Genomic DNA, 55,659 nt, shown 5'->3' on the forward strand with positions numbered 1-55,659 from the left:
GCCGCCGCCCTGCGGCACGAGCTCGCCGGCGAGCTGCGTGACGCCGGCCTGGTCCCGCCCGACGAGGGCGAGGGTGACGAGGGTGGCGACGGTGGCCCGGCCGTCGTGCCGGCTCCCGGGCTCGCCGGGCCGCCCGCGCTCGGCGAGGTGGCCGAGCGGGTGTACGGCACCCTCACCGAGCGGCAGCGCGCCGAGCTTCCCGGCCTGCTGCTGACGCTGCTGGAAGGGGGCCCGGCCCAGGACGAGCACGGCACCCTGGCCCGCCTGGAGGACGCCGGGCTGCTCGTGCGACCGAGCCTGCGGGTCCCCCCGGTGGAGACCCCGGTGGGCACGCTGGTGGCGATCGGCGGCGACGGCATCGTCCCCGCCAGCGCCGCCCTCTACAGGGCCTGGCCCCGCCTGCGCACCTGGGTCACGCGGAGACACCACCCCCGGACGCCCGTTCCGGCGCCCCACCCGGCCACGCCCGGCCACCTCCCGGCAGCCGGACGCCGCCCCGCCGGCCGACGCGGGCGCCCGCTTGAGGAGCGGTTGCGGAAGGGGGCGGTGGTCGCGCTGGCGGCCGCCGTGGTGTTGCTGGGCGTGGCGATGGTGACCGTCAAGGCGGGGCCGGAGCTCACCCGTCAGGAGAACGCCCGGCTGGTGGCCGCCAGGGCGGAGGCGTTGCGCGGCGAGGACCCGCAGGCGGCGATGCGGCTGAGCGTGGCGGCGTGGCGGCTGGCACCGGTGCGCGAGGCGCGAGACGCGCTGCGGGCGTCGCTGTCCCAGGAGGAACTGGGCGTGTTCAGCGACCCCGTGCCGACCCGGGGGGCCCGCTACCGGCTGAGCGGCGACAGCCTGGTGCGGTGGGAGGGCGACGCGGTCACCGCGTGGGACGTCCCGACCGGCCGCCGGCTGGCCACGCACCCGCTGCCTCCGGCCACGACGGGCCTGAGCGACGACGGCCGCTACGCCGAGACCGCGGGCGGCACCCCGGTGGCGGTGGCCACGGGAACGGCGACGAACGCCACGTTCCTGGTCAGCGTGGGCGAGCGGACCGAGCTCTACTCGGGCGGCGGCCGGCTGCTGGAGGTGACCGGCGGCCGGGTGGCGCTCTCACCGGACGGCCGGCGGGCCGCCGTCTCCAGGCCGGACGGCCGGGTCGAGCTGTGGGACGTGCCCAAGCGCGCCCTGAAGCGGGCGATCCGCGTCGCCCCGGAGGACGGCGCGGCGCCGCTGGCCTTCAGCCCGGACGGCCGCCTGCTGGCGGTCGCGGGCCCCAAGACGTACCTGATCGGCGCGTCCACCACCACGGCGATGGACCCGGCGGACGACGGCGCGCCCGGCGGGCTCGGCACGCCGGGCGGGGACGCGCCCGTGTTCAGCCCCGACGGCCGGGTGCTGGCGGTGCCCGCCGGTGACGCCGTGCGCCTGTGGCGGGTGGGTGACGGGCGGCTGCTCAAGTCCGTCGCCCTGCAGGCCCCGGGCAACTCCTACGCCTTCTCGGCCGACGGCCGCGCCCTGCACTACCTGAGCGGCCACGGCACCGTGATCTCGCTCGACGTCGCCGCGACCGACCCCGTACGGGCCGACGCCGTGCGCGAGGTGTGTGCCAAGGCGGGCGGGCTGAGCGAGGACGAGTGGCGCCGGCTCATCCCCGAGACCGGCTACCGGAAGGTGTGCTGAGCGCGTGCCCGCAGCGGCGCGCCTGCTTGGTGCCGCCCTCGGTGAAGTCCGGGTCGAGCTCCACGTCCGTGAGGATGGTCGCCTCGATCGGCCGGCGCACGGTGGTCATCCGGCCGCAGTCGTAGAACACGTACGACCCGCCGTCCTGCCCGAGCACCAGCCACCGCTCACGCGACACCGCCTTGCCGTCGCCGTCGCGCACGGCCGCCCACTGGTTGGGGAACCCGGCGAGCTGGAGCACGAGGTTGCCGTTGCCGTTGGCATGGATGTCCTCGGCGCCCTCGGTCATCCAGCTGACCAGCACGAACCCCATCCCGATCCCGACGAACGCGCTGGTGAGCACCCGCGTCCCGGCCCGCCCGACCGGCCGGGCGCGCAGCAGCCGGTACGGGACGAGGAAGCCGAGGAGCGCGACCGCCACGACGGTGACCGGCACGGGGGTGCCGGTGACCTCCAGACCGTTCAGCAGCCCCCAGTAGGCGCTGCCGGACAGCAGCGCGGCCACGGCGGCGGCCGGCCACGGCTTCTCCCGCGCCCACGCGATCGCCCGCCCGGCCGTCCCGCGCGTCATCCGGTCGAACAGCCAGGCGGCGCCCACCAGCATGCCGCCCAGCGGCAGCAGCGCCAGGAACAGCACGACCAGCGTGGTGACCAGGCGGCCGAGGATGCCCGCCTGGTCGAGCCCGGCCTGTTCGGGGGTGATGCCGAAGGTGTCGTAGACGCTCTCGAAGCCCATGTACAGCAGCGCGTACAGCCCGACCGCCACCGGCACGACGACGGTGCCGAGTTTGTCGAACAGCTCCAGCACGCTGCCCCGGTCCACCGGCTCCGCTCCGGTGCGCTCCTCGGTGGGCAGCGACGTTTGATGACTCATGTGACAGCAGTGTGGTTGGTGAATGTCGATAACGGATCGACGGGAGATAACCGATCGGGGCGACAATCGGGCGACCAAGGGCGTAAGAGGCGGCGCCCATGCTGTCGGCATGAGCACCTCGTAAGGATCCCCGCGGTCGCGCCCCGCCGGAACGGCGAGCGCGCTGACCGCCGCCCGCCACCGCCGCCCGCCGCCGGCGGCCTGCCCAGCACCGAACGCTGCCTGGGCCGGTCCGAGCTGGAAGGCGCGGGGGTTCGAGCGCATACTCCCGTTGGGGACGGCAGACCACAGCCCGGCGTTCCCGCCGGTGACGCTGGGGCTATCGCGGCCCGGGACCGGCCGCGATAGCCCCTACCTTGGACCGCATGAACCCTCTCCTCACCGGCAGGGCGCTCAACCGGGCGACCCTCGACCGCCAGTTCCTCCTGTCGCGCACCGACCGTTCGATCGCGGACGTCGTGACGCACCTGGGCGGCCTGCAGGCGCAGACTCCGCACACCTGGTACACCGGCCTGTGGAACCGGATCGAAGGTTTCCGGGCGGCGGACGCCTCGGCGTTGCTGGAGTCGCGGGCGCTGGTCCGGCTGGCGTTGCAGCGTTCGACCATCCACCTGGTGACGGCCGGCGACTGCCTGGCGATGCGGCCGCTGCTGCAGGTGGTGACCGAGCGGATGACCAGGACCACGTTCGTCAGGCGGCTCGACGGCGTGGACCTGGGCGAGCTGGCCGCGTACGGGAGGGAGGTGGTGGAGGCGGAGCCGGTGACGTTCGCCGCGCTGGGCAGGGCGCTGGCCGAGCGGTGGCCGGGCAACGACCCGCACGTGCTGAGCCAGGTGGTGCGCTGGCTGGTGCCGCTGGTGCAGGTGCCGCCGCGCGGCCTGTGGGGCAGGAGCGGCCCGATCGCGCACACCAGCGCCGAGTCGTGGCTCGGGTTCGAGGCGCCGCCCATGACGCCCGCCGAGCTGGTCACCCGCTACCTGCGCGCGTTCGGCCCGGCCACGGTGATGGACGCGCAGACGTGGTCGGGGCTGACGCGGCTGGGCGAGGTGGTGGAGTCGATGGATCTCGTACGGTTCCGCGACGAGGCGGGCCGCACCCTGTACGACCTGCCGGATCTTGCCGACCTTGGACACCCATCGCCCGAGATATCAGCACCTGTGCGGCTGATGTACGACTTCGACAACCTGTTCCTGTCGTACGCCGACCGGTCCCGGGTCATCACCGAGGCCGGGTTCGCCGCGCTCAACGGGTTCATGGGCACCAACGTGATGCCGCGCATCATCCTGGTCGACGGCGTCACCGCCGGGGACTGGACCGTGACCAGGGCCAGGAAGGTCTCCACGCTGGGCATCCACCAGTGGGAGCCGATCAAGGACCTGGACGCGGTGGCCGAGGAGGGGATGCGGCTGCTGGAGTTCCTGGCCCCCGGCGACAAGCATGAGATTTCAGTCTTTGACGGCCCCTCCAAGTCCTGACACCAGCTTGCGCTGCACCGCCACGAAGAAGATCAGCACCGGGATCGTCATCAGCGTGGAGGCCGCCATGATCCCGCCCCAGTCGTTCTCGTCGGGCTTGAAGAAGACGAGCAGCGCGGCGGGCAGGGTCTGGCTGTCCTTGGCGGAGATGATGAAGGTTCTGGCGAAGACGAAGTCGTTCCAGGCGGTGATGAACGAGAACACGCTGGTCGCCACCAGCCCCGGCGCGACCAGCGGGAACAGCACCCGCCACAGGATCGTCGCGCGCCCGGCCCCGTCGATCATCGCCGCCTCCTCCAGCGCCTCGGGCACGGCGGCGACGAACCCGCGCATCATCCAGATCGCGAACGGCAGCGAGAACGCCAGGTGCACCAGCACCAGCGAGCCCAGCGTGTTGAGCAGCCCCAGATCCCGCACCACGAAGAACAACGGGATCGTCAGCGCCTCGACGGGCACCATCTGGGCGATCAGGAACATGATCAGCACCGTGGTCCGGAACCGGAACGTGAACCGGGTCACCGCCACCGCCGCCAGGAACGCCACCAGAGCCGACAGCACGACGACCGACAGCGCCACGATCGCGCTGTTGAGGAAGTAGCGGGCGAACCCCTCCCCGGTGAGCACCCGGGCGAAGTGCTCGGCGGTCGGGTGGAGGGTCCACGGCTTGACGTCGAGCGACTGGATCTCCCCGGCGGGTTTGACCGCGGAGACGACCATCCAGTAGAGCGGGAACGCCGTCAGGAACGCCACGACCAGCGCCACCGTGTTGGCCAGGTGTCGCATTAGAGCCTCTCCCCGGTGCGATGGAGCGCCCGGATGTAGAACAGGGTGATCACCAGCAGGATCAGCGTCATGATCACGCCGATCGCCGAGCCGAGCCCGTACTCCGACGACCCGAAGGCGGTCTGGTAGGCGTAGACGTTGAGCACCGAGTTCTGCCCGGCGATGCCGCCGCCGCTGGTCATCACGTAGATCTGGGTGAAGATCTTGAAGTCCCAGATGATCGACTGGATGACCACGATGGTGACCAGCGGCCGCAGCATGGGCACCATCACCCGCCAGAACGCGTGCCAGGCCGACGCCCCGTCGAGCGCGGCCGCCTCCAGCACCGAGCCGGGGATGGCCTGGATCCCCGCGTAGAGGGTCAGCATGACCAGCGGGAACGAGTGCCACACCACCGTGGCCCCGACGACGCCGAACGTCACCCACCGGTCGTAGAACCAGTTGAACCCCTCGATGCCGAGCGCCTGGTTGACCAGCCCGAGATCGGCGTCGAACAGGAACATCCACACGGTGGCCCCGGTCATCGCCGGGGCCGCCCACGCCCCGAGCGCCGCCAGCGACAGCGCCGCCCGGGGGAACGCCGACACGCGGGTGAGCAGCACCGCCAGCGCCGCGCCCACGGCCAGCGTGGCGACGACGAGCGCGGCGGCGAACCCCACGGTCTGCAGCAGCACCTGCCAGAACCGGGGGTCGCCGAGCACCGTCGCGTAGTTCCCGAGCCCGACGAACGTGGTCGGCTGCCCGCCGCTGACCTGCGCCTGGCGGTAGTCGAACACCGACAGCAGCCCCAGCATGTAGACCGGGTAGCCGAACAGCGGGACGAGCACCGCCGCGGTGGGCAGCAGGTAGAGCCAGGGGCGTGCGCGGCTCACGAGCGGCCGAAGGCTGCCTTGACGGCGGTGGCGGCCTCGGTGGTCGCCTCGTCCACGCTGGACCGTCCCGTTGCGACCTTCTGCAGCATCGTCGGGATGACCTTGCCGTTGTCGATCTTCACCCAGGCCGGGTCGACGGGCACGAACTTCGTCCCCGCCTCGACCGTGTCCAGGAACGGCTTGAGGAACGGCTCCTTGCCCGCCACCTCGGTACGGGCCGAGGTCAGCGTCGGCAGGTTGCCCATGGCCTCGTACATCTTGACCTGGTACGTCTTGCCGCCCAGCAGTTTGACGAACTCGACGGCCAGCGAGCGGTGCTTGGCGTTCTTCATAACGCCCAGGTTGTTGCCGCCGGCGAACGCGGGCGCGAGCGAGCCCTTGTCGAAGCCGGGCAGCGGCACCACCGCGTACTTGCCGGCCGCCGCGCCCGCGTCGACGGCCGAGCGGTTGAAGTTGCCCAGGATGCCCATCGCGGCCTTGCCGCCGGCGAACAACTCGACGGTCTTGCCGCCGGTGAGCGAGGCGCACGCCTGCGGCGGGCAGACGTCCTCGGACAGCAGGCCGGTGTACGCCTGGACGCCCCTGCGAGCCTCGGGCCCGTCCAGGCTGGTGATGTCGCCGCCCGCGGCCCACACGAACGGCAGTGCGCCGAAGGTGTACTCGCCGCCGACCGCGATGCCGTACAGGTCGGGCTTCTTCTCGCGGATGGCGCGGGCGGTGGCGGTGAGCTCCTCGATCGAGGCAGGCGGCTCCAGGCCGAGCTCGGTGAAGACGTCGGTGCGGTAGTAGAGGGCGCGGATGCCGACGAACCACGGCAGCCCGTACTGCTTGCCGTCGACGGAGGCCGACCGGACCAGCTCGGCGGTCAGGTCCTGGCCGCCGAGGTCGGCGGTCAGGTCGCCGCCGGCGCCGGCGGCGGCGTACTCGGCCAGGTCGGTGTTGCCGTACTCGGCCACGTCCGGCGAGCTGGCGGGGTCGTTGAAGGCGCCCTTGAACCTCTCGTGCCGGGCGGTGGTGGTCGGGACATAGGCGACCTCGACCTCGACGCCGTCATGGGCGGCGGTGAACTCCTTGATCGCCTCCTGGACGACCTTGTCCTTGGGAGCGCGGTTCGGCTCGTCGAACAGCCAGACGCGCAGCGTTCCGGTCTTCTCGTCGCCGCCGCCGGTCGAGGGCGCCGTGGAGGGCGCGCAGGCCGTCAGCACCACGAGGGCGGCAGCACAGTAAAGAAACCTCACTATTACCTCCTCGCCGTGACAGTAGGAAGGCGGCGGGAAGCTGGGAAGTGACACCCCGAGATGTTCTGCATTGCACAACGTCGTATTGCAATTCCGGAAGTTGTCGTAGGCTGGCGTGCGTGCCCGAACGCAACCAGTCCGCCTCGCTCAGACGCGCCCTGGTCGTGCTGGAGCACGTACGTGACCACAACGGGCTCACGCTGACCCAGCTCGCCGAGGCGGTGGGCCTGCCCAAGAGCACCGTGCTGCGGCTGGCCGCGCCGCTCGTCGACGCCTGCCTGCTGGAGCGCGACAGGAAGACCGGCGCCTTCCGGCTGGGGCACGGCTCGCTCCGGCTCGGCCAGGCCTACCTGTCCACGCTCGACCTGCGCTCGGTCGCCGCCGAGGAGTCGCACCGGCTGATGAGCGAGGTGCGCGAGACCGTCCACCTGGTGGTCTACGACCCGCCGCACGTCGTCTACATCGACAAGGTGGAGAACCAGGCGAACGTCCGCATGGCCTCGCGCATCGGCAGCCGAGGCCCGCTGCACTCCACCGCCGTCGGCAAGGCGATCCTGGCCTGGCAGCCGGACGAGACCGTCGAGGAACTGATCGCGGCCGGCCTGCCGGGGGCGACCCCGCACACGATCACCGACCCGGCCCGGCTCCGCGCCGAGCTGGCCAGCGTGCGCAGGCGCGGCTACTCGGTCGACGACCGGGAGAACGAACCCGAGGTGCGCTGCGTCGGCGCGCCGATCTTCAACCATCACGACGCCGTCACCGCCGCCATCTCCGTCTCCGGCCTCACCTCGCGCATCACCGCCGCGCGGGTGCGCGAACTGGGGCCGCTGGTGGCGGGGGCGGCGGCACGCATCTCGAGAAAGCTGGGCTCCACGCGATGACCGGACTGGTGACCTTCGGCGAGACCATGGCGCTGTTCGCGGCCCGCCGCACGGGGCCGCTGCGCTTCGCCCGCGACTTCGACCTGGGGCTGGGCGGCGCGGAGTCCAACGTGGCGATCGGCGTGGCGCGGCTGGGCCACCCGGCGTGCTGGATCGGCCGGGTCGGAGCGGACGAGTTCGGCGACCTGATCCGCTCCACGCTGGCCGGCGAGGGCGTGGACGTACGCGCCGTCCCCGACCTCGACGCGCCCACCGGGCTGATGATCAAGGGCAGGCGGACGGCCGACCACATCGACGTGCGCTACTACCGCGCGGGCAGCGCCGGCTCCCGCCTGTCGCCCGACGACCTCGACCCCGCGCTCATCAGGTCCGCGCGGGTGCTGCACGTCTCGGCCATCACCCCCGCTCTCTCGGCCTCCGCCCGCGCCGCCGTGCACCACGCCGTCGCCGAGGCGAAGTCCGCCGGGGTGCCGGTGTCCCTGGACGTCAACTACCGCAAGGCGCTCTGGACCCCCCAGGAGGCCGGCGCCTGGCTGCGCGACATCATCGCCGACGTCGACATCCTCTTCGCCACGGAAACCGAGGGCAGCCTCATCACCGGTCCCGACACCCCGGGCGGCCCCGAGGAACTGGCCCGGGCGCTGGCGGCGCTCGGTCCGGCGCACGTGCTGGTCAAGCTCGGCGCCGCCGGGGCGCTGGAGCTGTCCGCCGGCGCGTCGCGGCGGGCCGAGCCGTACCGGGTGACGGAGGTCGACCCGGTCGGCGCCGGCGACGGCTTCGCCGCCGGCTGGCTGGCGGGCTGGCTCGACGGCGCCGCCCCGGAGCGGCGCCTGGACATGGCCTGCGCGGCAGGCGCCTTCGCCGTCACCTCCCAGGGCGACTGGGAGAGCCTCCCCCGCCGCGACGACCTCCACCTCCTCACCGGCAGAGGCGACGGCGTCAACCGCTGACCCCCGCGCAGGCACGCCCCAGCAGGCGACACATCCTGATTCACCCGGATCGACGAGTACGCATCCGAGAACTCCAGCAACTGCACGTAGGCGATCCATTACTCTTTGACATGTGACCCCCGCACAAGCCAAGACCTACACTCGCGACATGAGCGAGGAAGCGTTCGAGGTGCCACTGGACGAGGCCGACGGCCATCTGCCCGACGTCATCACCGCTGCGGCACAGCGACACACGATCGCCTATCTGACCGACCAAGGTCGCCGTGTCGCTGCCCTTGTCCCTGCGGACGAGGCTTGGTACTGGACTCCTGGATGGCAGTCGGCAGAAGCCGAGGCCGACGCTGACATCCGGGAGGGCCGCACTCGCGCCTTCGACACCATGGACGACCTCTTCGCCGAGATAGACGTGGTCCGCGGAGAAGACGTCCCGTGAGATTCGATCGCACGGCCGCCTTCCTTCGAGACGCGGCCCGGCTTCCTCCTGAGCACTACGTGATGTTCAGAGAGGCTGTGTACAAGCACTTCCTGCCGGCGATCGAGCAGGGAGCACACACAGGCCGCGCCCCCTGGCCACCACGGCTGCGCATCCATAAACTCACCGACACCCACGTCTACTCCTTGACGTGGAACTTCGCCTCCCCGGACGGCAGAGCGACCTTCGAGTTCGGGAGCACCGACAACGGCGAGCCGTTCCTGATCTGGCGCCGCATCGGCGATCACTCCATCTATGACCGGCCCTGAGTCGCGCTCATCTCGCCCGGTACAGGCCGGACTCGCGTAGCGTCGGTAATGACGTTCGAGCAGTCGGGTCCACGAACTCGCGCTGGGTGAGGGGCGACCGTGCAGCGGGACTTGATTCGACTGCTCGCCTTTCCGGGGTGTTCACCTATCTGACACCGAACAGAGGCCCCCACCGTGCCACGACCTGGCGGCGGGGTGGCTCATCGGGCCTGGCCGGCGAGGAGGCGGCGCCACCACTCGTACGCTTCCACGCGGCACCAGCAGTGAGCCGTCCAGGTCAGGGAGGGTATGCCGGGCCGAGGGAGAGTCTGGCGGCGGACCTGGCAGGAACCGGCGATGCAGACCAGTTCGCAGGTGGTCATCCGGCAGAAGCAGGTGTACGCGACGACCCGGCCGCGCCCACGGCTCTGCTCGATCCACCACAACGCCGTACGCCCGGGCCCCGGCGGGGCCGGGTGTGGCGAAATCCCCGGGCAGTCCTCGTCGTCCTCCTCCACGACGACCTCGGGCGGAGCGAGAACATCGATGGACGCGGTCATCGGGCCGTCCATGCGGCCGGGCTCTCCTTTTCGGCGATGCTCTCCTGCTCCGCGATGACCTGGCACAGCCTCCCCAGGTCGTCGGCATCGACCGTCCGGTACGCGCCCGCCTCCTCGGCGGCCACGGGGAACCGCCGCTCGCGGGTCGCCCAGAACCGCCCAGCGTCGCTGCGCATGATCCGCCACCCGGCGAACACCGGACGAGCGGCGGCTACAGCCCTATCGTGTGTCATGGGTCAGGACCACCATCCTGATCAAGGGGTCCGTACAACGTTTCAGCGCCTACGGACCCGCTCCGGTCGGGTCACCTCCGATTACAACAGTGCGTAATTCTTCGATCACAGATGCGATCAGGGGATACTAAGGGTGGTCAGAACGTCCCCCAGGTCTGACAGCGAGGTGCACACGATGGCCACCGAACCCCCCGCATGGGCCGTACGGCTACGTGCCGAGCGCCGCAACCGGTTCTGGAGCCAGAAGGACATGGCCCGACATCTGGTCGAGGCCGCCGACGGTGATGTACGCGCCCGGCTGCCCTCCCGGGAGAGCATCGTCCGCCGCATCAAAGCATACGAGGCCGGACACAACCAGCCCGACGACCCCTACCGCCTCCTGTACGCCCGAGCCTTCGGACTCACCGAGGACGAACTGTTTGAGCACCACCATCGCCTCCTCGGAATCGATGGCGACGACGAGCGAAGGGCCCTGGAGCTGACTCGTCGTGCCGCCGCCACCGAGGTTGGGGAAAGCACCCTTGAACGGCTGGAGGCGACGGTGGACGACCTCGCCATCGCTTACCACGGAACGCCACCCCATGAGCTGCTGGTCCGCGTTCGCCAGCACCTTGATTACGTTTTCCAACTCCTGGATGCCAAGAAGACGCTCACGGAGCATCGGCGACTGCTCGTGGCCGGCGGCTGGCTCTCACTTCTCGCTGCGACCTGCCTCATCGATCTACGCCGGTTCCCGGCCGCAACGGCTCGGTTGCATACAGCCGCCCAACTCGCCAAGGAGACGGAGCATCGCGAGATTTCGGCCTGGTGCCTGGAGACGAAGGCATGGCAGGTTCTGATCGATGGCGGATACCGGCGGGCCCTGACGCTCTCCCAGGCAGCACAGCGGGCGGCCCCCAGGGGCGGTTCGGCGTACATCCAGGCGACAGCACAGGAGGGCCGGGTCTGGGCGCGCCTCGGCGCTGCCCGGGAGACCCGCGACACACTGAACCGGGTCGCGCGGCTCGTCGCACACCTGCCGGACCCCGACCGGCCCGAGCACCACTACCGCTACGACCCCGCCAAGTCCGACGCCTACATCGCGACGACGCTGTCCTGGCTTGGCGATTCGGCGGCGGAACCGTACGCACGTGGTGTGCTCGCCCGGCAAGAGTCGGACCCCCCGAGACGGCCCCGCAGAACCCTTGCCGCGCGGCTCGATCTAGCGCTCGCACTCCTGGCAGCCGACCATCCCGACGAGGCCGCGAACATGACGCTTGCCGCCCTCACCGACCCGCATCTCGTGCCGTCGCACTATTGGCGCGCGGCCGAGGTGGTCAAAGCCGTGGAGTCCCGCCGTGTGCCCGAGGCCGTGGAACTGAGCGAGGCATACCGCGAGCTATGCCGGCGTGACGACCGGCCTCTTTGACGTCCGCTGCAGCGATCCCGATAGCGGTGCGCGCTTGGCCGCAATCGAGGTGGCTGCGGCGTGACATTATCGTACGTCACATTCTCATCTGCATGCCTTATCGCAAGTGGGGAATGCCGCAAAAATCAGATGATTCAATTCGAAGGAGTTGCCAGTCGTGGCTTTCCAGACGCCCGTGACGGTGGAGGAAATCCTGACGTCTATCCACCGGAAGGAATACCTGCTACCGGCGATCCAGCGGGAGTTCGTCTGGAGTGCCGACCAGATCCGGTGGCTCGTCGACAGTCTCATGAGGGGGTACCCAATCGGCTCATTCCTCCTTTGGAAAGTTGAGCCCAGGACGGTGACTAACTACACCTTTTACGATTTCCTCACTCACTACCATGAAAGAGACAATCCCTACGCAACCAGGGCAGCGATTCCAAACGGCAGTGGCGTGACCGCGGTGCTGGACGGCCAGCAGCGACTGACTGCCCTTAACATCGCCATCTACGGCAGCCACGCGGAAAAGCGGAAATACGCCTGGTGGAGCAGCCCCGACGCATTTCCCAAGAAGCGACTCCACCTCAATCTGGTGGAGGATCCCGACCCGGACGAAATGGGTCTACGATACGATCTGAGGTTTCTCACCGACGTCGAGGCCGCCTCTGCGGATGGGAATCCGGACCGCTGGTATCCGGTCGGCGCGATCCTAGACCTGGCAAACGCAGGGCCAGCGCTCTACGGCGAATTGGCGAAACGCGGCATCGACCTCAATGATGTCAAACCTTACCAGCGCCTCTATGACCTATACGAGGCGGTACGCACACGCAAGCCGATCAACTACTTTCTGGAGAAGGCGCAGGACGCGGACAAGGTCCTCGACATCTTCGTCCGGGTCAACAGCGGCGGCACCACGCTGTCATACTCAGATCTACTCTTGTCGATGGCGACTAACCAGTGGCAACAACTCGACGCACGAGAAGAGGTACGCCAACTGGTCCAGGAACTCAACACCGGCGGCACCAGAACATTTTCCTTCTCCAAGGATGTCGTACTCAAGACCGCGCTCATGGTCGCCGGAGTCGATCTTCGATTCAAGGTCTCCAACTTCACCGCCAGCAACATGCAGAAGGTGGAAGACGCGTGGAGCACCACGCGAGTGGCCATGATAAAAGCAGCGTCCCTGCTTGATCTCTTTGGCTTCACTAATCGAACGCTCACGGCAGCCAGCGCCGTAGTGCCCTTGTCGTACTACCTGGCTCGCCGAAATCTCCCGGACAGCTACCTGACCTCAAGCGCAGACGTAAAGGACAGGCTGGCAGTCCGGCAGTGGGTGACCCGGTCCCTGGTGAAGCGCGGGATCTGGGGATCCGGCTTGGACACCCTACTGATCCGGCTTCGCCAGGCGATCGACACCCACGGTGCAGACAGCTTCCCAGTGGCCGACATCGAGAAGGAGATGAGCACACTCGGTAAGTCGCTTGCCTTCGAGCCAACCGAAATCGATGAGCTGCTGGAGCTCAAGTACGCCAGCCAGCGCACCTTCCCAGTGCTTGCGCTGCTGTATCCCGGCCTGGACCTGTCGAAGGAATTCCACGAAGATCACATCTTCCCTCGCTCACGATTCACTCCGAAGCGGCTTCGGGACGCGGGCATCGATGACGCCTTGGTGGACACCTACCGAGCGACCGTTGACCTGTTGCCGAACCTCCAGCTCCTCGGCGGCGTACCGAACGCCGAGAAGCACGCCAAGCTACCGGCCAATTGGCTGGCGCATGCCTTCGCCACCGACGCCGAGCGCCATACCTACCTTCATGCAAACGACCTCCAAGACCTGCCGCTCGACCTGCACGATTTCCTTGCATTCATCGAGCAGCGCAAGCGACGCATGCGGACGCGGCTGAGTAGCGTGCTCGGGGTCGATTGAGCCCTGGCCCACCCGCCGAACTGTGCGCCTACCCGCATGCCCCGAACCCGAACTGGCAGGAACGGAGCCGATCTGGATTTTATCCGAGTCCTGTTCAACAGGCCTCTCTACCGACTTCACCGGCGCGGAGTTCTCCGGCGAGCTGGCCTCCGTCTATGACCAGCTCCGACATCTCATGCCGCTTCGGACAAACCTGGAGGCGCTTCTTCGAGTCGCTTGGGGGTGCGGGCCAGCTTGGCGGCATTGGGGTTGGCTGACCGCGACCCGCACCTTCTACTGGGGCTGGGCCAGAGGTCGTACGTCGACAGCGTCTCTTCGGGACCGCAGCTGAACAGTCGGTGTGTAAGCTCGGGTCCGCCTCCGGCTGCGGCACGATTTTCAAACTAAACCACTCCTTCTACGACGGCGATATCGGGGAGATCGTCGGAGGCCAGGTGCTCACGAGCATCCTCAACGGCAGCACACGGCGCACCTTCGGCGACAGCGGCGGGCCGTTCTTCCCCGCTCGCCGGTATGCAGGTGTACGGCATCCTAGAGGGCGCGCTGGTGGACGACGACAACGTCCTGTGCTGCGCCTTCAAGCCGTGAACCGTTTCTACAATGGAGCCCGCTACAACGTATGGAGTCGATGGCCTGCCCGATGGGCCGTCGTGAGGCGTTTCCGGCGGTCCAGCCTATCCGCGGAGGAGGGGCCACGATGAGAGGCGCGATCATCGCGACCGGTATGGCTGTCGTTCTCGGCATTATGGCCTGCACGTCATCCGCTTCGGGGCCGCGGGCCTCGCGAGCCGCGGCGACTGTCGTGTCCGCTTCGCCGGGCTGCGCGACCTCCTCCTGCCTTGTCGGCGACGACCCGGCCATCTACGTCTCGGCTGCGGACCCGCCGGGCGAGACCGTGCCGATCACGGCCAGGCTCACATGGGTGGAGGACGAGTCCTGCCTGCTCCTCGACATCACCTCGGGCCGCGACACCGGCGTCGCGGTCCCCTTATGGCCGTCCGGTACGGCTGCCACACGAACGTCCGGCGACGAACGCGGAGTGGTCGTGCCGGGTGCCGGGCGACTTCTGGCCGGTGAAGGTTTTACTGGGCAGGCGACCTGGCACCGCGTGGACGTTGGATTCCTGCCCCCGCCCAGCCGCTGCCGTCATCACGACGGGTATGTGACCGTCACTGAGGTCGAGCCCGGCTGATCGCTCAGTCGGGCGCGGATGCAGTACGTCAGGCCGCGGAATGTGGTCATGCCTACAGAAGGCCCGCCGCCGCGAGGTGTTTGCCGATGCGGCCGGTCTCGTCGTCGTCGAGCGGGACCTGCGGGACGGCCGTGGCCGGGTGGTCGATGATGCCGCGCAGGTGCAACGCGGCCTTGAAGGCGCCGAGCCCTGCGGAGCTGCCGCCCATCCGGGAGCCCGCCACGTGGACGATCTCGAACAGCCTCACCAGGCGCTCCTGCTCGCGCCTGGCCTCCTCCCAGTCGCCCGCCGCAGCGGCGCGGACCAGGCGCACGTACCCGTGCGGGTCGACGTTGCCCAGCCCCGGCACCACGCCGTCGGCGCCCATCCACAGCGCGCTGTCCACGGTCACCTCCGACCCGGTGAGCACGCTGAAGGGCGCCTCCCGGGCGAGGATCAGCCGGCGCAGCCCGCCGTCGTCGCCGCTGGAGTCCTTCACCCCGGCCAGCGTCCCGTCGGCCGCCAGCTCCAGCAGCAGTTCGGCGCTCAGCTTGAGGTGCACGGAGACGGGCAGGTCATAGGCGTACACCGGCAGCCCGCCGCGCGCCGCGAGCGTACGAAAGTGGGTGGCGATCTCCACCGGATGGGTGCGTGTGTAGAACGGCGCCGTCGCCACCAGCCCGGCCGCCCCGACCGCGACGGCGACGGCGGCGTGCTCCAGCACCCTGGGCGTGGTCATGTCGATCACCCCGGCCAGCACCGGCACCTGCCCGCCCACGTGGCCGATCACCGTGTCCAGCACCACCCGGCGCTGCGCGTCGGTCAGGTACGCCACCTCGGAGGACGACCCGAGCACGAACAGCGCGTCCACCCCGCCCTCCAGCAGGTGGTCCACCAGCCGTGTCAGCGACCCGGCGTCCACCTCCCCCTCGGAGGTCAACGGGGTGCAAACCGGGGGGATCACTCCGGTGAGGGTGGTCATACACGCTCCTGGATCAGTTCGAGGTCGGTGGCACCGGCCGCCACCGGGTGGTGGCAGTGGTAGAGGTGGTCGTCGTCGGTGACGGCGTCCGGCCAGCCGGCCGCGCACGCGTCGTCGGCCCGCCAGCAGCGGGTCCGGAACGGGCAGCCGCTCGGCGGCCTGGTCGCCGACGGCACCGCGCCGACCAGCGGGATCGGGTTGATCGGTGAGATCAGCCCCGGCGTGGCCGAGAACAGCGCCCGGGTGTACGGGTGCCGCGCGCCGAGCGGGAGCGCCCCGGCGGGGGTCTGCTCGACGATGCGGCCCAGGTACATGGTGACCACCCGGTCGCTCATCCGGCGGACCGTCTGGATGTCGTGCGAGACGAACACCAGCGCCAGCCCGAGCCGTTCCTTCAGGTCGAGCAGCAGGTTGAGGATCTGGGCCCGTACCGACACGTCGAGCGCGCTGGTCGGCTCGTCGGCGACGATCAGCGCCGGCTCCAGCGCGAGCGCGCGGGCGACGGCCACGCGCTGCCGCTGGCCGCCGGAGAGCTGGCTGGGCAGCGCGTCGGCGGCGCTGGCGGGCAGCCCGACCAGGTCGAGCAGCTCGCGCACGCGGGCGTCGCGCTGGGCCGGGGTGCCGCGCCGGTGCACGTTGAGCGGGTCGCGCAGCACCTGGCGGACCGGCAGCCGCCGGTTCAGCGCCGTTGACGGGTCCTGGAACACCATGCCGACGCTGGAGCCGATCATCGGCCGGCGTTCGGACTCCTTCAGCCCCCACAGGTCACGGCCCCGGAACGACACCGTCCCGGACGTCGGCCGCTGCAGCCCGACCAGCACCTTGGCCAGGGTGGACTTGCCGCAGCCCGACTCGCCCACGACGCCGACGGTCTCGCCGGCGCCGACGACGAGGTCCGCGCCGGTCAGCGCGTACACCCGGTCGCGGGTGAACAGGCCGCCCGAGCGGGCCTTGTGCACGACGTGCACGTCCTTCAGCTCAAGCATGCTGCTCACTTCCCATCAGGACGACCGCCGGGTGATGGCAGGCCACCGTGTGCCTGCGCTCGTCGCCCGCCAGCGCCGGGACGTCGGTACGGCACACCTCGGAGGCCATCGGGCACCGGTCGGCGAACCGGCAGCCGGCCGGGAAGTCGGCCGGGGACGGCACCACGCCGCGGATCTGGGTGAGCCGCTCGGCCCCCGACTCCAGCGACAGCACCGAGCCGAGCAGCCCGCGGGCGTAGTGGTGGGCCGGCGCCCCGACGAGCTCGGCGGTGACGCCGGTCTCCACGATCTGGCCGCCGTACATGACGACCACCCGGTCGGTGACGTCGGCGACCAGCGCCAGGTCGTGCGAGACGAGGATGAGCGCGAACCCGAGCTCCTCGCGCAGCTTCAGCAGCAGCTCGATGACCTGCGCCTGGACGGTCACGTCGAGCGCGGTGGTGGGCTCGTCGGCGACGATCAGCTTGGGCTCGCGGGACAGCGCCATCGCGATCAGCACCCGTTGCCGCTGCCCGCCGGACAGCTCGTGCGGGTAGGACGACAGCGTACGGCGTGCGTCCAGGCCGACGAGCTCCAGCAGTTCGGCCGGGGTGCGCCGGCCGCCGCGCCGGCAGACCTGCTTGAGCTGGGCCTTGATGGTCATGGCCGGGTTCAGCGAGGAGAGCGCGTCCTGGTAGATCATCGCCATGTCGTGGCCGAGCAGTTTCCTGCGCGCCTTGCGCGGCATGGTCAGCAGCCGCTGCCCGTCGAAGACGATCTCGCCGGTGACGCGGGCGTGCGACGGCTGCAGCCCCATGACGGTCAGCGCGGTCAGCGACTTGCCGCAGCCGGACTCGCCGACCAGGCCGAGCACCTCGCCGGGCCGTACCTCGAAGGAGATGCCGTCGACGATGTCCACCCCGGCGTCGAAGCCGATCCGCAGGTCCTCGACCGACAGGATCGGCGGCCCGCCGGGCAGCGGGCGGGCGCGTTCGGCGAGCCGGCGCGCGGCCTCGGCCAGGCCGGGCAGCTCGACGATCTCACCGGAGCCGGGCCTGGCCTGCTCGAAGGCGTCCTCCTCCTTGCGGACGGCGGCCTTGCGGGCGGCCGGGGCGGCCCAGGCGTCGGAGATGCCTTCGGAGAGGATGTTCAGCGCGAGCACCGTGATGAGGATGAGCAGGCCGGGGAAGACCGTGGCCCACCAGCCGCCGAGCAGCACCAGGTTCTTGCCGTCGGCGATGACGCTGCCCCACGACGGGTCCGGCGGGCGCACGCCGGCGCCGATGAACGACAGCGACGCCTCGAACACGATCGCGTCCGCGACCATCACCGTGCAGAACACCAGCACCGGGGCCGCGCAGTTGATGGCGACGTGCTTGATGACGATGTGCGGGGTGCGGGCGCCGATGATCCGCTCGGCCGCGACGTAGTCCTCGCCGTACTGGGCCAGCACGTTGGCACGCACCACCCGGGCCACGGACGGCATGTAGAGGAACGCCATGGCCATGACCAGCACCGGGATGCTGCCGCCGAACACCGCGACCAGCACCGCGGCCAGCGCGATGCCGGGGAAGGCCATGATGACGTCGAGCAGCCGCATGATCGTCTCGTCGATCGCCCGGCGGGAGGTGGCCGCCAGCGCGCCGATGGCGGCCCCCACGACCAGCGCCAGACCGGTCGCGCCGAGGCCGATGATCAGCGACCAGCGCGCCCCGTACAACAGTCTGGACAGGATGTCGCGGTTGGCGCTGTCGAGCCCCATCCAGTGCTCGGCGGACGGGCCGCCGCCGGTGGTGGCCTGGAAGTACGGCGAGTGCGGCGCGATGAGCGGCGCGAACAGCGCCGCGAGCACCACGACGACCACGATGCCGACCGCCACCCACGACAGCGGCGGCAGCCTCCTGAATCCTGCGCCCGGTCTCGACAGGCGCTCCGCCAGTCCTCGTCTCATGCGGCACTCCTGAGCCGGGGGTTGACCAGCAGGTAGAGGACGTCGACCACGAGGTTGACGACCATGAAGCCGACCGCGATCGTCAGCACCACGCCCTGCACCACGGCGGGATCGCCGTCACGCACCGCGTTGATCATGAGCTGGCCCATGCCGGGCAGGCCGTAGATGGTCTCGATGACCACGGTGCCGCCGATCAGGTAGCCGATGCGCAGGCCGAGCACGGTCAGCGGGTTGATGAGCGCGTTGCGCAGCACGTTGCGGCCGACCACCACGATCGGCGGCAGGCCGCTGCCGATCGCGGTACGCACGTAGTCGCGGTCCAGCTCCTCCACCATCGAGGTGCGGATGATGCGGATGAGCTGGGCGGCGATCGGCAGCGACAGCGACAGGGCGGGCAGCGTCATCGAGCGCAGCCAGCCGCCGAAGGAGTCGGCCGGGTTGATGTAGCCGCCGGTGGGGAACAGGCCCTCGCCCACCGCCAGCCACTGGATCATCAGCAGCGCCAGCCAGAACGACGGCGCCGCCACGCCGACCAGCGACACCATGCGGATCACCTGGTCCGGCCAGCGGTCCCGGAACAGCGCGCCGGCGACGCCGAGCACCAGCGACAGCACGATCCCGACCGCCAGGCCGAGGAACGTGAGCTGGAGCGTCAGCGGCAGCGCCGTGGTGATCGACTCGATCACCGGCTTCTTGGTGAGCACGCTGGTGCCCAGGTCACCCTGCAGCAGGTCGCCGACGAAGCGGACGTAGCGCAGCGGCAGCGGGTCCAGCAGGCCGTTCTCCAGCTGGAACTGGCGGATCTGCTCGGCGGTCGGGTTCGCGCCCTGGAAGTAGGCGTACTCCGGCTTGCTGTTGGAGAAGCGCATCACGATGAACACGAACGCGACGACGCCGAGCACCAGCGGGACCAGGATGAGGACCCGCCGCGCGAGCATTCTGACGATCAGGATCATGGCGGCTCAGGTGCGCTTGGCCTGGAGGAGGTTGATCCCCGGGTACGCCTGCGCGCGGATGCCGGAGACCTTCTTGGGGTCCCAGGCGGTCATCAGCTCGGTGTGCACGACGGGGTAGAGGACGGCCTGCTCGGCGATCACGTCCAGATATTTCTGGACCTTGGTGGCCTTGGCGGCCTTGTCCGACTCCTGGGTGGCCTCGTCCATCATCGCGAACAGGGCCTTGGCGTCCTTGCTGCCGTCGAAGTGGGCGTACTTCATCCACAGCCCGCCCTCGACGAAGTTGTAACGCAGGATCAGGTCGGCGTCCATGCCGAACTGGTTGGGGTTCGAGGCCGCCGCGACCACCTGGTAGTCCTGGAACTGGTCCATCTTGGTGAACAGCGCCGCCGTGTCCTGCGGCTCCAGCGTCGTCTTGACGCCGATCGCCTCCCAGGAGGCCGCGATGGTCGGCAGGCAGTCGGCGATCCAGCTCACGTTGACGGCCATCAGGTTGACCGTCAGGTCACTGACCCCGGCCTCCTTCAGCAGCGCCTTGGCCTTGTCCGGGTCGTAGTCGTAGACGACCGCAGCGCGCTTGTGGTCCGGGTGGCCCTCGTTGAGGAAGGAGCTGGAGGCCGTGCCGTGGCCCTTGAGCGCCACGTCGATCATCTTCTTCTTGTCGATCGCGTAGTGCAGCGCCTGCCGCACGCGTACGTCGTCGAACGGCTTGGTGCCCGTGTTGAACATCAGGAACATGTGGTTCATGCCCGCGCCGCCCTCGACCGTCAGCCCCTGCTGCTTGAGCTGGTCGACGTTGGCGTACGGGATGTTGTCGGCGATCTGCGCCTCGGCCGAGCCGCCGGAGATCTTGGCGACCCGGGCCGCCGCGTCCACGATCGTCAGCCAGTTCATCTGCTTGACGGTCGCCGGGCGGGGGCCGTTGTAGCCGTCGAACGCCTCGAAGGAGGTGTTGGACTTGGGGTTGTGCGCGGTCATCTTGTACGGGCCCGAACCGACGGCCTTGCCGCTCTTGGCCTGGTCCCAGGCACCCGCCTGGGAGAACACGTGCTTCGGCATGATCTTGGCGATGGTCAGCCGGGGCGCCGCGTCCGGGAAGGCGAACTTGAAGACCAGCTCCACGGTGCGGTCGTCGACCTTCTTGACCTCCTGGAGCCAGGAGCGGAAGAAGTTGCCGACGAGCACGTTCGCCTCGGCGTCGAGCACCCGCTCGAAGGTGAACACCACGTCGTCGGCGGTGACCGGCTGCCCGTCGTGCCACTTGGCGCCCTCGCGCAGGGTGAACTTCCACGTGGTGGCGTTCACGTCGTCGGGCAGCGCGGTGGCCAGCGCCGGGTACGGCTCGCGGGTGATGGGGTCGGTGTCGAGCAGGCCCTCGTAGATGTGGTTGATGCCGGCCATGGCGAAGGCCGAGGCGGTCTGCGTCGGGTCCCAGCTCTGATCGTTGCCGTAGCCGATGACGGCGGTGATCAGGTCTTTGTTGGATCCGGCGCCGACCGAGCCGGTCGAAGCCGGGCCTCCGCTGCACGCGGCCAGAGTGGACGCGATGATCGCGGCCGCCCCTGTCGCTCCGCTGTAACGCAAGAAGTCGCGGCGGCTGAACTCAGGGCTCACGGATGCCTCCCGGGGGTAGCCCGACGTAGAACGTGGGACATCCCATGTCCTATCTTTTGCGTAAGGTGGACGCTAGATGCGAGGCCTGGTTGCGGTCAACAGGAGGTTTCCGGAATGTTACGCACCAGTCCGCAGAGAAAGGGATCTTCCATGACCACTGCCCCGCGCTCGCGGCCCAGCCGTGCCGTCGAGGCCCAGGAGGGCGTCAAGGACCTCATCCTCAAGCGCGGGCTCAAGGCGGGCGACCCCCTGCCGACCGAATCCGAGCTCATGGAGGAGCTGCGCATCAGCCGCAACTCGGTCAGGGAGGCGCTGAAGGCGTTGCAGGCGGTCGGCATCGTCGACATCCGCCACGGCTTCGGCATGTTCGTCGGCCGGATGTCGCTCGCCGGGTTAGTCGACGAGCTGGCCTTCCACAGCCGCATCACGCTCCAGAACGGCCGCAACGCCCTGGCCCACCTCATCGAGATCCGCGAGATCCTGGAGGTCGGGCTGGTCCAGCGGCTCATCGACCTCGGCGGCGAGGCCGACCTGACACCCGTGACCGACGTCATGGCCCGCATGGAGGCGGAGGCCCTGGTGGGCGACGTCTCGCCGGAGACCGACCGGCTCTTCCACGACCTGCTCTACCGCCCGCTCGGCAACCCCGTCGTCAGCCAGTTGCTGGGCGCCTTCTGGGACGTCTACCACCAGTTGCGCGACCACCTGGGGGCGCCGGACGAGTCCCCCGCCGACGTCACGCGCCGCCACCGCGACATCTACGTCGCGGTCCAGGCGGCCGACAAGCCGGCGGCCGTCATGGCCGTCGTCGCCCACTTCGACGGCGTCCGCAACCGCCTGGCCCGCCTCACCGTCACCTGACCCCACCCCTCCATGCCCCGTGGGGCGTTCGCCTCCCTCCAAGCGAACGCCCTGCTGAGGGTGCCGACGGGGCGCGGCCGTCCGTCCGCCGAAGCGGTCTCGGCGCAATGCCGTCACCCGATGGTGGACGCGGTTGCGGCCGTCGGAGAACGCAGCAAGGGAATGTTTCTGGCCTACTACGCTGGACGCATGGCGGAGATCGCGGTCCCCGACGGGGCGTGGACGTTCGACGGAGAGACGGTCAGGATCGTGCCGGGCAGCGGCCGCGAGGTCCACGAGCTGCGCAAGACACTCGGCGAGGTGGTCATCCCGCTGGAGGCGATCGCCGGGGCGACGTTCGAGCCGTCACGCAAGGGCGGCCACCTGCGGCTGCGGCTGCGCCGGGGCGCCGACCCGCTGACCGACGCGGTCGCCGGCTCGCTGACCGCGCCCGCCGACCCGTATCGGCTGGCCATCCCCAAGGGCCGCACGGGCGCCGCCGAATACTACGCCGACGAGATCCGCGACGCGCTGGCCGCGTGGCAGACGCCGAACGGGCCGAGCGACGACTACCTCCTGCCCAGCCCCGGCGTGCCGATCACCGCGACCGCCGGCGACGGGACGGTCGCCTTCGACGGCGAGCGCGTCCGCATCGAGTGGACGGGCTTCGCCGGCTCCGCCAAGGAGGAGGCCGGCCCGCAGGAGTTCGCGCTGACCGACCTGGTCGCCGTGGAGTGGAAACCGCAGTCCGGCATGGGCTACGGCACGCTGCGGTTCCGGACCAAGGGCGAGGGGCCCGACAAACCACCACAGAAGGACACGCGCTGCATTTCGTGGGGCGTCCAGCGGTTCGGCGGCACGACGGCGCTGGTCGCCGCCGCCGTGCTCGCCCGCATCCCGCGCGGCCCCGCCGAGCTGCCGCCCGCCCCGGCCCCGGCGGGCGAGGTCGACGTGGTGCTGCGCCACCTCTCCGAGCTCGGCGAGCTGCACCGCTCCGGCGTGCTCACGGACGAGGAGTTCAGTACGGCTAAGCAGGCCCTGCTTCGCCGCCTGGAGTGAACCGCTCGTCGGGCACGCAGTGCGTCATCTTCAGCCCGTTGACGTCACGCGGCCCGTTCCTGCCCAGCTTGGCCAGCCGGTCGCGGTCCTCGTCGGTCAGCTCCTGCTTGGGCAGCGGCTCCAGCCCGGCGACGTCGTCCGGCGTGATGCCGAGCCCTTCGCCCACGCGCAGCCCCAGGTCGTCCTCCACCAGCAGGAAGTGCCAGACCATGCGCTCCTGGATGCGCCGGTCGCACTGCTTGAGCTGGGTGACGAAGTTGTGCACGAGGTCGTCGCGCTCCCAGTCCTCCATCAGCAGGTAGCGCTGCCCGGCCTGGATGTAGTCGTTGGTGCGCGGGATGCGCTTGCGCGTGAGACGGCCGGTGAGGACCGGCCCCTCGATGTCCTCCGTCGGGTAGTCGGCCTCACGCAGCCCGCCGACCAGCGACGGCTCGTAGTTGATGTGCGGCGACTCGCCGCCCGTGTCGACGAAGTACGTCATCTGGCCGTCGCGCTGATTGGTGCGGATGTCGGCGTTCTTCGCCTGGTTGACCGGAAGCTGCAGGTAGTTCGGGCCCACCCGGTAGCGCTGGGTGTCGCTGTAGGAGAACGTCCGGCCGACCAGCATCTTGTCGTCGGAGAAGTCCAGCCCGTCGACCAGCACGCCGGTGCCGAACGAGATCTGCTCGTTCTCGGCGAAGTTGTTGCCGACGTTGCGGTCCAGCACCATCCGGCCGACCGGCAGCGCCGGGAACTCGTTCTCCGGCCACACCTTGGTGTCGTCCAGCGGGTCGAAGTCCAGCTCGGCGTGCTCGTCGTCGCTCATCAGCTGCACGAGCAGCTCCCACTCCGGGTGGTCGCCGCGCTCGATCGCCTCGTGCAGGTCCTTGGTCGCGTGCCCCAGCTCGTTCGCCTGGATGACGGCCGCGTCGGCCACGGTCATGCTGCGCACGCCCTGCTTGGGCATCCAGTGATACTTCACCAGGAAGGACTCGCCCTGCGGGTTGGTCCACTTGTAGGTGTTCACACCGAAGCCCTGCATGTGCCGGTAGTCGGCCGGGATGCCGCGCGGGCTGAACAGGTTGACCAGCATGTGCATGCACTCGGGCGTCTGCGACATGAAGTCGAAGATCCGGTTGGGTTCCTGCCGGAAGGTCACCGGGTCCGGCTTCAGCGCGTGGATCACGTCCGGGAACTTGATCGCGTCCCGGATGAAGAACACGGCCAGGTTGTTGCCCACCAGGTCCCAGTTGCCGTCCTCGGTGTAGAACTTGATCGCGAACCCCCGGGGGTCACGCGCCGTCTCCGCCGAGTCCCGCCCGCCGATCACGGTGGAGAAGCGCACCGCGACCTCGGTGCGCTTGCCCGCCTCCTGGAACAGCTTGGCCCTGGTGTAGCGGCTGACGGGCTCGTCGCCGAGCTTCCCGTACGCCTCGAAGAACCCGTAGGCGGTGGTCCCCCGCGCGTGCACCACCCGCTCCGGGATGCGCTCCCGGTCGAAATGGCTGATCTTCTCAAGGAACTGGTAGTTCTCCAGCGTCGCGGGCCCCCGCGGCCCCACGGTCCGCTGGTTCTGGTTGTCGTAGACCGGATGCCCCTGCCGGTTCGTCAGCACCTCGCGACGGTCACCAACGTCACTCATGTCACCGTTTCCTCTCCTCGGTTGACCCCTTTCCCGCCCTGCCCTCAAGGCGGCATGCGACACCGGCAAAGACTTCGCCCCTACGGCTCCAGCGGGCGAACCCGCCCGTGGTAGCGCTCGTACAGCGCGGCGTTGTGGCCGTCGCCGCTCGCCAGGTTCGCCGAGACGAACACCGGGACGTCCGCCCCGCGGTCGAGCAGCCTGCGGCAGACCAGCTCGGCGAGCACCTGGGCGATGAGCACCCCGGTGAAGGAGGAGACTGCGCCGACGTGGATCCCCGGGGCGAGCTCGACGGTGGCGTCACCGGCCGGGGCGCAGTTGTCGATCACCACGTCGGCGAGGTCGGCCAGGTGCGGTCCCGCCACCGTGCGCGCCGCCGGGGAGCGGGTGTGCTCCAGCGACGTGAGCGCGATCACGCGATGGCCGTTGGCCCGGGCGAGCTCGGCCATCTCGACGATCGCCGCGTTGATCCCGGAGTTCGACACGATCAGGAACACGTCGGCCGGGTCGGGCCGGGCCAGCTCGTAGATCCGCCCGGCGAGGCCGGGGGCCCGCTCGTACGTCGGGTCCAGGACGAGCTCCGGGTCCACGCCGCCGAACATCACCAGGTCCTTGACCGCGAGCATGCTCACCGCCGCCAGCCCGCCGGCACGGCCGGTGAGCTCCAGCGCGACCGCGCGCGAGTGCCCGGTGGCGAACGCCTGCAGCACCCCGCCGGCCGCGATCGAGTCGGCGACCAGCTCGGCGGCCCGCCGGACGGCCGGCATCTGCGTCGTCAGCACCCGGTCGACGAGCGATCCGGCGCGCACCGCGAACTGCGATTCGGCCATGGGACGGCCCAGCGCCTCGACGGCCTGCACGGCGGCCGCCACGACCCGCTCGCCGCCGCCCTCCGCGACCGGGCTGACGAGGGTCTCGTACGTGGCCGGGGTGCCGCGGCTGGGCAGATACCCCAGGTAGCCGTTGGCGTAGCCGAGAACGATCACCGGCGAACCGTGCGCCGGCGACGCGGCGCGGATGGCCTCGCCCAGTTCGAGGAAGAGCTCGCCCGGCACCGCCACGAGCGTGACGTCACCGAGCCGGACCGCCTGGACCTCGACCTCGTAGGGCAGCGTGCGCCCCCGCGTGAGCAGGTCGCGCGCGATCCGCTGCCCCTGGTGGACCACGCTGCGGCCGCGTTCGCCCGCGCCGCGCGTGTCCGCCGACGAGGCGATGGCCGTGGCGAACTCCTCCGGCGGCTTGGGCGGCAGCTCGACGCGCACGGACACCGGCGGAAGGACGGTCTGCCGGCCCCGCTCCCCCGGCGGCGGGGCGGCGGGCCGCCGATCCCGCTCCTCCCGCGGCGGCGGGCCGACGGGCAGGGCTTCGGCCACCAGCGCGCCGAGCCTGTCGACCTCGGCCAGGTCCCGTCCCCGGCGCGTGTGCCGCGTGCTGATGTCGCCGGCGGCTCCCGTCGCCGCCACGACCCACCGGTCACCGGAGCGCAGGGCCCGCCGGATGCCGCCGTTGAGATCCGCGCTGGCCGCGCTGTTGCCCGCCGGGAGCACCGTGGGATGCACCGGCGAGACCACCACGACGCCCCTGACCTCCCCCTCGGGGGACGAGACCACCAGCGCGTCCACCGGCACGTCGGCGGCATGGCGGTCCGGGAGCACGCGCCGGTCGCCCAGGTCCGCGACGCGCGCCCGGGTCGCGTGCAGCCGCGCGTCCCGCTCGTCGGCGAGCGCGGCCGTGACGGCCTGGAGCGACGCCGCGAGCAGCCGGTCCGCCAGCGTTTCGGGGGTCGGCGCGCCCCCGGGGAAGCATCCCGACTCCGGGCTGGCGTGGGTGTGCGTCGCCGCCACGCAGCAGGAGTCGACGCCCAGGTCACGGACGGCGGCCCGGATGCGCTCCACCACGTCGGCGTTCACGCACACGAGGTCGGCGACGATCAGCGCGAACCGGTGGCCGCCGCCGGCGAAGGTGACGGCGTGCACCTCCAGCGGGTCGAGCGTGCCGGCGATGCCCTCGGTCCGGTCGGCGTACCCGCCCATGGCCTCGCCCCCGACGACGTCGATCAGCTCGACGCCATGCCCGGCTCTCACGCGTGGTCTCCTTCCCGCAGCAGGGCCCGATACGGTTCTTCCGAGTGGAGCAAGGTCAATCCACCTTCCAGGGATGTGGCGAGCGGCGCGACCAGGTCCAGCCCGAGGCCGGACAGGTTCGCTGCCAGGAGTGAATGCAGGAGGTTGCCGGGGGCGAGCACCCGGCCGCTGCAGGAGACGCGCCGGCCCGCGTCCGGCAGCCGCGCCACCGCCGCCGAGGCGAGGGCGGCGAGCGACTCGGCCGCCTCTGCGCAGATGGCGCGGGCCACCGCGTCGCGTTCCGCGGCTTCCAGGACGGCGCGGGCGAAGGCCGCCGTACGCGCGACCAGCGCGGCGTCCCGGTAGAAGCGCTGCAGGGAAGCGAGGTCCGTGCCGCCGAGCTCGGCCACGAGCCGGTCGGCCAGCTCGGTCGGCGGTCCCACGCCGTCGCGGGCCGCCGTGGCGGCGCGCATCCCGGCCAGGCCGATGGCGTGCGCGCTGCCCCGGTCGCCGAGCAGCGGCCCCCAGCCGTCGAGCTTGACGCTGCCGCCGCGGGCGCCGACGGCGAGGACGGCCGTCCCGGTCCCCACGCACAGCACCGTGCCCGCGCCCCGCAGCGCCCCGGCGTGCGCGAGCAGGCTGTCCTCCACCAGGAGGACCGGGCCCGCGAAGAACTCCTCCAGGAGGGAGCCGAGCCGGCCTCTCGGCCCCGGGTCGCCGGGGACGCCGGTGAGCCCGACGACGACGCCTGCCGGGGCGGCCGGCAGCCGGACCGACTCGGCGGCGGCCCGGACGCTGTCGAGGATCCGGGCGACGCCGTCCTCGCCCGGCCGGTACGCCATGCCCGGCCCGACGGCGTACTGCCGCTCCGCGCCGGTGCTCACGAGCAGGCGGAGCTCGGACTTGCCGCCGTCGACGCTGACGTAGGACGCCGTCACCGCGACATCCCCGCCGTCAGCCCGGCGATGATCTGCTTGGTCGCGAACGCGAACACCAGGGCCAGCGGCACGAGCGCGATGACCAGCCCGGCGAACAGGGTCGCCCGGTCGGTGGCGAACTCGCCGAAGAAGCGCGTCAGGCCGACGGGCACCGTGTACTTGGAGTCGCTGCGCATCAGCACGAGCGGGTAGAAGAAGTCGTTCCACGTGGGCGCGAACTGGAAGACGGTGACCACGGCCAGCGCCGGCCGCATGAGCGGCAGCGCGATCGACACGAACAGCCGTCCCTCGTTCGCGCCGTCCAGCCGCGCGGCCTCCTCCAGCTCGCCGGGCAGCCCGCGCATGAAGCCCATGATCACGAAGATCGAGAACGGCACGCCGCTCGCCGCGTACAGCAGCACCAGGCCGGGTCGCGTGTCGATCAGCCCCATGGACTGGAACATGTAGAAGACCGGGAGCAGCCCGAGCTTGGCCGGGATCATCAGCCCCGACAGGAAGAAGGCCGCCAGCAGCGCCCGCCCGCGGAAGCGCCAGCGCGACAGCGCGTAGGCGGCCATCGCCGACACCGCCACGCACAGCGCGACGGCGGCGACGGTGACCAGGAGCGAGTTGGCGAAGTACGTCGAGATCGACGCGGTCTCCCAGGCGCGCACGTAGTTGCCGAGGTCGAGCGAGTCCGGCAGCCCGACCGGCTGCCGCAGGATGTCGGCGTTGCTCCGGAACGAGCCGATCGCCACCAGCAGCAGCGGCCCGAACGCGACCGCGGCGTAGGACCACAGCAGGGCGTGCACGACCAGGACCCGGACGTTTCGGCGTCTCGTCGTCACGGGGTCACCTCCCGGCGCCTCAGGAAGCGCTCCAGGACCAGGGAGGCGCCGAAGACCAGGATGAAGATCATGATGGCGAGCGCCGAGGACTCCCCGATCGCGTTCGTGCCGCCCTCGAAGGCCGTGCGGTAGTAGAGCAGGCCCAGCACGTCCATCGCGCCGCCCGGCCCGCCGTCCGATCCGCCGAGCGCGTAGACCAGGTCGAACAGGTTGAAGCAGCCGATGAAGGTCAGCACGGTGATGACGCCCACCGCGGGCATGAGGAGCGGGAACCGTACGCTCCAGAAGGCCCGGGACGGGGAGGCGCCGTCCATCGCCGCGGCCTCCTCCAGCTCCCGGGGGATGCCGCCCAGCGCGGCGAGGAAGATCAGCATCGGCCCGCCGATCCACTGCCAGGCGTTGACCAGGATCAGCACGGGCAGCGCCGTGTCGGGATCGCCCAGCCACGGCCGGGCCCACGAGTCCAGCCCGACCGCCCGCAGCATGAAGTTGATCGGCCCGAACGTGGGGCTCAGCAGCAGCGACCAGATGTAGCCGACGATCAGCGGGCTGATGAGGTACGGCAGCGAGAAGACCGTCTGGAAGAAGCGCTTGCCCCGGGGGTTGCGGTAGAGCAGGACCGCGAGCCCGAGGCCGACGGTGTTCTGGACGGCCATCGTGCCGGCGAAGAACAGCACGTTGTGCCAGAGCGCGGCGGGGATCTCCTCGTTGAGCGGATACCTGGTCAGCACCTCGCCGTAGTTGCCGAGCCCGGCGAACTCCGCCGGGCGGATGCCCTCCCACCTGAACAGGCCGTAGTAGAACGCCGTCCCCAGCGGGACGACGACGAACAGGCCGTAGAGCACCAGGGCCGGCAGGCAGAACGCCGCGATCCAGGCCGGGGAGGTGCGGCCGGCACGGTAGCCGCCGCGCGCGGCACGCGACGGCCGCGCGCGGCCGGTGGTCACTGGCTGGGCTTGAACCACTGGTCCACGCCCTGCTGGATGTGCTTGGCCGCGTCCCCGGCGCCGGAGCGCCCGGCGACGAACGTGGAGAACGCCTCCGAGGCCAGGTCCCAGGCGGTCGGCGTGCCGCCGGAGAAGTACGCGTAGGTGACGTACGGGCTGGGATCCGCCTGGTAGGCGGCCAGCGCCTGGGCGAGCAGCGGGTCCTCGGGCCGCACCCCGGGCACCGCCGAGATCTGCCGGAGCTCGGTGGCGAACGCCCGGCCGAACTCGGGGGAGGCCATCCAGCGCACCAGGTCCACGGCCGCCTTCTGGTCGGGCGACTTGGCCGAGACGCCGAACGAGCCGTCGACGTACCCGGGGACGAGCGTCCGCTCGGCGGCCGCGCCGGGCGGCGGCGGGACGTTGAAGATGCCCAGCTCCAGCTCCGGGTTGGACTTGCCGAAGGCCGCCAGCTCCCAGACCCCGCCGGGGAACGCCGCGGCCTTGCCGGAGGTGAACAGCGCCTGGGCGTCGACGTAGCTCACGCCCTCGTACTGCTCGGGCCAGTACTCGCTGGTGCTTTTCCACCGGGCCAGCGAGTCGACCCAGGGCCGGTCGGTGAACTTGGCCTGGCCGGCCAGCATCTTGGTGAGGTAGTCGTGGCCGCCGTAGGTCGTCGCGCCGAAGATCTCCTGCTGGATGGGCAGCATCCAGGTGTCGGTGACGGTCGTCGCGAGGGGGACGAGGCCGGCCGCCTTCAGCTTGCCGAAGGCCGTGGTCATCTCGTCCCAGGTCTTCGGCGGGGCCAGCCCGTGCTTGTCGAACAGGCCCTTGTTGTAGATGACGTGCAGGGTCTGGATGGCGAACGGCACGCCGTACACCTGCTTGTCGCTCTCGCCCCGGGCGCCGTCCAGGACCGGTTCGGGGAAGCCGGCCAGCTCCTGGACCTGGCCGTCCAGCGGGACCAGGCTCTTGGCGGCGACGAGCGGCTGGAGCAGCCCGTACGAGCGCAGCTGGGCGACGTCGGGACCGTTGGCGTCGCTGAGCCCCGTCCGCAGGATCGTGTCGTACTCGTCGGCCTTGTAGGGGACGTACTTCACCTTCACCCCGGGATGGGCGTCCTCGTAGAGCTTGAAGATCTTTCGGTAGGCGGCGACGTCCTCCTGCCGCCAGCCCCATACGTCGAGGGTGACCTGTTCGGAGCCGGTCTGTCCGCCGGGGGCGCTCGGGGCGCAGGCCGGCAGTGTCATGACCAGCACCCCGGCCGCCGCGATCAGGCCGCGTCGTGTCAGGTACATACGCATTTCTCCATCGATCGGGCGCTCATGCGATGGACTGGAAGCTAATACTGGTATAGACCGTATGTCAACGGGTGCCGCCGGGCGGGCGTCGCTCGTAGGATGGGGCGCCGACACGACCGAGAGGGGGGAGCCGGCCGTGCCGAGGCCGCGACACGAACCGCGCGACGTCGCCCCGGAGGTGTTCGCGCAGGGCGAGGGCAGCCCGAAGGGCAAGCACATCCAGGACGTCCTCACCGCCCTGGTGCTCGACATGCGCGACGGCGCCCTGCTCCCCTCCGAACGGGTGCTCGCCGAGCGGTTCGGCGTGGCCAGGATGACCGTCCGCGGCGCGATCGACGACCTGGAGACCCGCGGGCTGGTCAGGCGCGTGGCGGGCCGGGGCACGTTCGTGCAGCAGCCCACCCTCACCCACTCGGAGAACTTCCGCTCCTTCAGCGAGGACATGCGGATGCGCGGGATGGTGCCCGGCGCCAAGAGCTACCGGGGCCGCACCCGGCCCGCGCCGCGCGACATCGCGGCCCGCCTCGGCCTGTCCCCCGGCGACCCGGTGCACTACATCGAGCGGGTGCGGACGGCCGACGGCGTGCCCATGGCGCTGGAGCGCACCAACCTGTCCGCCGCCCGCTTCCCGGGGCTGCTCACCGAGATGGGGCGCGACGACTCGCTGTTCGAGCTGCTGGGACGCCTGTTCGGCGTGCGGCTGGAGACCGCCGAGCAGACCGTCTCCATCGCCCGGCTGAGCCGCACGGAGGCCAGGCGGCTGGAGGTGCCCGACTACGACCCGGCGTTCCTGGTGGAACGGGTCGCCGTCGACAACATGGGCAACGTGGTCGAGTTCGGCCGGTCGCTCTACCGGGGCGACCGCTACGTCATCCAGATGCACGTCAGCAGGCCCCCGGCCGCCGGCTGAGCCCCTCCGCGCCCGTCCGCGCCCACCACACACTCTTGCCACACCCGCCACCCGGTGTTACTTTCGCCAAAATACTGGTCTAGACAGGAATGTCTGGGGAGACGCACCATGAGAATCGCAGTCACCGCGGTCGTGGCAGCGGCCGCATTACTCCTGGCGACGCCCACCGTGGCAGCGGCGGAGCCGGCCGGCCACACCGAGCGCAGGATCCGGATGCTGGACTTCAACTTCGCCGGCAACGGCTTCAACGGCGGAAGCACGGGCGCGCCCGTCGACGACACCGTGACGAAGATCCACGAGCAGGGCGCGGAGATCATCGGTCTCAACGAGATGTGCTACACGCAGTGGGTCGCGCTGCGGGACCGGCTGAAGGCCAAGCCGGGCTACGGCGGGCTCACCGAGCAGGTCGTCGTGACGAACCACAACATCCCCAACTGCTACGACGCGGAGGTCAACCCCGGCGGCTGGTACGTCATGGGGCTGCTGAGCAAGCACCCGTCGGACCGGGTGATGTTCGGCGAGACGCCCTATCTGGACCTCGGCTACCACTACCGCCAGCGGTTCAGGAAGCTCGTCTGCGGCGACGTCCACGTGCCCCGCGCGGCCGTCGTGCGCGCCTGCGTGACCCACACCGAAGTGCCCCTGGTCATCATCGACGAGAAGTCCTTCCCCGACGACCCCGGCATCACCGGCGACCCGTACTACGGCCGCTCCATCAACTACGCCCAGTCGAAGCTCATCGCCGACACGATCACGCCGATGGCCGCCCGGATGCCGGTCGCCCTGCTCGGCGACCTGAACGAGCTGCCGTTCCTGCCCTCGCTCACCCACTTCTACGCCAAGTGCGGCGGAACCGGGGTGTTCGACGAGGTCGACGGGGCCGACCCGCGCTGGCGCGGCAACATCAGGCGCTGGCACCTCGGGACCGAGGCGTGCCCGCACCGCCAGGGTGAGTGGACCATGGGCGCCGAAGGTCTCCCCGACGACTACGACCGGCCCTACCAGAGCAACCGGAAGATCGACTACATCTTCGTCGACCGCCGCCACTTCAAGGTCGACTCCCGGTCCGGGTGGGTCGTCTCGACCCCGTACTCCGACCACCGCATCGTCGTCGGCGACGTCGCCCTGAGGCACTGATGCGCGAGGCACTGATGCGCGGGCGGGCGAGAATGTGCGCGGCGGCGCTGGCCGTGGCCCTGCTCCCGGCGGGCGCCCCGCCGGCACAGGCCACGGCGGCCCCCCGGCAGGCGGACTTCCGCATCCTGCCGTACCTGCAGAGCCCGGGTGCCTCGGGCATCACGATCACCTGGTTCACCGGGGACGGCCGGCCGGGACGGGTCACCGTCCGGGGGCCGGGCATCCACGGCCACCGGGTGACACCGGTCACCGGCGAGCCGCAGCCGGACCTGGCCTACACCCAGGCCGAGCTCACCCAGGAGATCCCCGGGCTGGAGCAGGGATCGTGGCTGGCCGGGCCCGGCAACTTCAAGCATTCGGCGCGGATGAGCGGCCTGCGGCCGGGGAGCCGCTACCACTACACCGTCGAACAGGGCGGCGCGACCTTCCGCGGGCGCTTCGAGACCGCTCCGGCCGCCGACCGCTGGCGGCACATCAGGCTGATCGCCATGTCCGACTCCGAGACCGAGCCGCGCGGGCGCGTCCAGCACCGGGAGTGGGCGCCCGGCGCCGGGGCCGCCGGCCGGCCCTCCGCCGACCCGGGTTCCCCCTGGGACCGGACGTACGGCACCACCGTCCTGTCCGGGACGCGCGTCCTGCGCTATCCGCTCACCGAGGACGAGGGCCTGCGGCGCAACCTCGCGGTCGTCAAGGAGAGGTCACCCGACGCGGTGCTCTTCACCGGCGACCTCGTCCAGGGCGGCGGCTACCAGCCGGGCTGGGACGAGTTCTTCCGCCACACCGCCGGCGCCGCCGGTGACCTGCTGACCGGGGTGCCGATCATCCCGGCGTTCGGGAACTGGGAGAGCTTCGGCGCGATCAACGGCGGCTACGGCACACCGGCGGACCGGAGCCCCGTCGTGCGCTCGCGCGCCAAGTTCCACGCCTACTTCGACGCGCCGGAGAACGGCACGCCGGAGCACCGCGACAACTACTACCGCGTCGACTACGGGCCGGTCACCGTGCTGACGCTCGACAGCAACAACGGCGAGCCGGACGACAGCGCGGCGAGCTACCCCCCGGAGCTGAAGCTGACCGGCCGCCAGTACACCGGGCCGGGCACCGACACGCAGGAGAACTTCACCCGCGCCGAGTACGAGGCCGCCGGCGGGCGCGACCTGTCGGACTACCGCCCCGGCGGCCGGCAGTGGGCGTGGGCGGAGGAACAGCTCCGCGACGCCAGGGCCGAGGGTCAGATCGTGCTCGTGCAGTTCCATCACGTCCCCTACAGCAGCGGGGAGCACGGGCTGCCGATGAACCACGCGCTGACCTCGGGCCAGGGCGGCACCCCGATGCGGGTCTACCACCCGCTGTTCGAGCGGTACGGCGTGGCCGCCGTGCTGTCCGGGCACAGCGAGATGTTCGAGCGCAGCTTCGTCGACGACGACGGCGACGGCATCGGCGTGCACTACTACGACGTCGGCGTCTCGGGTGACGGCCTGCGCGGCGTGCGCCGGGACGGGCCCACGCTCGACAGCCCGCCGCTGGCGTACAACGCCTTCAGCCGGTGGACGGCGGACCAGGGCGAGCCCGAGGTGTGGGACGGCGCCCGGCTGCGGTCGGGGGGCAAGCACTACGGCCATCTGGAGATCGACGTCAACCGGGTGCGTGACAGGAAGGCGCGCATCACCCTGACCCCCGTCCACGTCTTCCCGGTCATGGACGACGCCCTGGCCGTGCTGCGCACCGAGCGGCGGACCTACTCCGACCGCGTGGTCATCGACGTCGCCGCCGACGGGACGCCGGCGCGCTGAACCCGATCGTGGGCATCCCCGGCGACGGGGATGCCCACGCCTCCTGGGTGGAACCGTGGGCTTAACGTGTCCCCATGCCGAGCACGTATGCGCTGCCGTGATGGGAGGCAACCCTTGGACCCGTTCGCGTCCGCGGTGCGGCTGGCCGGTGCGATCCGTGCCCGCGACCTCAGCCCTACCGAAGTCGTCACCGCGTACCTGGACAGGATCGGCAGATTCGACCCGGAGCTCAACGCGATCATCTGGCGCGACGACGAGGGCGTCCTGGCCGCCGCCCGCGCGGCCGAACGGGCGCTGACGTCCGGCGACCGGATCGGGCCGTTCCACGGGGTGCCCCTCCCGGTCAAGGACGTGACCTCGGTCGCCGGACAGCCCAACACCATGGGTTCGCGTGGTGTCTCCGACGCGCCCCGGGCGGTCAGCGACCTGGTCGTCGACCGGCTCCTCGATGCCGGCTTCATCCTCATGGGCAGGTCCAACACCGCTGAGATGGGCACGCTCCCCGCCACGGAGAACGCCCGCTACGGACCGACCGCCAACCCGTGGGACCTCACCCGCTCACCCGCGGGGTCGAGCGGTGGCGCGGCCGCGGCCGTGGCGGCGGGTATGGCCCCCGTCGCGCACGGCAACGACGGCGGCGGCTCGCTGCGCATGCCCGCGTCCGCGTGCGGCCTGGTCGGCCTGAAGCCCAGCCGCGCACGGATCCCGCAGCGCGTCCAGTCCTGGTGGGAGTACTGCACGACGGAGGGGGTCATCACCCGCCATGTCGAGGACACCGCCGCCATCCTGGACGCGCTCTGCGCGCCCGATCCGCTCGCCTGGTTCCAGGCACCCGCACCCGGCCGCCCGTACGCGACGGAGCCGGGGCGCCCGGCGGGCCGGTTGCGCGTCGGCCTGCTCCTCGACGCCCCCACCGCCCTGCCGGTCGATCCCGAGTGCGTCAGTGCCGCCCTGGCCGCCGCCGCCCTGCTGGAGGAACTGGGCCACGACGTCTTCCCCGTCACGCCCTTCCTCCTCAGCCCGCGAGGCGCGCACGCCTACGTGGAGACGGTCATCCCCACGTCCCTCCACGTGCATCCCTTCGACGACCCCCGACTGGCCGAGCCGTACAACCGGCACCGATGGGAGCGGGTACGCGACATCGACGCCGGCCGGTACGCGCAGGCCGTGGCGCTGCTGCAGACCGAATCGCGGCAGGTGGTCGCGCAGTGGCGGCGCGACTTCGACGTCCTGCTGACGCCCACCATGGCCGCCCCGCCCCCGCGCCTGGGCGCCGTGCGCGAGGACGCCAACCGGCATCCCGGGACCGCGATGCCCAGCGCCCTGGCCATGGTCTCCTTCACCACGGTGGCCAGCGTCACCGGCCTGCCGGCGATCAGCCTGCCCGTGCACACCGCGGCCGACGGGCTGCCCATCGGCGCGCAACTGATCGGCGCGCCGTTCGACGAGGCCACGCTGATCCGCCTGGCCGCCGCCCTGGAAGAGCTGACCGGCTGGCCGGCCGCGCGCCCACCCCGCTACAGCTGAGCGGCTCGCCCACTACCTACGTGCACGTACCCGGAACAGGTAGTTTCCCGGTTATCCCCGCTGACCCCGCGGCCGACGATGGAGATGTGAGCGATCCGTTCGGGGCTCCGAAGCCCGCTCACCGCCATCTGAGGGGGAGGACGGCATGAACATCTCCGAGTGCGCGACAATGTGCCGGGGCAGTGAGGATCGGCGACACCGGTCGTGGCGTTTCCCGCCCGCCGTCGCCTCCGTGCCGACCGCGCGGCACCGCGTGGGCGCGCAGGCGCGCGGATGGGGATTCGGCGACGGCTCCACCGCCGAATTGCTGGTCACCGAGGTCGTCGCCAACGCGGTCGCCTTCACGGCCGAACCGGTGCACGTGCGGATGAGCGACGCGGCCGGCGTGCTGCGGCTGGAGGTCGAGGAGCACTCCTCGCCCGAGCCGCTGCCCGCGGCCCGGCTGTCCGGGCCCGACGAGGAAGGCGGGCGCGGCCTGTTCCTGCTGGAGGCGCTGTCGTGCGACTGGGGCGTGGACTACACGACCACGGGCAAGATCGTCTGGTTCGAGCTGGCCGGGGAGGCATAGCACGGCGATGACCGGCCTATTCATCGCCCGGTGCCGCGACCTGGTCGAAGTACCATGCGGCGATCTGGGTGCGCGAGGTGAAGCCGAGCTTGGTCAGGATGTGTTCCACGTGCCCCTCCGCCGTGCGGGGCGAGATGACCAGGCGGGCGGCGATCTCCTTGTTCCGCACTCCTTGCGCGATGAGGCGGGCCACCTCGAGCTCGCGCGGGGTCAGTTCGGCCGTCCCGGCGCGCGGCCGGGCGGCCTCGTCGCGACCGGCCGTGGGCGACGGCTCCGGTTCTTGCAGCGCGTACGCGACCGCCTCGTCGACGTCGAGAGCGGCTCCCTGCTCGAAGGCCGCCGCGAATGCCGTCCCGCCCATTCTGGTGCGCAGCGTCGCCTCCCACTGCTCGTGCTCGTCGGCGTAGGCCCGGAACCCCGGCAGCGACAGCCCCAGGATCCGCCGGATGGAGGCCGCCGCGCCGAGCAGGCGCGCGGCCTGCTCGTCACGTCCGTGCGCGGCTGTCGCCCAGGCCAGGGATTCGATGGCCCAGGCGGCGCCGTAGCGGTAGCCGATGGAGCGGCCGATGCGGATGCTCGCGAGAAAGAGCTCGGCAGCCCGCTCCGTCTCCCCCGCCAGCCAGCGCTCCATGCCGCTGACCCACACCCCCATGGACATCTCGCCCTGCGCCCCCGCGTCCTCGGCCGTCTGCCGGCATCGGGCGGCGAACTCGGCCGCTCGCGGATCCCTGCCGAAGACGGCCGCCAGGGCCAGGTAGAAGTCGCCCAGGAAGGGCCACTGCAGCACGTCGTCCGCGACGGCGCCGCCCGCGTTCTCGTACCACTCGACGCTCTGCTCCAACTGGCTGACCGCGTCGTCGTAGTCGCCGAGCAGCAACGCGAGCCGGCCCGACAGGAACTTGACCATCGCCTGCTCGCCCCGGTCCCGCCGGTCGCCGGCCAGCGCACGGCATTCGCCGATCAGCGGTTCCGCCGCGCCGATCTCCCCCTGCATCAGGGCGAACAGCGCCTGCGTCGCCAGCGCCCGGAACCGGGCCGGGTCCGCGCCCGGCATCAACGGGATGGCCCGGTCGAGCCAGTAGCGGGCCTCGCTGAAGCCGCCGGAATAGACCCAGTAGCCGTAGAGCCTCGTGATGATCTTCAAGCCCGCTTCCGTGCGGGCGGGATCGGCCAGGGCGTGGTCGAGCGCCACCCGGAAGTTCGGCATCTCGCGCACCACACTGGTGTAGGAATCCACCTGCGCCGGGGTGAACCAGCTCGCGCGGATCCGCTCGGCCAGTCGCCGGTAATGATCGAGATGGCGGCGCCGCACGTCCGTCCGCGGCTCGCTCGCGGCCAGGCGCTCCGCGCCGTACTGGCGCAACAGCTCCAGCATGCCGTAGCGAGCTCGCGGGCCGATGTTGTCGTGCGTCAGGACGGACTTGTCGATGAGCGCCGCGAGCAGCGGCAGCAGGTCCTCGCGGGCCAGGCCGTCGCCCGAGCACACCTCCTCGGCCGCGTCGAGGTCGAAGCCGCCGGCGAAGACCGTGAGGCGTTGCCAGAGCGTCTGCTCGGCAGGCGAGCACAACTCGAAGCTCCAGGCGACCGCCGCACGCAAGGTCTGGTGCCGGGGCACGGCCGTCCGGTATCCCGGGGTGAGGGCGCCGAGGTGGTCGCCGAGCCTGTCGATGATCTGGTGGAGTGACAGGACACGCAACTGCACCGCCGCCAGCTCGATGGCCAACGGGATGCCGTCGATGAGCCGGCACAGCCGTGCCACGCCGCCGTAGTCGTCACCCTGGCAGAAGCGCGGATCGATGGTCCGGGCACGTTCCAGGAACAGGGTCACCGCTTCGTACCGGCCCGCGTCCTCGGCTGTCAGGCGCCGGTCGTGCGGCGGCAGCGACAACGGCGGCACCACGTAGCGCACCTCGGCGGGGACGCCGAGCACCTCGCGGCTGGTCGCGAGGAGGCGCACCTCCGGGACCGCCCGGAGCAACTCCTCGGCGAAGACGGCGCACGCGTCGATGAGGTGCTCGCAGTTGTCCAGCACGATCAGCGTCCGCTTGTCCCGGACATGGTCGATCAGCGTCTCCAGGGAGGAGCGCGACGCCTTGTCATGGACGCCGAGGGCTTCGGCCACCGCGCGGTCCAACAGCCTGGAGTCCTGCAGGGTGGCCAGGTGGACGATCCACACGCCGTCGGAGAAGGCGCGGCGCAACTTGGCCGCCACGTGGAGCGCCAGGCGCGTCTTGCCCACCCCTCCGGGCCCCGTGAGCGTCAGCAACCGCGTGGAAGCCAGCAGCCGCCTGATGTCGGCCGCCTCCTGCCGACGCCCGACGATCTCCTCGCAGCCGGCCGGGAGGTTGCCCTCCGCCCGCCTCGACGCCGTGATCGGAGCCACACTTCATGCTATCAACGCAGCTCAGGTGAACGAGGTGACGACCGCCCGGTGCCTGTCAGACGCCAGGGGATCGGCCCCCTCCCGGGGCCGCCACGCACCTCGCAACGGCTCGTAGGTGCCCCAATAGGTCATCCGGTCGCCCGGCGGGTAGAAGAACGCGAGGAAGGCGGCGCCGGTGAGCAGGACGACCACGAAACAGTGGACGAGCAGCTCGCTCATCAGCGTTTTGTACACCCTCATGCGGCGTAGTCCTGTTCCGCCGGGCGGTGGGCGCTGCTAGCGGAATCGCCGGCCGTTGCGTCCCGGGCGACGGTTCGCCGCCGCCGGCGGCGGCGTGATGGTCACGGGGATCCCGGAGGGAGCCTGGGCGCCCGTGATGCGCTGCAGCTCGGCCTCGCCCGAGCGGACCTGGCTGGTCTGCGGGACGATCCCGGCGTCGGCCATCAGGCGGCTCATGTCACGGCGCTGGTTGGGCAGCACCAGCGTGACGACGCTGCCGGACTCGCCGGCGCGGGCGGTGCGGCCGCCCCGGTGCAGGTAGTCCTTGTGGTCGCTCGGCGGGTCGACGTTGACGACGAGGTCGAGGTTGTCGACGTGGATGCCGCGGGCCGCGACGTTGGTCGCCACCAGCACCGTGACGTGGCCGGTCTTGAACTGGGCGAGGGTACGGGTGCGCTGGGGCTGGGACTTGCCCCCGTGGAGCGCGGCAGCACGTACGCCGCTGTTCAGGAGGTGTTCGGTGAGCCGGTCCACGGCGTGCTTGGTGTCCAGGAACATGATCACCCGGCCGTCGCGGGCGGCGATCTCCACCGTGGTGGCCTGCTTGTCGGCGCCTTGGACGTGAAGCACGTGGTGCTCCATCGTGGTGACCGCGCCGGCCGAGGGGTCGACCGAGTGGACCACCGGGTCGGTCAGATAACGGCGGACCAGCAGGTCGACGTTGCGGTCCAGAGTCGCGGAGAACAGCATCCGCTGGCCCTCCGGGCGCACCTGGTCGAGCAGGTGGGTGATCTGCGGCATGAAGCCCATGTCGGCCATCTGGTCGGCCTCGTCCAGGACGGTGATACCGACCTGGTCCAGGCTGCAGTCACCACGCTCGATGAGGTCCCTGAGCCGACCCGGGGTCGCGACGACGACCTCGGCGCCGATGCGCAGCGCGTTGGCCTGCTTGCCGATCGACATGCCGCCGACCACGGTGGCCAGCCGCAGCTTCAGAGATCGCGCGTACGGGGTGAGCGCGTCGGTGACCTGCTGGGCCAGTTCGCGGGTGGGAACGAGGATCAGCGCAAGCGGCTGCCGCGATCGGGCACGCCGGCCGGAGATGCGGGCCAGCAGGGCCAGGCCGAAGGCGAGCGTCTTGCCCGACCCGGTGCGCCCCCGGCCCAGGACGTCGCGGCCGGCCAGGGAGTTCGGCAGCGTGGCCGCCTGGATCGGGAACGGCTCGTTCATGCCCGAGCTGGTGAGCACCTCAAGCAGCGCGGACGGCATGCTCAGTTCGGCGAAGGTCGCGGCCGCGGGCAGGCCCGGCGTGACGGTGACCGGGAGGGCGAACTCCCCCTGGGGCGCGGCGGGACGCCGCCCGTAGCCACCGGAACGGCCGGGGGCGGCTGAACGGCCCGGCTTCGGCGAGCCGAATCGGCCGCCCCGGCCGGCGGAGCCGCCCGTACGGGTGGAGGTGTAGCGGTCGTGCGTGCGAGTCGAACGGTTCATGCAGAACCTTCCTTGATGCGGCGCGTATCAAGTGATCCTCGGCACTGTGAGCGGCACAAGAATTGCGAGTACGGGCCGGAGAAAAGACGGGGCCGAGCCGGCGGAAACAGGCTGACCTCATGCGTCGAAATGGTCGGCGTTCTCCGGGAAGAACGGCGGCTGCGCGATACCGGGGCCAGAGAACTGGAGCTCATCGTGGCGCATCCGGTTGGCGGCGAAAGAGTAGATATGTTGCTTTCGCGGTTTGTGACGTCGTCACGGCGCTTGGGTCCATAAAGCAACGCGCTGGGGCCCGCACCCTATGGCGCGGGCCCCAGCTGCGTGGTGCGTCAGTGTCAGGCAGGAACGATGTTCTCCGCCTGCGGGCCCTTCTGGCCCTGGGTGACGTCGAAGCTCACCTTCTGGCCTTCCTGGAGCTCGCGGTAGCCCTGGGCGGCGATGTTCGAGTAGTGGGCGAAGACGTCAGCGCCGCCGCCGTCCTGCTCGATGAAGCCGAAACCCTTTTCCGCGTTGAACCACTTCACAGTGCCAGTAGCCATTTTGCATCTCCTTCGGGGCAGTGCCCGTAAAGCTCGCACCGTGCGAGCCTCGCGTCGCCGCGATGATTACCCCGTCCGGAAAGCACCGGCAATACAAAAGTGCCACCACCGGCACAGGACGCCGGCGAGGGCACTTGAAGTTTTCGGGAACCACAACTGCAACTGACAACAACAGTATCACAGTTCGGGTTTGCCGGAAAATGAGGGCGGCATTTCGTCGGCTACGCCACAAAACCTTACCGCGCGTCGCACCAATATCTGCATCTGCGACAGCAGATATTCACCTCTGCGCGTTCTTCTCCGCGCGCCCCGGCAGCACGGGAGGCCCCCGGGCCCAGGCCACGCGAGGGTGGTTGACGCCGGGCCCCACTACCGTATAGAACCAAATGGTTATTGAACTTAGAGGTCATGGACGAGCGTGCTCGACGACACCTTCGCCGCCCTCGCGGATCCGACGCGCCGGGCTCATCTCCCGGGGCCGGGAACGCGCAACGGCGACCCTGCCGGCTGGAGGCGGGCCCGCTCAAGGATGCAGAGGCCAACGATGAGTGAGATCACCGACCGCTACCGGCGGCGCGCGGACGCCTTCGATCGCAAGGTCGCCGCCACACGCCCCGACCAGTGGGACAACCCGTCCCCGTGCGAGAAATGGACTGCCCGGGACGTGGTGCGGCACATCATCGACATGCACCACGTGATACTGCGCCAGATCGACCGCACGATCGGCGCCGCGCCGTCCGTGGAGGAGGATCCGCTCGCCGCGTTCCGTTCCGCGCGGGCCGACATCGAAGCGGTGCTGGACGATCCTTCGCTGGCGAGCGTCGAGTGCGAGACGCCCACCGGCAGGATGACGGCCGAGGAGCACATCGACCAGGTCCCCAGCGCCGATCTTCCGCTGCACGGATGGGACCTCGCCCGAGCCACGGGCCAGGACGACACCATGGACCCCGCCGACGTGGAATACCACTGGTCGGCCCTCGCCGCGCTGCCCGTGGACCTGCTGGAGAAGTTCCGCATACCCGGTGCGTTCGGTCCGGGCGTGGAGGTGTTCGGCCCGGAGGTGCGGGTCGGGGAGGACGCCTCGCCGCAGGACCGGCTGCTCGGCTTCATCGGCCGCGATCCGCGGTGGTCCGCGTGACGGCCGGGGTCACCGTGGTGACGCTGCGGGTCTTCGCGGCCCCTCGCCGGCTGGTCCTCGACGCCTGGACCAAGCCCTCACCGCTGGTCGAGTGATACGGCGCGCACGGCTGGAACCTGGTCGCGGCCAAGGTCGCCTCGCGTCGGCGGCACGTGGCGCTTCGCCTGGAACGGGCCGGGCGGCGCCTCGATGGCCTCCGGCGGCCTCTACCGGGAGTTCGAGCCGCCCGCCCGCCTCGCTCGCACGGAGTCCTTCGACGGCCCTTGGCACCCGGACGAGTCGCCGGTCAGCCATGATTTCGCCGGACAGGCCGACGCCGGCCACCCGCGATCTCGTCGTCTCCTCCCCCGTGGCCCGAGGTGCGGCGGAGGGCTTCGACCGGCTGGACGCGCCGCTTTCCCGGCCGCGTACACCCTGAGGCGGGCCGCGGGGAGAAGGGGATCAGGAGCCGCGGGGGTCGGGAAAATCCGATCCAGCGCAGCAGGATCATCCGGGCGGCTCATCGGTTTCGTGATGCTGGCCATCGCCTGCGTCGAGCTGTTCCGCCGGGTCCGGAGCCGAGGCGCCGCGCAGATCCTCGCCAGGGGGAGCCTGAGGGTGGCGCTGATCAGCGTCACCGCCTCGATCGCCGAGATGCTCGTCGACCTGTACGTCCTGTCCGCCACCGACACACGCGAACAGCTGAAGGCCCTGGACCAGCAGATCCGGAGCGTCCCGGCCGCCGAGCAGATCCTGTACGGATTCGGCACCCAGCTCGTCTACCTCGGCCTCCTCGTCCTGATCATCCAACTGGCCGTCCTGAAACGCATCAGCATGACGACACTGTCGCTCGTGCTGGCCACCCTGGCCCTGTTCATCGACTACGAACTGCTGGACGGATCGGGCCGCCAGGCCCTCATGCCGCCGGCGGCTCCAACCCCGCCCCTTCCCTTCCACGCCGGTGATGGTGGCGGCGAGCAGCGCCAGCGGCAGCAACGGCCTCAGGAGGGGCCGGATGCCTGTGGTCCTGGCTCACCGATCCCGGTGCGGCTCAATCCCGGTCTCCGGCCTGCTGGGAGAGGCTGAACTCCACGCCCTGATCGTCTGTGCAGTGGGCGTAGGCACCGGAGGGGATGCTGACCGGGTCTTCCGCCGTGCCGCCGAGTTCGCGCACCCGGGCGACGGCAGCGGCGATGTCGTCGACGGCGAAGAAGATGCGCGGGTGCCGTGACGAATCATCGTGCGGCGATCCGCCCATCGGGGCGGGCCCCTGGATCATCGAGTAAGCCGGGAAGTTGCCCTCGTGGAACGTCCAGCCGAACAGCGAGCCCCAGAACCGCTGGGTTGTCCCGATGTCGCTGCTCGGCAGCTCGAAGTAGGTGACCTGTCCGCTCATGGAGTTCTCCTATGTCAGGTTGCTGACATAGGACTGTATGTCAGAATGCTGACATGAAGCAAGAAGAGACCGTGGGCGACCTCGACCAGTCGGTGGGCTACGTCCTCAAGCAGGTGCAAGCCTCGCTGCACGCCGCGATGGACGAGGTGCTGCGTCCGCTGGGTCTCACCGTTGCCCAATACGCCTGCCTCGAACTGCTCGGCCAGCATCCGGGACTGTCCAACTCCGAACTCGCGCGCCGTGCCTTCGTCACGCGCCAGTCGATGAACCTCGTCCTTCGCCGGCTGCAGGAGCGGGACCTGCTCACCAGGCCGGATCAAGCCGCTCACGGCCGGGCACTGCCGACCGAGCTCACCCCAGCCGGGAAGGCGACGCTGCGGGAGGTCAGTGCCGCCGTGCGCGCCGTCGAACGGCGGCTGTTCTCACCGTTGTCCCAGGCGCAGCAGCGTCGGCTGCGCGACGACCTCGCCGCCTGTGCGGCCGCCGCGACCGCCGACTGACCGACTCACCCGCCGTACGCCGCCGTGGCCTCGCCTACTCCAGCTGCTACTCCTTCGAGTCGGTCAACTTCCCGGGTTCCTACCTGCGGCATCACGACGCCGGGGTGTGGTCGGCGAACGGCACCGGTGGCACGTGGAACCGTCCGCAGACGCTGACGGCGGACAGCACCTGGAACCTCGCGACACCATGGACGCCGTGGCCGGCTTCCGATGACTCTCACGTCGTGGTGACGGCGGGGCCATCGCCGCGGTCGTCATCGGCGGCACCCTGCTGACCGGCGGCAGCGGAAACATGCGGGCGCCGGGCGCTTCGCCGTCAGGACCAGTGTTCGATGGTCAGTTCGCCCAGTTCGTCGATGGCGACGCGGTCTTCGTCGGCGAGGATCGTGATCATGTTCTCGGCCTCGGTCATGGACACGTCACGGCGACGGAACAGGCGGTTCGCGGGGTCCGGGGAGTCCAGCGAAAGGTGCCCGTTCCGGGTCCATGCGACCTGTACGCATCCTTCGGAGCGGCCTATGAAGCCGGCGAAGTTGCCCTCGTAGGGGGCCAGCTCCAGAAGGACGTTCCTGGCCTCGGCAAGCGACATCGGGACTTGGGCGTTCTCCACGCGGCCTCGGTAGCCGCAGTAAAAGACCTGCAGGGGCTGCGGGGCCGTGTCTTCGGGGTCACGGCCTCCCGGCCAGGTGGCGAGGCGGCCGAAGCGGCGGCGGCGCCAGGTCAGGGGGACGTCAATGCGTTCGGTGGGGTCGCCGCTCCAGTCGGGGACGAGACCGTGGCGCTGGAGGGTCGTGACGATCTCCTCACCGATCTCGGCGCTGGTCCCGGCGTCGAAGGAACCGAAGGCCAGGTGGCAGCCGAAGCCGGCGACGGCAGCCTCCATGTCTTGCCGGTGGGCGAAGACATGACCGCGCCGCTCCTGGCCGCTGGGGACCTCGCCGCCGATCTCGTTCGTCCCGCATGTCAGGCAGCAGGCGAAATCGGTGCGCGCGACGATGCCGGTGGTGTTCAGGTCGCCGAATGCGCGCAGCAGCCGGTCGGAGTCGAGGATGTCGGGCCAGGTGCGCTGGTCGTCCAGGTAGGACTCGAATTCCTCGGCGACGATCGACGAGACGTCGGTGGAGTCCCCCAGGTGGTCCGCACATTGGTTCAGGATGGCCCCGTGGCTGTCCTGCCCCAGGGCGAGATGGAATCTGATGATTTCGCGTAAATCCGTGATCATGTTGCGTGATTATCGCGGACCGCTGGGACAGTTCGCGGACGGATTCCTCGTGGCTGCTCGCAGGCCGGAGCCTCCACGTGGCGGTCTCGTCACCCGGCCGAGCGGGGACGCGGGCGGACCGCGGCTGCTACGGTCCTGACCGGCCGGTCGCCGGGCGGGTGGCCGGCGACAGACCGAGCCGGGCGACCACCGCCGCCGCCAGCTCGTCCGGCGACAGCGCCACGTCCAGCACCATCCCGGACTCGTCCGGGCCGAGGTGCTCCAGGATCGCCCGCTGCGAGTCGAGCAGGCCGGCCGACATGTAGTGGTCGGTGCGGCGGGTCATCCGGTCCCGGATCAGCTCCGTGGCCCCGTCCAGGTGGACGAACTCCACGTCCGGCGGGCCCTGCCGCAGCACGTCCCGGTAGGCGCGCTTGAGCGCCGAGCAGGCCAGCACCGTGGAGATGCCCACGGCGTGCCGGTCGGCCATCCAGGCGGCCAGGTCGCGCAGCCAGGGCCAGCGGTCGGAGTCGTCCAGCGGGATGCCGGCGCGCATCCGCGCCACGTTCGCTTCCGGGTGGAACTCGTCCGCCTCGGTGAACCGCAATCCGGTCAGCTCGCTGATCCTGCGGGCCACGGTGGTCTTGCCCGCCCCCGACACGCCCATCACGACGATGTGCCGGGGGGCCGGCCCATGCTCACCAGTCATGGACGGTGCCGTCCTTGAGCCGGTTGAACGGCAGGTACGCGGGCTGGTACGGGAACCGGGCCGCGGCCTCCTCGTCGAGCTCCACGCCGAGCCCCGGCAACTCGCCCGGGTGCAGGTAACCGTCGGTGAAGCTGAACGACTGCCGGAACACCTCGTCGGTCGCCGCGCCGTGCTGCATGTACTCCTGGATGCCGAAGTTGTGGATCGCCAGGTCCAGGTGCAGAGCGGCGGCCATGCCGACCGGCGAGATGTCGGTGGGGCCGTGGATGCCGGACTTGATCTGGTACTGGGCGGCGAAGTCGAGCAGCTTCCGCATGGCCGTGATCCCCCCGGTGTGGGTGACGGCGGATCGGACGTAGTCGATGAGCTGTTCGCGGATCAGGGTCTGGTAGTCCCACACGGTGTTGAAGACCTCGCCGATGGCCAGCGGGGTGGTGGTGTGCCGGCGAACCAGACGCAGCGCCTCCTGGTTCTCGGCGGGCGTGCAGTCCTCCAGCCAGAACAGGTCGTACGGCTCCAGCGCCTTGCCCAGCCTGGCCGCCTGGATGGGGGTCATCCGGTGGTGCCCGTCGTGCAGCAACGGCAGCTCGGGGCCGAACTCGTTGCGCACCGCCTCGAAGATGCCGGGCAGGTGGCGCAGGTATGCGCGGGTGTCCCAGTCCTCTTCCGCGGGGAGCGCCGCGCGCTGGGCCGGCTCGTAGTCGTACCGTCTGCCGTCGGCGCTGGGCTGGGCGGCCACCCCGTACACGGCGTTGATGCCGGGCACGGAGGTCTGCACCCGGATCGACCGGTAGCCCAGGTCCAGGTGCCGGCGGATGGAGTCGAACAGCTCCGGCAGGTCCCGGCCGGAGGCGTGCCCGTACGCCATGATCCCGTTCCGGGAGGCACCGCCGAGCAGTTGGTAGAGGGGCATTCCGGCGGCCTTGGCCTTGATGTCCCACAGTGCCACGTCCACGGCCGCGATGGCGGCCATCGTGACGGGCCCGCGCCGCCAGTACGCCGAGCGGTAGAGGAACTGCCAGGTGTCCTCGATACGGTGCGGGTCCCGCCCGATCAGCAGCGGGACGACGTGGTCGGCCAGGTACGACGCGACCGACAGCTCACGTCCGTTGAGCGTGCCGTCGCCCAGCCCGGTGATCCCCTCGTCCGTCGTGATCTTGAGGGTGACGAAGTTGCGGTCGGGGCTGGTGACGATGACGTCCGCCGCGATGATTTTCACGCAGATGCCTTTCTCCCGGATGATGCCGTGGTCATGACGTCGCCGCCAGGTAGGCGCGGGCGCGCTCGCGCAGGGCGTCCAGGTCGCCGCCGGACGCCGCGTCCCCGATCAGCGGCCCGCCGACGCCGACGGCGATCGCGCCGGCGGCGAGGTAGCCGGGCAGCTCGGCCAGGCCGACGCCGCCGACCGCGACGAACGGGAGGTCCGGGAACGGGTCGCGCAGCGCCTTCAGGTACGCCGGCCCGCCCAGCGAGGCGGGGAAGAGCTTCACCGCAGCGGCCCCCATCCGAACAGCGGTGTACGCCTCGGTCGGGGTGAGCGCTCCCGCGGCGACCGGGAGCCCGCGGCGGGCCGCCTCGCCGATGGAGTCGACGACGGCGGGGGTGACGACGAACTGCGCGCCCGCCGCGGCGACGTCGGCGACGTCGGCCGGGGTGAGCACGGTGCCGGCGCCGACCAGCGTGCCGGCGGGGGCGGCCGCGCGGAGGGCGGCGATGGCGTCGAGCGCGCCGGGCGTCGTCAGGGCCACCTCCACCACGCGGACGCCCTCGTCGAGCAGCGCGGTGCCGGTGGCGACGGCTGCCGCGGCGCCGGAGCCGCGGATGATCGCCAGAAGCCGGGTGGCGGCGAGTGCGCCGGTGAGGTCGAGTGTCATGGTCACCATTCCGCGAATGCGCCGTCCCGGTGCCGCCAAATGGGGCCGCGCCAGGCATGTCCTTTTTTGTCGGCGGCACGTACCGCCTGCTCGTCGATCTCGATCCCCAGGCCGGGCCCGGTGAGCCGCTCGATGTGGCCGTCCACGAAGGCCAGCGGGGTCTTGTCGAGGCAGTAGTCGAGCACCTCGGCGCCGCGGTTGTAGTGGATACCGATGCTCTGTTCCTGAATCAGGTGGTTCGGTGTGGCGAAGCCGACCTGGAGGCAGGCGGCGAGGGCGAGGGGGCCGAGCGGGCAGTGGGGGGCGAGCTGCACGTCGTACACCTCGGCGAGCGCGGCGATCTTGCGCACCTCGGTGATGCCGCCGGCGTGCGAGAGGTCCGGCTGGGCGACCGCGATGCCTGCTTGGAGGACGGGCAGGAACTCCTGGCGGCTGTAGAGCCGCTCCCCCGTCGACACCGGGATGGTGGTCGAGCGGACGAACTCGCCGATGAGGTGGGAGTTCTCCGGTACGACCGGCTCCTCCAGGAACAGCGGCCGGTAGGGCTCCAGCAGCGGCGCCACCCGGCGGGCATTGGCCAGGGTGAACCGCCCGTGCAGGTCGACGGCGACGTCGCGGTGGTCGCCGAGCACCTCGCGGGCAGCCGCCACCCGGGCGACCACGCCGTTCAGCTCGGCGACGGAGGCGACCGGGCTCATGCGGCCGGAGGCGTTCATCTTCACCGCGGTGAGCCCGGCCTCGACCTGCGCGGCGATGTGGTCGCGGACCTCGCCGGGCTCGTCGCCGCCCACCCAGCCGTACACCCGGATCCGATCCCGGACCGGCCCGCCGAGCAGTTGGTGCACCGGGGCGCCGAAGTGCTTGCCGGCGATGTCCCAGAGGGCCTGGTCGAGGCCCGCCACGGCGCTCGCCAGAATCGGCCCGCCCCGGTAGAACGAGCCCTTGGTCAGTACCTGCCAGTGGTCCTCGATGCGCAGCGCGTCCCGGCCGATGAGCAGTTCCGCGAGCTGGTCCACGGCGGCGCGGACGGTCTCGGAGCGCCCTTCGCAGGTGGCCTCGCCCCAGCCGACGATTCCGGAGCGGGTCTCCACCCGGACGAAGAGCCAGCGGGGGGCGACGAGGAAGGTCTCGACGCGTGTGATGGTCGTCATGCCGGTCAGCCCTTGGTCGCACCGGCGGTGAGACCGGAGACCACGTACTTCTGCACGAACAGGGCGATCACCATGATGGGGAGGGTGACCACGGTGGTCGCTGCCATCAGGCCGCCCCAGTCGATGCTGGCGTAGCCGACGAAGTCGAAGATCGCCACGGGCAGGGTCTTGGTGTCCGCGTCGGACAGCACGAGCGCGAACATGAAGTTGTTCCAGGAGAAGATGAAGGACAGGATGCCGGCTGTGGCGATGCCCGGCATCGACAGCGGCAGGGTGATGCGGCGGAACGCGCCCACGTGGGTCAGCCCGTCGACCAGCGCCGCCTCCTCCAGTTCCTCGGGCAGGCTGTCGAAGTAGCCCATCATGATGTAGACGACCAGCGGCAGTGAGACGAACATGTGGCTGACGATCAGCACTCCGAAGCCGCCGACCATCTTCAGGTTGGAGAAGACGTAGTACCACGGCACCAGCAGCGAGACGCCGGGGATGACCCGGGCCATCAGCACCACCAGGGCCGACTTCTTCATGTTGAACCGGCTCATCGAGTACGCGGCCGGCACGCCGAGGATCAGCGACGCCACCGTGGCGGCGAACGCCACCCAGAGGCTGTTGCCGATGAACTGGACGTAGTCCGCCTGCTGGAGGACCTTGCCGTAGTTCTCCAGGGTGGGTGAGAAGGCGAGTGCCTTGCTCGTGTCGTAGATGTCGACGTTGGTCTTGAGCGACGCGGCGACCATCCAGACGAGCGGCGCGAGCAGCGAGACCAGCACGATGGCGAGCGCCACCACCCGGAACACGGTGTACGCGGGACGTGGCTTCATCGCTTGGCCTCCTTGCGCCGGGCCGTCAGGGCCCACATCGCCCCGATGATGAGCAGGAAGAAGAGGATGAGGACGGTGGAGGAGACCCCGTACTCGTTGTAGTCGAAGCTGAGGCCGTAGGCGTACACGTTGAGGGTCTCGACCTCGTGGAACGAGCCGCCGCCGCGGCCCTTGGTGGCATACAGGATGTCGAAGGTCTTCAGCGCGTCGATGCCGCGCAGCAGGATCGCCACGGTCAAGGTGGGCATCAGCAGAGGCAGGGTGACGTGCCGGAACCGCTGCCAGGTGCTGGCGCCGTCGATCCGCGCCGCCTCCTGCGGCTCTTCCGACAGCGAGGTGAGCCCGGCCAGCAGGATCAGCACCACCATCGGCGTCCACTGCCACACGTCGATGAAGATCGTGGTGGGCAGGGCGGTGTGCTGGCCGGCGAGCCACGGCTGCGGCCCGATGCCGAACCAGCCGAGGGCCTGGTTGGCCAGGCCGATGTTCGGGTCGAAGATGAGCCGCCACATCATGCCGACCGCGACCGGGGTGGCGACGAGCGGCATCAGGATGGCGACCCGGACCCACTTCTGTCCTTTGAACGGTCGCCAGAGCAGCAGCGCGATCGCCATCCCGAGGACCACCTCGAACAGCAGGGCGACCCCGGTGAACGCGGCGGTCCGCCCGACCGCGGGCCAGAACCGGTCGGTGTCCGACAGGACGTCGAGGTAGTTCTGGAAGCCGACGAACTCGCTCTCCGCGCGGACGGATCCCTCGGCGTCGGTCAGGCTGAGATAGCCGGTCCAGGCCAGGGGGAACACGAGCAGCACGGCGACGAAAATCATCGCGGGCGCGGCGAAAAGCCATTTGCGGTGGTTGTCGACCCAGCGCGCCCAGCCGGGTGTTTCGGGGCCGGTGGCGGCACCGCGCGCCGTCTTGCTGGTGGTGATCGTTGCCATGGGGTCTCCAGGGTGCCGGGCGGCGGACGGACAACCGCCGCCCGCGTGCGCCTACTTGGCCTCGTCGTCCAGGAATGTCTGGAACGCGGCGTTGGCCGCGTCGGCCGAGGCCGCTACGTCCTGTCCGGTGATCGCGTCGACGATCGGCTGGCCGACGATCTCGCGAGCCTCGGCGACCTGCACGACCAGCGGCCGGTCATGCCCCACCCCGGACTCGGTGCTGGCCGCGATGGCCTCCGACAGGTCCTCCGGGAAGGCCGAGGTGCCCTCCGGGTCGGTCCAGACGGACGTGCGCGCGCCGGGCACGCCGGACTTCTGCTGGGCCAGCGTCTGCTCCTTGCTGGTGGCCCACTCGATGAACTTCCAGGCGTTGGCCTTGTTCTCCGAGTTGTCGTTGATGCCCAGCGCCCAGGACGGGATGTTGTACGGCTTCGAACCCGCCGGACCAGCTGGGAACGGGGCAAAGCCGACCTGGTCCGAAACCTTGGACTTGGCCGGGTCGGTGGCGTTCTTGTAGAGCGAGTTGGCCTCGGTGTAGAAGGCGGCCTTGCCCTGGGTGAAGATGGCCATCGCCTCGGGCCAGCTCATGTCGGTGCTGACGTTCGCCGGGCCGGACTCCCTGATCAGCTCGCCGTAGTAGGCGTACGCCTGCTTGGCCGCGTCACTGTTGACGGTGGCCTTGCCGCTGCCGTCGAAGAAGTCGCCGCCGAAGCTGTAGAGGAAGCTGGAGAACTGGGTGACCGCCGGCGACTTGCCGGTACGGGCGACGAAGCCGGCGACGCCGGGCTCGGCCGCCTTGATCTTGGCGGCGGCGGACTTGAGCTCGTCGAGGGTCTTCGGCGGGGCGCTCAGGCCGGCCTTCTCCAGCAGGTCCTTGCGATAGTAGAGGACCTCCTGCTCAGTGATGATCGGGACACCGACCGGCTTGCCGTCGTATGTGGTGGTCTGCACCGGGCCGGCCTGGTAGTCGCTGAAGTCCCAGCCAGGGTTGGCCTTCACCTGTTCCGCCAGGTCGGCCAGGTACTTGTTCTTGGCGAAGAGCTTGCCCTCCTGCAGAGGGCGGTACATCATCACGTCGATCTCGGCCGAGCCCGCGTTCAGTTTGACGTTGTACTGATCGGAGAGCTGGTCCTCACCGAGTTGGGTGATGTCGACCTTGAGCCCGGTCTGCTTCTCGAACTCGGGCAGGGCTTTCTTGACGTTCTCCGTCCACACGTGGTTGGCCAGGGTGACCCGGATCGTGTCGGACGCGCCGCTGTCGCCACCGCCACAGGCGGTCAGGCTCATGGCGACAACCATGGCCAGAGACGTACTGAGTGTTGCTCGACGTCGCACGTCGTCTCTCCTTCTGTCATGGCCGCCGCCCTCTGAAGAGCGCCACGCTCTCGTAACATCCGCTTAGTGCAGCGATGTTAGGCCAATAAAACCGACTTATTCAAGACATGGCATGAACTGATATGGTTTGTGCCGTGATTCAGTCCTCCCCGAGAGGCGCACCCTCCCGGAACGCCCCCGCCGAGGCTGGGCTGCACGCGCGCATCCTCGACCACCTGGGCACCGCCATCTGCAGCGGCGACGTGGCCGCCGGTTCGGTGCTGAGCATCGACGACCTGGTGGACCGCTATCAGGTCTCCCGGTCGGTGATCCGCGAGGTGCTGCGGGTGCTCGCGTCCATGGGGCTCATCGAGACCCGGCGCCGGGTCGGGATCCTCATCCAGCCGGCCGAGGTGTGGAGCGTCTTCGATCCCCAGGTGATCCGCTGGCGGCTCGCCTCCGCGGGGCGGATGGCGCAGATGCGCTCGATCACCGAGCTGCGCACCGCGATCGAGCCGCACGCCGCCTGGCTGGCCGCCGAACGGGTCGGCGACGACGAGGCGAGCGAGCTGGTCGGGCTCGCGGCCAAGATGTGGGCCGCCGGAAAAGCCGGCGACGAGGCGCGCTTCCTCAGCCTGGACATCGACTTCCACCGGCGGGTACTGGCCGCATCCGGTAACGAGATGTTCGCGAAACTACAACAGATCGTCGCCGAGGTGCTCGCCGGCCGGCACCACTATCACCTGATGCCGCACTACCCCGACGAGCAGGCGTTGCAGCTGCACACCGACGTGGCGCAGGCGATCCAGCGCCGCGACGGCGAGCGGGCCAGGCACGCCATGGTGAGAATCATGGAACAGGGGTTCGCCGAGATGAAGTCGATGTGGGAGCAGACCGCCGAGCCAGGCAACGCCTGACCGCTTCCCCTCGGCCTCACATCGGGCGTCAGTGAATCAGGTCGGCACCGGTTCCGCTCTCAACATGGCCAAGCCCGCCTCACAGCAGGACTGAGAAGCTGCGTCGCCTCAAGGGTGATTTCACGGACGAGAACTGGCCCCGCTCCTTTCAGCGCCCACCCTTCTCTGCCTTCGACGTGTGATCCAGAAGCGGACGGTCGTCGGGGTCTTGTGCAGGATGGTGTGTCGCTCCTGGTGCCGGTACGGCGGGCCTGACCTTCACGGTGCCAGCGTTTTGGCGTAGCAGCGGCTGAGCGGGTTGTCCTGGTAGGGCGGGTAGGCGGGGATGGGCAGGTAGCCGGTGCGGGTGTACAGGGTGATGGCTTCGGGTTGGTGGATGCCGGTCTCCAGGCGGATCTGGGGGTGGCCAAGGGCGGCGGCGAGGTCTTCGGCTTCGGCCAGCAGCCGGCGGGCGATGCCGCGGCCGCGCGCCTGCGGGGTCACGTACATGCGCTTGAGTTCGGCGCCGCCAGGGGCCGGCTGGATGGCACAGCAGCCGACCGGGCGGCCGTCGAGCTCGGCGAGCAGGAAGCGGACGTCCGCATCGAGCCGGGCGGCGGCGTCATCAGGGCTGTAGGGGTCGTCGGGGTAGCGGACGGCGAGGTCGGTATCGAGGTCGCGGACCAGCCGCCGGATTCTGGAATCGCCGCCGGCGGCGGCAGTGATGGCGAGATCGGCGGTGGTCACGAGGTTGCGTTCCCTTTCGCGGTGGCGAGGATCAGGTTGAGGTGGGTCGTCAGGACGTGACGCTGGAGGTCGGGTGGGTAGGCGCGAGGGTCGGTGACGGCGTTGAGAGCCAGGCCGTCCAGGCAGGCGGCCAGGCCGGCGACCCGCTCGTGCAGGTCGGGCGGCTCCGGGTGGGGAAGAGCGTCGCGGACGAGTCCGGTGAGGCGGCGTAGCCAGGAGGCGTGCGCCGTCGCGTGCTGCTGGAGCAGTTCGGGGTCGGTGCGGGCGGAGAGCTGGAAGTGTGCCCACACGAGGGTCTCCAGGCGGCGTTCGTCGTCGAGAGGCAGGGCCTGCTCGCATGCCGAGCGCAGCCTGTCGCGGGTGCCGCCCTCGGCGAGGAGCGTTTCGACTCGGCCGGCCATGCGGTGGTGCATGAGGGATCTGGCATGTGCCAGGAGGGCCCTCTTGTCCCGGAAGTAGTGGGTCAGCATGCCGGTGGTGCAGCCTGCGGCGGTGGCGACCGCCCGCAGGGTCAGCCCGTCCATGCCGTGCTCGGCGACGACCCGCCACACGGCCTCGGACATCGCCTGGCGACGCTCGGCCTGGTCGACTTGTTTCGGCATCGCATCCTCCACCAGGCGTGGCCGATGTTGCGTAACGTTTGTTATGTTACCGGACGGCTCGGCCCGCAGCGCGATCTTCAAGTTCATCGCCGCCCCCTGGGCGGGGCTGTCGAAGGGCTTGAGCGTAACCAGCAGGCTGTACGCCACCTACTACCGCCCTCAAGCCACGGCGTCGGCGCTCAAGCCCGGCGGCCACCGGCGCGACCCGACCTCGCCCGAGGCCCTCCGAGAACGCAGAAACCCCAGCTCAGCAATGTGAGCTTGTGGGGCTCAAGAATAGGATTCGATTTCTGACCTGCGGATTCTTGATAGCGTCAGCTGGCGATCCGGTACTCGTTGACGAGACCGCCGAGTATGGGCCTGCGGTGGACCCGATGGCTTGCCAGATCGACTGGCGATGGCGGTCCGGTTTCAGCTTGGGATGGGCTCAACTGTCGGAGGCCGCGGTGAGGCCGGGCCCCGTTGTAGTGCTCCAGGTATCGGGTGAGGGTTCGGCGCAGGTGTCGCTCATCGAGGATAGGCATTCGGTCGAGGAGTTCGCGGCGTGGGGTGCCGATCATTCGCTCGCAGTGTGCGTGCGTTGGCTTTCGGGGCTTGTGGCGGACTCTTGAGGCCGCGCAGGCCCGCGTCGGTGAATACCGTGTCGAAGGCTTCGGCGAACTGGCCGGCACGGTCGCGGATCAAGAACTTGATGTTCGTCGTGTCGGTGTCCATGAGGAAGTTGCGGGCAGTCTGGGCGGTCCATTCGCCCGTGGGGTTGGCCGTTACACCAAGCAGGTGGGTACAACGGCTGCGGTGTTCCAGCAGGACCAGGGCGTAGATGCGTTTGCGGCGATGATGTGTTCGGCCTGTGCTGTCAGGAATTGCTTCCACGTTGGTCCGCTGCGGTGCGGGGCGGGGTCGATCCCGGCCTGGTTAAGGATGTTCCATACGGTCGAAACCGGCGATCTTGTGTCCGAGGCGGGTCAGTTCGCCGTGGATCCGCCTGTGACCCCGGGTGGGATTGTCGGCGGCCGTGCGCAGCACCAGAGCCTTGACCGC

At 70.3% G+C, this 55,659-nt stretch carries 56 protein-coding genes (1 of these 56 only partly in view); 21 read left to right on the forward strand and 35 right to left on the reverse strand.

Annotated features, from left to right (window positions below):
- A partial coding sequence (locus ADY59_RS51405) for a hypothetical protein (RefSeq protein WP_049562689.1) occupies positions 1-1,665 on the forward strand: 1,665 nt, incomplete at its 5' end.
- Here ADY59_RS51405 and ADY59_RS15370 read toward each other — a convergent pair.
- On the reverse strand, positions 1,631-2,539 hold the full coding sequence (locus ADY59_RS15370; RefSeq protein ID WP_156325512.1) for a hypothetical protein: 909 nt from the start codon (positions 2,537-2,539) through the stop codon (positions 1,631-1,633). The genes ADY59_RS51405 and ADY59_RS15370 overlap by 35 nt on opposite strands.
- 365 nt (positions 2,540-2,904) lie before the next feature.
- Here ADY59_RS15370 and ADY59_RS15375 point away from each other — a divergent pair, with 365 nt between their 5' ends.
- Positions 2,905-4,014, forward strand: coding sequence for a winged helix DNA-binding domain-containing protein (locus ADY59_RS15375; RefSeq protein ID WP_049562693.1), 1,110 nt, complete (start codon positions 2,905-2,907; stop codon positions 4,012-4,014).
- On the opposite strand, the gene ADY59_RS15380 is transcribed toward ADY59_RS15375, so the two are convergent.
- The 3 genes from ADY59_RS15380 to ADY59_RS15390 are packed head-to-tail and all read right to left on the reverse strand — an operon-like array spanning position 3,985 to position 6,907.
- Entirely contained in the window at positions 3,985-4,797 is an 813-nt protein-coding gene (locus tag ADY59_RS15380; RefSeq protein WP_049562695.1) for a carbohydrate ABC transporter permease, read from the reverse strand. The two genes, ADY59_RS15375 and ADY59_RS15380, sit on opposite strands and share 30 nt — an antisense overlap.
- The gene (locus ADY59_RS15385; RefSeq protein WP_049562697.1) at positions 4,797-5,669 is read right to left on the reverse strand and encodes a carbohydrate ABC transporter permease; all 873 of its coding nucleotides are present in this window, start codon (positions 5,667-5,669) and stop codon (positions 4,797-4,799) included. Before ADY59_RS15385 ends, ADY59_RS15380 begins: the two co-directional genes overlap by 1 nt.
- Entirely contained in the window at positions 5,666-6,907 is a 1,242-nt protein-coding gene (locus ADY59_RS15390; protein WP_049562699.1) for an extracellular solute-binding protein, read from the reverse strand. The genes ADY59_RS15385 and ADY59_RS15390 overlap by 4 nt, the downstream gene beginning before the upstream one ends.
- 119 nt (positions 6,908-7,026) lie before the next feature.
- On the opposite strand from ADY59_RS15390, the gene ADY59_RS15395 reads away from it, so the two are divergent.
- The 4 genes from ADY59_RS15395 to ADY59_RS15410 all read left to right on the forward strand — a co-directional run bounded on the left by ADY59_RS15395 (position 7,027) and on the right by ADY59_RS15410 (position 9,479).
- Positions 7,027-7,788 (forward strand): IclR family transcriptional regulator, encoded by a 762-nt coding sequence (locus ADY59_RS15395; RefSeq protein ID WP_231618734.1) that lies wholly within the window; start codon positions 7,027-7,029, stop codon positions 7,786-7,788.
- Positions 7,785-8,738 (forward strand): sugar kinase, encoded by a 954-nt coding sequence (locus tag ADY59_RS15400; RefSeq protein ID WP_049562701.1) that lies wholly within the window; start codon positions 7,785-7,787, stop codon positions 8,736-8,738. Before ADY59_RS15395 ends, ADY59_RS15400 begins: the two co-directional genes overlap by 4 nt.
- Before the next feature lie 148 nt (positions 8,739-8,886).
- Positions 8,887-9,171, forward strand: a complete 285-nt coding sequence (locus ADY59_RS15405; RefSeq protein ID WP_049562702.1) for a type II toxin-antitoxin system Phd/YefM family antitoxin — start codon at positions 8,887-8,889, stop codon at positions 9,169-9,171.
- On the forward strand, positions 9,168-9,479 hold the full coding sequence (locus ADY59_RS15410) for a hypothetical protein (RefSeq protein WP_049562703.1): 312 nt from the start codon (positions 9,168-9,170) through the stop codon (positions 9,477-9,479). Before ADY59_RS15405 ends, ADY59_RS15410 begins: the two co-directional genes overlap by 4 nt.
- Before the next feature lie 200 nt (positions 9,480-9,679).
- Here ADY59_RS15410 and ADY59_RS15415 read toward each other — a convergent pair whose 3' ends face one another.
- Both ADY59_RS15415 and ADY59_RS15420 read right to left on the reverse strand, forming a co-directional pair.
- Positions 9,680-10,030 (reverse strand): hypothetical protein, encoded by a 351-nt coding sequence (locus ADY59_RS15415; protein WP_049562704.1) that lies wholly within the window; start codon positions 10,028-10,030, stop codon positions 9,680-9,682.
- A complete protein-coding gene (locus tag ADY59_RS15420) occupies positions 10,015-10,194 on the reverse strand; it encodes a hypothetical protein (RefSeq protein WP_231618735.1) in 180 nt (59 codons plus the stop codon). Before ADY59_RS15420 ends, ADY59_RS15415 begins: the two co-directional genes overlap by 16 nt.
- 232 nt (positions 10,195-10,426) lie before the next feature.
- Here ADY59_RS15420 and ADY59_RS15425 point away from each other — a divergent pair, with 232 nt between their 5' ends.
- From ADY59_RS15425 to ADY59_RS15435, 3 genes are all read left to right on the forward strand, one after another.
- Positions 10,427-11,659, forward strand: coding sequence for a transcriptional regulator (locus tag ADY59_RS15425; RefSeq protein ID WP_063780665.1), 1,233 nt, complete (start codon positions 10,427-10,429; stop codon positions 11,657-11,659).
- Between the two features lie 157 nt (positions 11,660-11,816).
- The gene (locus ADY59_RS15430; RefSeq protein ID WP_049562708.1) at positions 11,817-13,568 is read left to right on the forward strand and encodes a DUF262 domain-containing protein; all 1,752 of its coding nucleotides are present in this window, start codon (positions 11,817-11,819) and stop codon (positions 13,566-13,568) included.
- Positions 13,569-14,265: 697 nt separating this feature from the next.
- Positions 14,266-14,760 (forward strand): hypothetical protein, encoded by a 495-nt coding sequence (locus ADY59_RS15435; protein WP_156325514.1) that lies wholly within the window; start codon positions 14,266-14,268, stop codon positions 14,758-14,760.
- Positions 14,761-14,812: 52 nt separating this feature from the next.
- Here ADY59_RS15435 and ADY59_RS15440 read toward each other — a convergent pair whose 3' ends face one another.
- Genes ADY59_RS15440 through ADY59_RS15460 form a run of 5 tightly spaced genes read right to left on the reverse strand, consistent with a single transcriptional unit; the run spans position 14,813 to position 21,207 of the window.
- Positions 14,813-15,721, reverse strand: coding sequence for a dihydrodipicolinate synthase family protein (locus ADY59_RS15440; RefSeq protein WP_049562712.1), 909 nt, complete (start codon positions 15,719-15,721; stop codon positions 14,813-14,815).
- Positions 15,718-16,707, reverse strand: a complete 990-nt coding sequence (locus ADY59_RS15445) for an ABC transporter ATP-binding protein (RefSeq protein WP_082310126.1) — start codon at positions 16,705-16,707, stop codon at positions 15,718-15,720. The genes ADY59_RS15440 and ADY59_RS15445 overlap by 4 nt, the downstream gene beginning before the upstream one ends.
- Positions 16,700-18,637, reverse strand: coding sequence for a dipeptide/oligopeptide/nickel ABC transporter permease/ATP-binding protein (locus ADY59_RS15450; RefSeq protein WP_049562715.1), 1,938 nt, complete (start codon positions 18,635-18,637; stop codon positions 16,700-16,702). The genes ADY59_RS15445 and ADY59_RS15450 overlap by 8 nt, the downstream gene beginning before the upstream one ends.
- Positions 18,634-19,593, reverse strand: coding sequence for an ABC transporter permease (locus ADY59_RS15455; RefSeq protein WP_049562716.1), 960 nt, complete (start codon positions 19,591-19,593; stop codon positions 18,634-18,636). Before ADY59_RS15455 ends, ADY59_RS15450 begins: the two co-directional genes overlap by 4 nt.
- 6 nt (positions 19,594-19,599) lie before the next feature.
- Positions 19,600-21,207, reverse strand: coding sequence for an ABC transporter substrate-binding protein (locus tag ADY59_RS15460; protein WP_049562718.1), 1,608 nt, complete (start codon positions 21,205-21,207; stop codon positions 19,600-19,602).
- A gap of 150 nt (positions 21,208-21,357) precedes the next feature.
- Between ADY59_RS15460 and ADY59_RS15465 the strand changes: the two genes are divergently transcribed.
- Together ADY59_RS15465 and ADY59_RS15470 are read left to right on the forward strand one after the other, a co-directional pair.
- A complete protein-coding gene (locus ADY59_RS15465) occupies positions 21,358-22,068 on the forward strand; it encodes a FadR/GntR family transcriptional regulator (RefSeq protein WP_063780664.1) in 711 nt (236 codons plus the stop codon).
- Positions 22,069-22,257: 189 nt separating this feature from the next.
- A complete protein-coding gene (locus tag ADY59_RS15470) occupies positions 22,258-23,106 on the forward strand; it encodes a DUF4429 domain-containing protein (RefSeq protein ID WP_049562720.1) in 849 nt (282 codons plus the stop codon).
- Here the strand turns inward: ADY59_RS15470 and ADY59_RS15475 are convergent.
- The 6 genes from ADY59_RS15475 to ADY59_RS15500 all read right to left on the reverse strand — a co-directional run bounded on the left by ADY59_RS15475 (position 23,075) and on the right by ADY59_RS15500 (position 30,779).
- Positions 23,075-24,727: a catalase gene (locus tag ADY59_RS15475; RefSeq protein WP_049562721.1), complete on the reverse strand. Its 1,653-nt coding sequence runs from the start codon at positions 24,725-24,727 to the stop codon at positions 23,075-23,077. The genes ADY59_RS15470 and ADY59_RS15475 overlap by 32 nt on opposite strands.
- Positions 24,728-24,807: 80 nt before the next feature.
- Positions 24,808-26,811: an SIS domain-containing protein gene (locus ADY59_RS52560; RefSeq protein ID WP_231618736.1), complete on the reverse strand. Its 2,004-nt coding sequence runs from the start codon at positions 26,809-26,811 to the stop codon at positions 24,808-24,810.
- The gene (locus tag ADY59_RS15485) at positions 26,808-27,728 is read right to left on the reverse strand and encodes an N-acetylglucosamine kinase (protein ID WP_049562723.1); all 921 of its coding nucleotides are present in this window, start codon (positions 27,726-27,728) and stop codon (positions 26,808-26,810) included. Before ADY59_RS15485 ends, ADY59_RS52560 begins: the two co-directional genes overlap by 4 nt.
- Complete coding sequence (locus ADY59_RS15490; RefSeq protein WP_049562725.1) at positions 27,725-28,555, reverse strand: carbohydrate ABC transporter permease; 831 nt, start codon at positions 28,553-28,555, stop codon at positions 27,725-27,727. Before ADY59_RS15490 ends, ADY59_RS15485 begins: the two co-directional genes overlap by 4 nt.
- The gene (locus tag ADY59_RS15495; protein WP_231618737.1) at positions 28,552-29,502 is read right to left on the reverse strand and encodes a carbohydrate ABC transporter permease; all 951 of its coding nucleotides are present in this window, start codon (positions 29,500-29,502) and stop codon (positions 28,552-28,554) included. The genes ADY59_RS15490 and ADY59_RS15495 overlap by 4 nt, the downstream gene beginning before the upstream one ends.
- Positions 29,499-30,779, reverse strand: coding sequence for an ABC transporter substrate-binding protein (locus ADY59_RS15500; RefSeq protein ID WP_049562726.1), 1,281 nt, complete (start codon positions 30,777-30,779; stop codon positions 29,499-29,501). Before ADY59_RS15500 ends, ADY59_RS15495 begins: the two co-directional genes overlap by 4 nt.
- A gap of 139 nt (positions 30,780-30,918) precedes the next feature.
- On the opposite strand from ADY59_RS15500, the gene ADY59_RS49995 reads away from it, so the two are divergent.
- The 5 genes from ADY59_RS49995 to ADY59_RS15525 all read left to right on the forward strand — a co-directional run bounded on the left by ADY59_RS49995 (position 30,919) and on the right by ADY59_RS15525 (position 36,717).
- On the forward strand, positions 30,919-31,692 hold the full coding sequence (locus ADY59_RS49995) for a GntR family transcriptional regulator (RefSeq protein WP_049562728.1): 774 nt from the start codon (positions 30,919-30,921) through the stop codon (positions 31,690-31,692).
- A 108-nt stretch (positions 31,693-31,800) separates the two neighbouring features.
- Positions 31,801-32,829: an endonuclease/exonuclease/phosphatase family protein gene (locus ADY59_RS15510; protein WP_156325518.1), complete on the forward strand. Its 1,029-nt coding sequence runs from the start codon at positions 31,801-31,803 to the stop codon at positions 32,827-32,829.
- The gene (locus ADY59_RS15515; RefSeq protein WP_049562732.1) at positions 32,829-34,622 is read left to right on the forward strand and encodes a metallophosphoesterase family protein; all 1,794 of its coding nucleotides are present in this window, start codon (positions 32,829-32,831) and stop codon (positions 34,620-34,622) included. Before ADY59_RS15510 ends, ADY59_RS15515 begins: the two co-directional genes overlap by 1 nt.
- A 114-nt stretch (positions 34,623-34,736) precedes the next feature.
- On the forward strand, positions 34,737-36,149 hold the full coding sequence (locus ADY59_RS15520; protein ID WP_197093658.1) for an amidase: 1,413 nt from the start codon (positions 34,737-34,739) through the stop codon (positions 36,147-36,149).
- Between the two features lie 145 nt (positions 36,150-36,294).
- Entirely contained in the window at positions 36,295-36,717 is a 423-nt protein-coding gene (locus ADY59_RS15525; protein ID WP_082310128.1) for an ATP-binding protein, read from the forward strand.
- Between the two features lie 16 nt (positions 36,718-36,733).
- On the opposite strand, the gene ADY59_RS15530 is transcribed toward ADY59_RS15525, so the two are convergent.
- The 4 genes from ADY59_RS15530 to ADY59_RS15545 form a co-directional block, all read right to left on the reverse strand.
- On the reverse strand, positions 36,734-39,100 hold the full coding sequence (locus ADY59_RS15530) for a helix-turn-helix transcriptional regulator (protein WP_049562737.1): 2,367 nt from the start codon (positions 39,098-39,100) through the stop codon (positions 36,734-36,736).
- Between the two features lie 21 nt (positions 39,101-39,121).
- Entirely contained in the window at positions 39,122-39,340 is a 219-nt protein-coding gene (locus tag ADY59_RS15535; protein WP_049562742.1) for a hypothetical protein, read from the reverse strand.
- A gap of 36 nt (positions 39,341-39,376) precedes the next feature.
- The gene (locus ADY59_RS15540; protein ID WP_049562744.1) at positions 39,377-40,810 is read right to left on the reverse strand and encodes a DEAD/DEAH box helicase; all 1,434 of its coding nucleotides are present in this window, start codon (positions 40,808-40,810) and stop codon (positions 39,377-39,379) included.
- 335 nt (positions 40,811-41,145) lie between these two features.
- Positions 41,146-41,349, reverse strand: a complete 204-nt coding sequence (locus tag ADY59_RS15545; RefSeq protein ID WP_049562746.1) for a cold-shock protein — start codon at positions 41,347-41,349, stop codon at positions 41,146-41,148.
- A 544-nt stretch (positions 41,350-41,893) separates the two neighbouring features.
- On the opposite strand from ADY59_RS15545, the gene ADY59_RS15550 reads away from it, so the two are divergent.
- Entirely contained in the window at positions 41,894-42,487 is a 594-nt protein-coding gene (locus tag ADY59_RS15550) for a TIGR03086 family metal-binding protein (RefSeq protein ID WP_049562747.1), read from the forward strand.
- Positions 42,488-43,000: 513 nt separating this feature from the next.
- Positions 43,001-43,552: a hypothetical protein gene (locus ADY59_RS15555; protein ID WP_049562749.1), complete on the forward strand. Its 552-nt coding sequence runs from the start codon at positions 43,001-43,003 to the stop codon at positions 43,550-43,552.
- Here the strand turns inward: ADY59_RS15555 and ADY59_RS15560 are convergent.
- Positions 43,518-43,862, reverse strand: coding sequence for a VOC family protein (locus ADY59_RS15560; RefSeq protein WP_049562750.1), 345 nt, complete (start codon positions 43,860-43,862; stop codon positions 43,518-43,520). The two genes, ADY59_RS15555 and ADY59_RS15560, sit on opposite strands and share 35 nt — an antisense overlap.
- A gap of 53 nt (positions 43,863-43,915) precedes the next feature.
- Here ADY59_RS15560 and ADY59_RS15565 point away from each other — a divergent pair, with 53 nt between their 5' ends.
- Complete coding sequence (locus ADY59_RS15565) at positions 43,916-44,362, forward strand: MarR family winged helix-turn-helix transcriptional regulator (protein ID WP_049562751.1); 447 nt, start codon at positions 43,916-43,918, stop codon at positions 44,360-44,362.
- On the forward strand, positions 44,359-44,637 hold the full coding sequence (locus tag ADY59_RS54030; protein ID WP_442937702.1) for an AbfB domain-containing protein: 279 nt from the start codon (positions 44,359-44,361) through the stop codon (positions 44,635-44,637). The genes ADY59_RS15565 and ADY59_RS54030 overlap by 4 nt, the downstream gene beginning before the upstream one ends.
- Positions 44,638-44,678: 41 nt before the next feature.
- Here the strand turns inward: ADY59_RS54030 and ADY59_RS15570 are convergent, their stop codons facing one another.
- The 8 genes from ADY59_RS15570 to ADY59_RS15605 all read right to left on the reverse strand — a co-directional run bounded on the left by ADY59_RS15570 (position 44,679) and on the right by ADY59_RS15605 (position 52,346).
- Positions 44,679-45,584 (reverse strand): DUF6891 domain-containing protein, encoded by a 906-nt coding sequence (locus ADY59_RS15570; RefSeq protein WP_049562752.1) that lies wholly within the window; start codon positions 45,582-45,584, stop codon positions 44,679-44,681.
- Positions 45,585-45,711: 127 nt separating this feature from the next.
- Positions 45,712-46,272 carry a gluconokinase gene (locus ADY59_RS15575; protein WP_049562753.1) on the reverse strand — a complete coding sequence of 187 codons (561 nt, stop codon included), beginning with the start codon at positions 46,270-46,272 and terminating at the stop codon, positions 45,712-45,714.
- The gene (manD, locus tag ADY59_RS15580) at positions 46,262-47,491 is read right to left on the reverse strand and encodes a D-mannonate dehydratase ManD (RefSeq protein ID WP_049562755.1); all 1,230 of its coding nucleotides are present in this window, start codon (positions 47,489-47,491) and stop codon (positions 46,262-46,264) included. The genes ADY59_RS15575 and manD overlap by 11 nt, the downstream gene beginning before the upstream one ends.
- Before the next feature lie 31 nt (positions 47,492-47,522).
- Positions 47,523-48,146: a bifunctional 4-hydroxy-2-oxoglutarate aldolase/2-dehydro-3-deoxy-phosphogluconate aldolase gene (locus ADY59_RS15585; RefSeq protein ID WP_197093659.1), complete on the reverse strand. Its 624-nt coding sequence runs from the start codon at positions 48,144-48,146 to the stop codon at positions 47,523-47,525.
- A 2-nt stretch (positions 48,147-48,148) separates the two neighbouring features.
- Positions 48,149-49,297 carry a galactonate dehydratase gene (dgoD, locus tag ADY59_RS15590; protein ID WP_049562762.1) on the reverse strand — a complete coding sequence of 383 codons (1,149 nt, stop codon included), beginning with the start codon at positions 49,295-49,297 and terminating at the stop codon, positions 48,149-48,151.
- Between the two features lie 5 nt (positions 49,298-49,302).
- Positions 49,303-50,118, reverse strand: a complete 816-nt coding sequence (locus ADY59_RS15595; protein ID WP_049562764.1) for a carbohydrate ABC transporter permease — start codon at positions 50,116-50,118, stop codon at positions 49,303-49,305.
- The gene (locus ADY59_RS15600; RefSeq protein ID WP_197093660.1) at positions 50,115-51,059 is read right to left on the reverse strand and encodes a carbohydrate ABC transporter permease; all 945 of its coding nucleotides are present in this window, start codon (positions 51,057-51,059) and stop codon (positions 50,115-50,117) included. The genes ADY59_RS15595 and ADY59_RS15600 overlap by 4 nt, the downstream gene beginning before the upstream one ends.
- A gap of 51 nt (positions 51,060-51,110) precedes the next feature.
- Positions 51,111-52,346 (reverse strand): ABC transporter substrate-binding protein, encoded by a 1,236-nt coding sequence (locus ADY59_RS15605; protein WP_197093661.1) that lies wholly within the window; start codon positions 52,344-52,346, stop codon positions 51,111-51,113.
- A gap of 182 nt (positions 52,347-52,528) precedes the next feature.
- Between ADY59_RS15605 and ADY59_RS15610 the strand changes: the two genes are divergently transcribed.
- Positions 52,529-53,290, forward strand: coding sequence for a FadR/GntR family transcriptional regulator (locus tag ADY59_RS15610; RefSeq protein ID WP_197093662.1), 762 nt, complete (start codon positions 52,529-52,531; stop codon positions 53,288-53,290).
- A 258-nt stretch (positions 53,291-53,548) separates the two neighbouring features.
- Here the strand turns inward: ADY59_RS15610 and ADY59_RS15615 are convergent, their stop codons facing one another.
- The 5 genes from ADY59_RS15615 to ADY59_RS51420 form a co-directional block, all read right to left on the reverse strand.
- Positions 53,549-54,016 carry a GNAT family N-acetyltransferase gene (locus ADY59_RS15615; RefSeq protein WP_049562768.1) on the reverse strand — a complete coding sequence of 156 codons (468 nt, stop codon included), beginning with the start codon at positions 54,014-54,016 and terminating at the stop codon, positions 53,549-53,551.
- Entirely contained in the window at positions 54,013-54,618 is a 606-nt protein-coding gene (locus ADY59_RS15620) for a TetR/AcrR family transcriptional regulator (protein WP_049562806.1), read from the reverse strand. Before ADY59_RS15620 ends, ADY59_RS15615 begins: the two co-directional genes overlap by 4 nt.
- A 314-nt stretch (positions 54,619-54,932) precedes the next feature.
- Positions 54,933-55,178: an integrase core domain-containing protein gene (locus ADY59_RS54035; RefSeq protein ID WP_197093663.1), complete on the reverse strand. Its 246-nt coding sequence runs from the start codon at positions 55,176-55,178 to the stop codon at positions 54,933-54,935.
- Complete coding sequence (locus ADY59_RS51415; RefSeq protein WP_197093672.1) at positions 55,126-55,491, reverse strand: hypothetical protein; 366 nt, start codon at positions 55,489-55,491, stop codon at positions 55,126-55,128. The genes ADY59_RS54035 and ADY59_RS51415 overlap by 53 nt, the downstream gene beginning before the upstream one ends.
- Before the next feature lie 42 nt (positions 55,492-55,533).
- Positions 55,534-55,659, reverse strand: partial view of a hypothetical protein gene (locus ADY59_RS51420; protein WP_197093664.1) — the 3' portion only. It continues 318 nt past the right edge of the window; 126 of the gene's 444 nt are visible here — the last part of the coding sequence; its start codon lies beyond the right edge, outside the window — the gene reads right to left on this strand; the stop codon is at positions 55,534-55,536.

The organism is Nonomuraea sp. SBT364, assembly GCF_001083785.1.
In the GTDB taxonomy this organism is placed as follows: Bacteria; Actinomycetota; Actinomycetes; order Streptosporangiales; family Streptosporangiaceae; genus Nonomuraea.

Excerpts from the sequence above, each read along its gene's own strand:
- ADY59_RS15370 (WP_156325512.1), bottom strand. The coding sequence starts at position 2,539 with ATGAGTCATCAAACGTCGCTGCCCACCGAGGAGCGCACCGGAGCGGAG.
- ADY59_RS15375 (WP_049562693.1), top strand. The coding sequence starts at position 2,905 with ATGAACCCTCTCCTCACCGGCAGGGCGCTCAACCGGGCGACCCTCGAC.
- ADY59_RS15380 (WP_049562695.1), bottom strand. The coding sequence starts at position 4,797 with ATGCGACACCTGGCCAACACGGTGGCGCTGGTCGTGGCGTTCCTGACG.
- ADY59_RS15400 (WP_049562701.1), top strand. The coding sequence starts at position 7,785 with ATGACCGGACTGGTGACCTTCGGCGAGACCATGGCGCTGTTCGCGGCC.
- ADY59_RS15405 (WP_049562702.1), top strand. The coding sequence starts at position 8,887 with ATGAGCGAGGAAGCGTTCGAGGTGCCACTGGACGAGGCCGACGGCCAT.
- ADY59_RS15415 (WP_049562704.1), bottom strand. The coding sequence starts at position 10,030 with ATGGACGGCCCGATGACCGCGTCCATCGATGTTCTCGCTCCGCCCGAG.
- ADY59_RS15420 (WP_231618735.1), bottom strand. The coding sequence starts at position 10,194 with ATGCGCAGCGACGCTGGGCGGTTCTGGGCGACCCGCGAGCGGCGGTTC.
- ADY59_RS15425 (WP_063780665.1), top strand. The coding sequence starts at position 10,427 with ATGGCCACCGAACCCCCCGCATGGGCCGTACGGCTACGTGCCGAGCGC.
- ADY59_RS15435 (WP_156325514.1), top strand. The coding sequence starts at position 14,266 with ATGAGAGGCGCGATCATCGCGACCGGTATGGCTGTCGTTCTCGGCATT.
- ADY59_RS15440 (WP_049562712.1), bottom strand. The coding sequence starts at position 15,721 with ATGACCACCCTCACCGGAGTGATCCCCCCGGTTTGCACCCCGTTGACC.
- ADY59_RS15445 (WP_082310126.1), bottom strand. The coding sequence starts at position 16,707 with ATGCTTGAGCTGAAGGACGTGCACGTCGTGCACAAGGCCCGCTCGGGC.
- ADY59_RS15450 (WP_049562715.1), bottom strand. The coding sequence starts at position 18,637 with ATGAGACGAGGACTGGCGGAGCGCCTGTCGAGACCGGGCGCAGGATTC.
- ADY59_RS15455 (WP_049562716.1), bottom strand. The coding sequence starts at position 19,593 with ATGATCCTGATCGTCAGAATGCTCGCGCGGCGGGTCCTCATCCTGGTC.
- ADY59_RS15465 (WP_063780664.1), top strand. The coding sequence starts at position 21,358 with ATGACCACTGCCCCGCGCTCGCGGCCCAGCCGTGCCGTCGAGGCCCAG.
- ADY59_RS15470 (WP_049562720.1), top strand. The coding sequence starts at position 22,258 with ATGGCGGAGATCGCGGTCCCCGACGGGGCGTGGACGTTCGACGGAGAG.
- ADY59_RS15475 (WP_049562721.1), bottom strand. The coding sequence starts at position 24,727 with ATGAGTGACGTTGGTGACCGTCGCGAGGTGCTGACGAACCGGCAGGGG.
- ADY59_RS15500 (WP_049562726.1), bottom strand. The coding sequence starts at position 30,779 with ATGTACCTGACACGACGCGGCCTGATCGCGGCGGCCGGGGTGCTGGTC.
- ADY59_RS15510 (WP_156325518.1), top strand. The coding sequence starts at position 31,801 with ATGAGAATCGCAGTCACCGCGGTCGTGGCAGCGGCCGCATTACTCCTG.
- ADY59_RS15515 (WP_049562732.1), top strand. The coding sequence starts at position 32,829 with ATGCGCGAGGCACTGATGCGCGGGCGGGCGAGAATGTGCGCGGCGGCG.
- ADY59_RS15525 (WP_082310128.1), top strand. The coding sequence starts at position 36,295 with ATGAACATCTCCGAGTGCGCGACAATGTGCCGGGGCAGTGAGGATCGG.
- ADY59_RS15535 (WP_049562742.1), bottom strand. The coding sequence starts at position 39,340 with ATGAGGGTGTACAAAACGCTGATGAGCGAGCTGCTCGTCCACTGTTTC.
- ADY59_RS15540 (WP_049562744.1), bottom strand. The coding sequence starts at position 40,810 with ATGAACCGTTCGACTCGCACGCACGACCGCTACACCTCCACCCGTACG.
- ADY59_RS15545 (WP_049562746.1), bottom strand. The coding sequence starts at position 41,349 with ATGGCTACTGGCACTGTGAAGTGGTTCAACGCGGAAAAGGGTTTCGGC.
- ADY59_RS15550 (WP_049562747.1), top strand. The coding sequence starts at position 41,894 with ATGAGTGAGATCACCGACCGCTACCGGCGGCGCGCGGACGCCTTCGAT.
- ADY59_RS15555 (WP_049562749.1), top strand. The coding sequence starts at position 43,001 with ATGCTGGCCATCGCCTGCGTCGAGCTGTTCCGCCGGGTCCGGAGCCGA.
- ADY59_RS15560 (WP_049562750.1), bottom strand. The coding sequence starts at position 43,862 with ATGAGCGGACAGGTCACCTACTTCGAGCTGCCGAGCAGCGACATCGGG.
- ADY59_RS15565 (WP_049562751.1), top strand. The coding sequence starts at position 43,916 with ATGAAGCAAGAAGAGACCGTGGGCGACCTCGACCAGTCGGTGGGCTAC.
- ADY59_RS15570 (WP_049562752.1), bottom strand. The coding sequence starts at position 45,584 with ATGATCACGGATTTACGCGAAATCATCAGATTCCATCTCGCCCTGGGG.
- ADY59_RS15575 (WP_049562753.1), bottom strand. The coding sequence starts at position 46,272 with ATGACTGGTGAGCATGGGCCGGCCCCCCGGCACATCGTCGTGATGGGC.
- ADY59_RS15585 (WP_197093659.1), bottom strand. The coding sequence starts at position 48,146 with ATGACACTCGACCTCACCGGCGCACTCGCCGCCACCCGGCTTCTGGCG.
- dgoD (WP_049562762.1), bottom strand. The coding sequence starts at position 49,297 with ATGACGACCATCACACGCGTCGAGACCTTCCTCGTCGCCCCCCGCTGG.
- ADY59_RS15595 (WP_049562764.1), bottom strand. The coding sequence starts at position 50,118 with ATGAAGCCACGTCCCGCGTACACCGTGTTCCGGGTGGTGGCGCTCGCC.
- ADY59_RS15600 (WP_197093660.1), bottom strand. The coding sequence starts at position 51,059 with ATGGCAACGATCACCACCAGCAAGACGGCGCGCGGTGCCGCCACCGGC.
- ADY59_RS15605 (WP_197093661.1), bottom strand. The coding sequence starts at position 52,346 with ATGAGCCTGACCGCCTGTGGCGGTGGCGACAGCGGCGCGTCCGACACG.
- ADY59_RS15620 (WP_049562806.1), bottom strand. The coding sequence starts at position 54,618 with ATGCCGAAACAAGTCGACCAGGCCGAGCGTCGCCAGGCGATGTCCGAG.
- ADY59_RS54035 (WP_197093663.1), bottom strand. The coding sequence starts at position 55,178 with ATGATCGGCACCCCACGCCGCGAACTCCTCGACCGAATGCCTATCCTC.